This is a genomic window from Methylolobus aquaticus (assembly GCF_054172105.1).
This window is the reverse complement of the sequence record NZ_JBSYXP010000011.1, coordinates 1-57671: the sequence shown is the minus strand read 5'-3', so window position 1 is coordinate 57671 and position 57671 is coordinate 1. Positions and strand designations below refer to the sequence as shown.

Here is a 57671-nt window from a genome sequence, read left to right as displayed (position 1 = left end):
TGGCCACCGACTGTCCGCTGGCCAGTTCATACAGAGACAGATCGACCGCGCAACCGCGGTTATGTCGTGACCCCAGCTTGGGGTCGGCGACGAAGTTACGCTTGTCGCCGCTAACCGAGTCCCAGAAGACTTTGGTGACCGACCAGGGTCGGTAGCCATCGTAGACGAGCAAGCCCAGACCCTCGGACTGCAGCGCCCTGTGCACGCGCACGAGCGCCTCGGCCGCTGGGCGCTGCAGGAACACACGGCCTTCCGGATAGACCGCACGTCCGATGAAATTGTTCACGGTCGCGTACCGCACATCGAGCTTGATGGTCGGATCGAGTGTGACCAGTTCGACCAGATCCGGGTCTCTGACCGGATGATCCGGCGCGGGCGGACCATCGGGCTGCGATACGGCGGTACATGCGGCAGTCGCAAGGGCCAGACTCAAGGCGACACCTCTCCGGGTCAGCGTATCAGACATACAGGGCACTGCTGAGCGCACCGCGAAATTCGCGGGTCAGCGGATGGTCGTCGCCCAGGTAGCGGAACAGGGCCACACACGCCTTGCGAGCACCGTCATCGTCGTAGCTGCGTGACTTTCGCACCACGTCGATAAAACCTTCGAAGGCGCCCTTAAAATCGGCTTGTTTCAGCCGCTCCGCCCCAGCCAGGTACGCGTCCCGGACAGCTCCCTCAGGCAAGTCTGCCTGGCCATCGGCCAGTTCGAGCAAACGGGCCAGTGTGCGGATCGCATCGGCCATCGCAAATCCGTCATCACCGGGACCGATCGCTGCGAGCACCGAAGTTGCAGCCGCCGGGGCCGTGAAGAGTTGTGCCCGTGCCAGCGACAAGCGAGCGGCCAGATTCGCGGGTTCCTCCGCGAGTATGTCCTGCAACAGAGGGATCGCCTCGGCTGTCTTGCCGAGGGATAGTAATTCTTCCGCCCGCTGCAACTGGTCCCTTCGGGGGCTCGGCAGCGTCCGTTGCAGCCAGTCCTCGATCCGATTCTCGGGGAGTGCACCGGAGAACTCGTCCACCACCTCGCCGTCGACGAATAGCTTGACGTTGGGAATGCTGCGAATGCGAAACCGCTCTGCTACCTCCGGTTGTTCCTCGGTGTTGACCTTGACCAGTACGAGGCGATCATGGTGGCGTTCCGCAATGCGCTCCAGGACAGGCGTCAGCGCTCGACAGGGGGCGCACCAGGGGGCCCAGAAATCCACGAGCACGGGTATCGAAAAGCTGGGGGTCACGACTTCGGCATCGAAATCGAATGGCGACATGCTGAGAGGCTCCACGATAGGACTTCGGACGTAGGCTACCAGATTTCTGGTCACAAATTTTACAGGGGTAAGACACCCCGCGGGTGGCGCCGGCTGAAGGCAATTACGGGCCCACTGTCAACAGATTTATCCACAGAAACTGTGGACAACTCATGCGGCACCAAGGGGCCAGCAGCTACCCCAAGCGCTGCCTCGCGTCAACCCTGAAGGACGCAAGACGCGTTCATCGCGGAAGAGGCGCATGCGCCAAAGAGCATATAAATACTTTAAAGACAATAACGTAATAAAACTCGACCAGCATTCACAGCGGATCTTCCATGCGGCATGCACCAATCGAATGCGCTCGGTCCGGGCAGGCGGCTTGCGACTCATACAGCCTATGGGCAAATACTTATCCACACCCGGAAAAGTATGCTCAGGCACACACCCCACTGTGTGATTCGACGCGGCTGGACGACCCGCGGCCTATGCCAGGCGCCTCACGCCGCAAGTGGGTCTTGGTGTCCCCGAACTGGCGGCTGCCTCAGCACTGACGCGAGAACCGGAGGAAACCGCCTGCAGCCAGTGTCAGGTCACGCATCGGGAATCCGCTTGAGGCGGAGGAAGCTAACGCGAGGCGCTACCCGTGCCACGCTTCCCAGAGCTCCCAAAGGCAGTGGCTCACTTGTCGGGCTTGTCGACGCACGGATCGAGCTGACAGGGCTCCAGTTCCGGCAACGGCGGCTCGTTTAGCGTGATGCCCTGATTGGTCACACAGCGCCGCAGCGCTTCAACCTGCTCGTCCAGCTTCTGGATGTGATCCAGCATGTGATTGATGGCATGCGCCACCGGGTCGGGCATATCGGGCGTCATGCCGTAGGCGTCAAAACCAATCCGGCTGGCGATCGAGCGACGCCGCTCTTCCTGCGCCTCGCGATCGGGATTCACGAAATGTCCCGGAATACCGACGACGGTGGCACCGGCGGGCACGCTCTTCAGCACCACCGAGTTCGACCCGATCCGTGCGCCGTCACCAACCGATATCGGTCCCAACACCTTCGCGCCGGCACCGATCACGACCCCGTTGCCCAGGGTCGGATGGCGCTTGCCCTTCTTCCAGCTCGTGCCACCCAGTGTGACACCGTGATAGAGCGTGCAGTCATCGCCGATGACGGCGGTTTCTCCGATCACCACGCCCATGCCGTGATCGATGAAGAAGCGGTGCCCGATCTGCGCCCCGGGGTGAATCTCGATACCGGTCCACCAGCGCGAAAACGTTGCGATCATTCGAGCTGGCCAGCGCAGACCCTTGTTCCACAGCCGGTGCGTGAGCCGGTGCACCAGCACGGCATGCACACCCGGATAGGTCGTCATGATCTCCCAGAAAGACTGCGCGGCCGGATCCCGCTCGAAGATGACACCGAATTCGTCTCGAAGACGCTGTAGCATGGGTCCGCTTACTCTTTGGCGCCTTTCAATCGGAACTGCATGGTGGTGAGAATCCCCCGCAGCAGATGGATTTCCGGTTCTTCCAGACGCGAGCGGTTGAACAGTCGGCGCAAACGCCGCATCGTCGAATCGCCCGTCCTGCGCTCGTGCAGAAACCCGATATCCCAAAGCATGGCCTCGAGGTGGCGGAAGAAGGATTCCAGTTCGGCCCCGGTTGCCAGCGGTACCGCCGACTCCACTGCGGCGTCGCCGCTCCCGTTCGCGACCCACAACTCGTAAGCCACCAACTGCACCGCGGCCGCCACATTCAAGGACGAGAACTCAGGGTTGCTCGGGATGTGCAGCAGGAAATGACAGAGTTCCAGTTCCTCATTGGTCAAACCGGAATGCTCGCGTCCGAACAGTATGGCCGTGCGGCTGCCCCGCGCCTGCCGTCCGGCCAGGTCCGCGCATTCCCGCGGCGTGAGTTGTGGCCATGGAATCGAGCGGAGCCGCGCGCTCGCCCCTATCGTCAAATGGCAATCGGCGATCGCGGCCGACAGGGTGGGGTAGACGACCGCGTTCGCGAGAATGTCGTCGGCACCGGCCGCGCGAGCGGTGGCCTGCTCGTCCGGAAAGACCCGCGGAGTGACCAGCGCCAGATCGGACAGGCCCATGTTCTTCATGGCCCGCGCGGTCGCCCCGATATTTCCCGGATGCGTCGTTCCGACGAGCACGATCCGTATGGTCGACAGCATCGCTCAGTGCTACCCAGTAACGAAAAGCCCGGAATAGTAACAGAATTTTGCTATCCTAGCGGGTCAATCCCAGAGCAGTGTTCCTTATGGACCCCATGATCACCATCGCGACCCGGGCGGCCCGGGCCGCGGGCGACGTCATCGTTCGCTCCCTCGGCCGCGTCGATCCGCGCAAAATTGCCGTCAAGAGCCGCAACGATTTCGTCAGCGACGTCGACCGGCAGGCAGAACGCGAAATCGTTGCCATCCTGCAGAAGGCCTATCCCGCCCACGGCATTCTCGGCGAGGAAGGCGGCCGCACCGGGGCACGCGAAGAAGACTACGTGTGGGTCATCGATCCTCTCGACGGCACGACGAATTTCCTGCATGGCTTTCCGCAGTTTGCCGTCTCGATCGGCCTGCTGTATCGCGGCCGGCCCGAGGTCGGGGTCATCTACGATCCGATGCGGCAGGAACTGTTCACAGCCAAACGCGGTGCCGGAGCCACGCTCGAGAACCGGCGCATGCGCGTGACGCCCCACCCCGGCCTGCCGGCCGCCCTGCTGGGCACCGGATTTCCGTTTAAGGATCAAAGCTACATCGACCCGTATCTGGCCATGCTGAAGGCCCTGATCAAGGACACCGCCGGCATTCGGCGGGCCGGCTCGGCCGCACTAGATCTCGCCTACGTGGCCGCGGGGCGTTTGGACGGTTTCTGGGAGATCGGGCTGCAGCTGTGGGACATGGCAGCCGGGGTGCTGATGATTCAGGAAGCTGGCGGCATCGTGACCGACTTATCCGGCAGCGACCGCTTTCTGGACAACGGCCAGATACTCGCGGCGAACCCGAAGCTGCATCAGGCGATGCTGGAAACCATCGCCCCGCACCTGGACGATCAACTGCGCCGCTGAATGGCGGCCAGCGCCTCGGCGAGCCGGTCGATCTGCTCCTGACGAAACTGCAGGTGCACGTCGCGGTGCGGAAAGGGAAACTCTATGCCGGCGTGCTTGAAGTCTTCCTCGATCGCGAAGCACAGGTCGCTGGTCACGGTCATCGAGCGGTTCACGTCCGGAATGTAGACAACCAGTTCGAAGGCCAGCGAACTGTCGCCGAATGAACGGAACAGTACGACCGGCGGCGGATGGTCGAGCACCTCCGGGTTCAGCTTCGCGACATTCATCAGCACGCTGCGGACCCGCTGCGTGTCGCAACCGTAAGCCACGGCGAGCGGGATAACGACGCGCCCCTGGGGATCGGCATAGGTTCGGTTGACGACCGGAGACGCGATCAAACTGGAATTCGGGATGAAGACCGAAGCCCTGTCGAAGGTCGAAATCTCGGTTGCCCGGACGCTGATCCGCTTCACGTAGCCCTGCAATTCGCCGACGACGATCCAGTCCCCAACCTTGACCGGCCGCTCGACCAGCAGAATGATGCCCGAAACGAAGTTGCCGACGATGTTCTGCAATCCAAAGCCGACACCGACCGACAGCGCGCCGGCGATGATCGCCAGATTCGATAAATCGATCCCCAGTGTGGCGACGGCCAACGTCAGCGCGATCGTGAAGCCGATATAACCGGCCGCGGCACGGATCGAGTTCCGGACACCGGCGTCGAGTCGGGTACGAGGGAAGATTTCCCGATCCAGCGTCCGCTGCAACAGCCGGGTCCCAAGCAGCAGCACCGCGAACAGCACCAGCGCCACCACCAGATCGGCAAGCGAGATCTTCACCGAGGGGAACGGGTACCCGAATACCGAGCGTTCGAGCCAGGCGAGTAAGTCCTGGCCACCGGCACCCCAGACCAGCGGGAGCGCCAGCAGGCCCGACACCAACAACGCCAGGCGCAGCAGTCCCCTGAGCCAGAACGCCAGCATTTCGCAACCGTCGCGAGTCATGTCCAGCGTTGTTCGAACCCGCAGCGCCAGCGGTGTGCCGGGCAGCAATGCATGCTCGATCATCTCGTCGCCCAGCGCGCGCAGCAACGCCAACCCGACCACCAGTCCCGCCGACAGCACGAGTTGGGTCGCGAGCACGCGTGACAGTGCGACGTAGCCGAGCACGGCGGTCAGCGGAATCGCGCCGACCAATATGGTCAGCACACCGCGCGCGAAGGTCACCGCGGCATGGCGGCGCCAGCGTGACCCGTCCTGCACCTGCCAGATCCCGGGCCGCAGCAGCGCGAACAGCAACGCGGCAATCAACAGGCCAGAGACGAACTCTTCGAGGAGGATCAACTCGACCGGGACTTCCGTCTGTTCGTTGAGCGTGGAGATGATCCAATCCAGTCCGAAAACCGCGGCTAACCCGGTCACCGTCCGGCTTACGGTCATCGCCGCCGCATCGGTCAGCGGTACCAGACGCCAACTCGGCGCATTCGGGGCGAACGCGCCCCAGCAAAACGCGTGGGTGAACGCCACGAAAACCAGTGCCTGAACCGTGGCCCAGGCAATCTCGAGGCCGCCGGCCGAAAGCAACTGACCTTGCCTGACCCCGAGATAGAAGGCTAGCGCGGCCGCAGAAGGCAAAAACGAACGGATTAGGCCGGTGAAGAGCGCAGCCTGCAAACGCTGTCCGTAGTTGGGCTCACCCTCAACCGAGATGTAACCGAAGCGACGCAACAGTCTCGAGCGGGCCGGCCAGGCGAGCAACACGGCAATCGCGACGGACAGCGGCAGTACCCATTGGCCGGTCCGACCGACCGGGGCCGCGACTTTGGAAGTCCACCACTCGCCCACCTCAGTGCGCGCCGTGACCCATTGAGCCTGCATCGCAGACCACGCGCGTTGCCACACCTTCGCAGAGAGCGGTGACCGGCTTCGCGCGGAAAGCCGATCGGTGAAACGAACGCGCCGCAGCGCCGACACCTCGTCCAGCAGGCGGTCGGTCTGGGCGACGATCAGTTCGGCCTCCTTGATGGCTCCCTCGACCGTTGCCAGCCGCTCGGCACTGGCCTTGCGACGCTCGGCAATATTGGCCGCTTCCGGTGGCGCGTCGGCAGGCGGAGGCGGACCGAGCGCCGCCTGTTCATCCTTCAGCTGTTGGACTTCGGGCAGCAGCCCCTCGGCACCCATCCGGGCTTCCGCGCGAACGGGTGCGAGGCTCATTGGCACCGCATCGAGCTGTTCGTCCGACAATTCGGGATCGGCCAGCTCCCCGCGGACGCGGTTCAGTACCGCGTTCCAGTCCTTGATCTGTTGCACCAGGGGCTTGGCCGTTGGCGAGGATGTCTGAGCGGGCGTCGCTTGAGTCGCGAGCAACGCGATCCACAGCGACAGCAGGACCCGCCACAAACGACCACGGCTGCCTGCCGAAACCGCAGGCGCCGCCTGGGAGCAGCGGGCAACCCGACGGCCCATATCAAGCCACTTGCCGTGTAGGCGGCGTCGGCCGGGCGTCGATCCCTGCGCGAGCCCTGAAGTGCCCGACACGCGCGGGGTCAGTCCCTGGCCCACTGCTCGGCGAGCCGGCTGGGTGCATAGGGCGACTCGCTCGACGGCGGATGCGGCCAGCGTGCCACGATGCAGAAGCAAACCCGCAGCGTGTCTGCGATCAGAATCCACGTAATGCACAGGAACACCGCGGTCAGTGCGGCATCCAGATAATCATTGAAAACCAGTTGCGGCACCTTGGCGGCCTGTTCGGGTGGCAGCACGCCGGCGGTTAGTTTCGCCGACAGGTCCCGTGCATGCGACAAGAAGCCGATGCGGGTCTCGGCACTGAACAGCTTCTCCCAGGCGGCGCTGCTGGTGACGGTGACGAGCCAGGCCAGGGGCACCCCGGTAACCCAGGCCAGATGCGCCCGGCCGGACTTGACGATGATGGTCGTCGACACGCACAGCGCGATCGCCGCCAACATTTGGTTGGCGATGCCGAACAAGGGCCACAGGCTGTTGATGCCGCCGAGCGGATCGATCGTTCCCATGTACAGGAAATAGCCCCAGCCGGTAACCACCGCCGCGCTGCTGAGCAGCACACCGGGATACCAGCCGGTCCGCCCGAGCGCGGGCACGAATTGACCGAAGATGTCCTGCAGCATGAAGCGCGCGACACGCGTGCCCGCGTCGAGTGTGGTCAGGATGAACAAGGCCTCGAACATGATCGCGAAGTGGTACCACAACGAGAGCAGGCCTTCGCCGAAGGCCTTCGAGAACAGGCTCGCCATGCCGACGGCCAGTGACGGCGCCCCGCCGGTGCGTGCGAACAGGGTGGTTTCGCCCATCTCCCGGGCCAGGAACTCCATGTGTTCCAGCGTTACGGGGAAACCCCATGAGGAGATCTTTGATACCGCGTCCGCGGCGGGTCCGACGACGCCCGCAGGGCTGTTGATCGCGAAATAGACCCCTGGCTCGAGCACGGTCGCAGCGATCATCGCCATGATCGCAACGAACGACTCCATCATCATTGCGCCATAGCCGATGAACCGCGCGTCCCGCTCGTTGGCCAGGAGTTTCGGTGTCGTACCCGACGAGATCAGCGAGTGAAACCCGGAAATGGCGCCACAGGCGATCGTGATGAAGACGAAGGGAAACAGCGTACCGCCGAAAATCGGGCCGGTGCCGTCAATGAACCGTGTCAGGGCCGGCATCTGCACGGCCGGGTGCAGCACGACGATGGCCACGGCCAGCGCCGCGATCGTGCCGAGCTTCATGAACGTCGACAGGTAGTCACGCGGTGCCAGCAACAGCCAGACCGGCAGCACCGCGGCGGCGAAACCGTAGGCGATGACCATCAGCGCGAGCTGCGGTCCATCGAAATCGAAACGGCCATGGAACTGCGGCTGCGCGTCGACCCAGCCGCCGAAAGCCACCGCACCGAGCAGCAGCCCGACGCCGAGCACCGAGGCCTCGAACACCCGCCCGGGCCGCAGGTGGTACATGTACATCCCGATCAGCATCGCAATCGGGATGGTCGCGCCGACCGTCGACGTCGCCCACGGGCTGTGCTTCATCGCGTTGACGACGACCAGACCCAACACGGCGATCAGGATGATCATGATGGCCATCACGCCGACCAACGCCGCCGTGCCGCCGATCGGCCCCAGTTCATCGCGGGCCATTTGTCCCAGCGAGCGCCCGTCGCGACGCGTCGAGAAGACCAGAATCACGAAATCCTGCACGCAACCGCCGAGCACAGCGCCGACCAATATCCACAACGTGCCGGGCAGGTAACCAAACTGGGCCGCCAGGGTCGGACCGATCAGCGGCCCGGGACCGGCAATCGCAGCGAAATGGTGCCCGAACACCACCCAGCGGTGGGTCGGCACGAAATCCCGGCCGTCATTGAAGCGCTCCGCCGGCGTCGCGCGCGTCGGGTCGAGGGCCAGCACCTTGGCCGCAACGAAGGCACTGTAGAAGCGATAGCCCAGCGCGTGGACGCAGACGGCCGCGAGCACGAACCACAGGCTGTTGACCGCCTCCCCCCGGTTCAGCGCAATGCCGCCCAAGGCGGCCGCGCCCAGCACCACCACTGCACCCCAGATCAACACCGTCCTCACGCGCGCCAAGCTCATTCCCGACCTCTCTCAAGCCCTTGTCATTGATCGGGAGACTCATGCCCCCGAGGTAGCCGTATTATGCCCGCCCGGTGCGGAAGCCCAAACCGGGCATCGCCGCGATCGTGGCAAACCCTGTCCCGCGAGACTAGGGGACGGCGACTAGGCTTGAGGTCAAGGCACCGGAACGGTGACCGAGCCTCTGCATGTAACCGCCGTACGAGGGTCCCGCCATGGCGACCAATCCCCGAATCCAACGGACCGCTCTTCCGCACCTGTTCGCACTGCTGATGCTCTTCGCGACCGCCGTGGCCGTGGCAGCCCCATGGGAGGGCTACGGCCGCACCTATCCGGTCCCGCGCTACGACCTGGATCCCGGAGCCGATGCCAACTACCGCTTCGCAGCCGAGCGCAGTTTCCCCCCCTATCGCGACCCGCCATTCGACGAAGCGGTCGGATTGCCGAATCCACTGGACGAGCCGGCTTTCCGCAGCTACGAGGTCATCGTCGTCGTCAACAAGAAAGACAACGCCTTCTGGGGCCGGCCGGAAACCTTGCGGGTCTACCAGCGCGGCGTGGGGTTGCTGTATTACTGGCTGATTTCGACCGGGGACACGGGATGGGGCACGCCGTCGGGTTATTTCGTGCCGACTGGGTTCTCGTCGCGACACTGGTCGAGCGCTTTCGACGCCCCGATGTTCTGGTCGGTGTTCTTCCAGGGCGGTAAGGCATTGCACTCCTCACTTGACCGCGAGGCGCTTGGCGATCTCGGTCAACCGGCCTCGCACGGCTGCGTCCATATCGAGGAGCACCGTGCCGAAGCCCTGTTCCATCTGATCGGACGCAGCGGCTACGGGCTGGTGGACAAACTCGACCCGCGCACGGGCCGGCCCTTGACTGGCGACGACGGCGAGATCGAGCAGTTCGAGGCGACACGGACATTGATCATCGTCGGACCGGCGACGCCGTTCGGCATGACCGCGCTGGCAGACTGAAGAAACCGGCCGGGGCCTTGGCAGCAATCGCAGTCAGCGTGGTGACCGTTGCCCGAGCAGCACCGCCGGGTCCACCGCGCCATCGAACGAAAACGGCAGCCTGCCCAGGGGCCCGAGTGCGCTCAACACCGACAGGTGTCCCTGGACCCGATAGCGGATCTGATCCTCCGCGAGCACGGCCGCCGCGGCTTCGAGCATGCCCAGCGTCTGCGCCGCGACATCGAGATCGAGCTCCGATTCCGCGAGCCGCTTCAGAGTCAGGGGACTCCGGCTGACCCCGGTTGCTACGGGCCTCCCGTTCAGTTCCAGCGTCGCGTCGGCGCCATCCAGGCTGACGTCGATATCGTTCGGATTCTCGACCCTGAGCCGGACCCGGAACCTGGGTACCAGCGGGTTCGGATCACTGAGCGCAAGTCCGGTCAAGGAGACCTCGGGTTCCTTCAGATGCCGGAAATCGGGCAGCCATGAGGCGCAACCCGAAATCTGCAGGACAGCAAGCAGCCACACGATAAGCGGACACCGAAGACATCGTTTCAATCGTCTAACCCCCCGGGGCCGTGTGCCCCGTCTGACTTCGTTCGTCGCTTCCACGCCATCGCTTGACCAGTCGACCCCAACCTGACAGATTCAGGCGCCAGGACGCCGCAGGCTTGCTTGACCCTCAGCAAGCGGCGACGACTCACCCGCAGCCACCCCACTTCGCCCACCGATCGTCGCCATGCCGCCGCGCAATGAACTGACCCGACTCATGGCCGACCACGCCTTCCTGCGGGCGACCGGGGCACCGCTCATCCCGGGCAATACGCTTCAGGTGCTGCGGGATGCGGGCGAGAACTACCCGGCATGGGAAGCCGCCATCGCCGAGGCGCGGCAAACCATCGACCTCGAGATGTATATCATCGCTGATGATCGTACCGGCCGTCATTTCATCGACCTGCTGGCCGCACGGGCTCGGGCCGGGGTCCACGTGCGCTTGCTGTATGACTGGCTGGGCTGTCTTCGGGCCTCATGGGCGGGACGCTTTCGCCCGCTGATCGCTGCCGGCGGCGAAGTGCGCGCCAGCAACCGGCCGCGCCTCAGCGAACCCGCTGCGAGCCTGAGCCGCGACCACCGCAAACTGTTGATCGTCGACGGGCATATCGCATTCGTCTCCGGCCTTTGTCTCGGCAATGCCTGGTTGGGCGACCCCTCACACGGCAAGCCGCCATGGCGCGACACGGGGGTCCGCATACAGGGTCCCGCCGGCGCGGCCGCACGGACCCTCTTCGAGGAAACCTGGCAGGACAGCGGCGACGGACCGGCGGAAACGCGCGACGCCTACGACACGGCTGCCGCCGCACCGGTCGGCAGCGTGGCCGTCCGCGTGGTCGGCACTAGCCCAGCGGCCGGGAATCTGTATCGCCAGGATCTGCTGGTCGCGGCGCTGGCGCGCGAAACACTGTGGCTTACCGACGCGTATTTCATGGGACCTAGCGCCTATCGCGAGGCGCTCCGCAACGCCGCCCGGGATGGGGTCGACGTAAGACTCCTGGTACCCCGCTCCAGCGACCTGCCGTGGATCGCCACCGTTTCGCGAACGCTGTACCGGCCGCTGCTGGAAACCGGTGTGCGCGTCTTCGAGTGGAACGGGCCGATGATCCATGCCAAGACCGCGGTCGCCGACGGGCGCTGGGCACGAGTCGGTTCGTCCAACCTCAACCTCGCCAGCCTGCTCGGCAACTGGGAGATCGACGTCACGGTCGAGAACGCCGACGTGGCCGAGACGCTCGAGGAACATTTTCTGCAGGACTTGCGACAGTCGACCGAGATCCTCATGGGGCGTCGGCAGCGGGTCGTGCTTTCGCACCCAAGACGCCGCCTAGGTTTGCCCTTGCGAGCGGCGGCCCGCAGCGCGCGCGGGGCCGTGCGCTACGCAGCCCTCCTCGGCGGCACGGTAGGCGCCGCTGTGGGAGGCCACCGTCCACTGGATGCGACCGAGGCCGGAGCGCTTGCCGGCGTCGGCCTGTTCCTGCTCACCAATGCCGCAGTTGCCTGGTTCTATCCGCAGTTCCTCGCCATCCCGGTCGCGATCATCTCGGCCTGGATGGGGTTCAGCCTCCTGTACAAGGCGGCGTGGCTCAAGCGCCGCAACCGCCGCCCGGACGGCCAGTGAACGGGGCGCGTCTGCGGCTTGACGCTGGCTCGGGATACGGGCGACACTGCAGAGCCGATGGGGTCGGTGGCTTCTGGCTGGAATGCGGCCCGACACCCCAACGTCCGGCCGGGAACCGCGCCAGCGGTTCGGCCCCTCGCCGACTTAGCCACAAGACCGCACAGTCCGGCGCCCTGCGCATCCACCGAGGCAAGCATGAAGATTCTGGTCACCGGCACCGCCGGGTTCATCGGCTCCGCCGTGGCGCATGCTCTGCTCGACCGGGGCGATGAAGTGATCGGCATCGACAACGTCAACGATTACTACGACGTGCGCTTGAAGGAGACGCGACTGGCGCGCCTCAACGCACGCGACGGTTTCCGCGAAGAGCGCTACGGCATCGAGGATCGCGAGCGCCTGCTGCGCAGCTTTGTCGAACACCGGCCACAGCGTGTCATCCACCTGGCCGCCCAGGCCGGCGTGCGCTACTCGATCACCCACCCGCAGGCCTACGTCGAGGCCAATCTGGTCGGATTCGCCAATGTGCTCGAGGCCTGTCGCTACCACGCGGTGGAGCATCTGGTCTACGCCTCGACCAGTTCGGTGTATGGCGCCAATACTCATATGCCGTTCTCGGTGCACGACAACGTGGACCATCCGGTCAGCTTCTACGCCGCGACCAAGAAAGCCAACGAACTGATGGCCCACACCTACAGCCATCTGTTTCGCATGCCGACGACCGGTCTGCGGTTCTTCACGGTCTACGGCCCCTGGGGACGGCCCGACATGGCGCTGTTCCTCTTCACCCGGCGCATCCTGGCCGGTGAGCCGATCGACGTGTTCAACTACGGGCATCATCGCCGCGATTTCACCTACATCGACGACATCGTCAATGGCGTGGTCCGCGTGCTGGACCGCGCCCCTGAAGGCGACCCCGCGTGGTCGGGCGACGCACCGGACCCGAGCACCAGCCGCGCGCCTTACCGGCTGTACAACATCGGCGCCCACCAGCCGGTAGAACTGCTGCACTTCATCGAGGTGCTGGAATCGTGTCTCGGGAAACCGGCCATCAAGAATCTGTGCCCGATGCAGGACGGCGACGTGCCCGACACTTATGCGGACGTCGACGACCTGATCCGCGACACCGGCTACCGGCCGTCGACCTCCGTCGAGACAGGTATCGCGCGTTTCGTGGACTGGTATCGGGACTACTACGGATTGGTCGGCTGAACCCACTTCTCGCGCCACTGCCATGATCGACCTCGACCACCCCCCGGTGCCGCTGCTCGGTTTCGCCGCGTTCAGCGGGACCGGCAAGACGACCTTGCTGGTCCAGTTGATCCCGCTGCTAGCGGGTCGCGGTGTCCGGGTCGGCGTCATCAAGCACAGCCACCACGCCTTCGAGATCGACAAGCCCGGCAAGGACAGCTATGCGCTGCGCGCCGCTGGAGCCAGCCCGGTGATGCTGTCGTCCAACCAGCGCCGCGCGATCATCACCGAATGGGATGAACCGCGGGAACCGAGGCTCGCCGAGGAACTCGCGCTGTTCGACCGGACCGCCGTCGACCTGATCCTGGTGGAGGGTTTCAAGCAGGAGGCCTTCCCGAAGATCGAACTGCATCGGCCGGCCCTCGGGCGGCCCCTGCTGTTCCCGGACGATGCGCGGATAATCGCGATCGCAACGGATGCGCCTATCTTGCCGGAGCCACCGATACCAAGACTCGATCTGAATCGTCCCGACCGGATCGCTGCCTTCATCTGCCGCGAGATTCTGCATGTCATCGAATGCGGCCTGTGACACGGCAGACGGCGATCCGCTGCTGACTCTCGATCAGGCGCAGGAACGACTGCAGGCGCATCTCGTTCCGCTGGCCGAAACCGAGCGTGTGGGCGTGAGGGGCCGCGAAGCGCTGGGACGGGTGCTGGCACAAGACCTTGTCGCGCCAATCGCGAGCCCCCCTTTCGACAATTCCGCGATGGACGGCTACGCGGTCCGCAGCGAGGATACGGTCTCGCCTGGCATCACACGGTTGGCGGTGATCGGCACGGCCTGGGCAGGGCGGCCCTACGCCGGGACGGTCGGTCCGGGCGAATGCGTCCGGATCTTCACCGGGGCGGTCATGCCGATCGGCGCCAACGCCGTGGTCATTCAAGAGGCGGTCGCAGCCGGAAGTGACGCGATCGAGGTCGCGGGCCCGATCCCGAGCGGCGCCTGGGTCCGGGCAGCCGGACGGGATCTCGCCGCCGGTCAGTGCGCACTACCGGCCGGGAAGCGCTTGTCGGCCATTGATCTCGGCCTGATCGCATCGATGGGGATACCCAGGCTTTCGGTGCTGCGGCGCGTTCGGGTAGGTCTTTTGTCGACCGGCGATGAGCTGACGCCACCCGGCGCAGCCTTACAACCCGGAGCAATCTATGACAGCAACCGTGTTGCGATCAGCGCCCTGCTGCAGCCGCTGCCCGTGGTGCTGAGCGATCTCGGGGTCTGTCCAGACGATCCGGAGACTCTCCGCGTCACGCTGCTTGAAGCCTCGACCTGGAACGACGTCATCCTGACCATAGGCGGCGCATCAGTCGGCGATGCCGATCATGTCGTGCCGACCCTGCGGGAGATCGGGCGCATCAACTTCTGGAAGATCGCGATGAAACCCGGCAAGCCGTTCCTGCACGGCCGGATCGGCGGTTGCCATGTATTCGGGCTGCCCGGCAATCCAGCCTCGGCGCTGGTCGCCTGCCTGCAATTAGTGCGCCCGGGACTGTTGCGGCTGGCAGGCGCGTTGCCGGAGCCGCCGTTGCGGCTGCCGGCGGTTTGCGTCAGGGCGCTGAAAAAGAGCACCGACCGCATGGAGTTCCAGCGCGGCACCTACCGTCTCGAGCCCGACGGCACGCTGACCGTCGCTGCGGTGGGTGGCCAGGATGCCGACCGCTTGGCGGCCTTCAGCGCGGCGAATTGCTTCATCGTGCTGCCGGCCGAGAACCGCGGTACCGGCGTCGGCGACCGGGTACTGATTGAACCTTTCACTTCAACCGGTTAGACTTTACCGATCCAACCAAAACAGGGGATGAAATGAGTCAACGCGGCGTACTGGTGACCGGGGGAGCCGGGTATATCGGCAGTCATGTAGTCAAACAGCTGGGGGCGATGGGTGAGCGCCTGGTCGTGCTGGACAATCTGTCGACGGGCTTCGCCGATGCCGTCACGTACGGCGATTTCGTGCAGGGGGATACCGGGGATACCGAACTGGTCAGCAGTTTGCTCCGCGACTACGACGTCGAGTCGGTCATTCATTTCGCGGCGCACACGATCGTGCCGGAATCGGTCGCACAACCGCTGAAGTACTACGGCAACAACACCTGCAAGACGCGCAACCTGCTGCAATGCTGCAACGAGGCCGGCGTCAAGCATTTCATCTTCTCGTCGACGGCCGCCGTCTACGGCATTCCGACCGGGCCCTACTGCTACGAAGACTCCCCGCTCGCACCGATCAACCCCTACGGCACCTCGAAGCTGATGAGCGAGACGATGCTGCGCGACCTGTCGGCCGCCTCGGATCTGCGGCATGTCGTGCTGCGTTATTTCAATGTCGCCGGCTGCGATCCCGACGGTGAGATCGGACAGTCCACGCGACATGCGACGCTGCTGATCAAGGTGGCGGCCGAGGTCACCGTCGGCAAGCGCGAGAAGCTGATGATCTTCGGCACGGACTACCCGACTCCCGACGGCACCGGCGTGCGTGATTACATCCACGTCAGCGATCTGGCCGACGCCCACGTGAAGGCGCTGATCTACCTGCGGGAAGGCGGCGACTCCGCGACGCTGAACTGCGGCTATGGACACGGGTACAGCGTCCGCGAAGTGGTCGACATGGTCAACAAGGTAAACGGCACGCCGATCCTCGCGGAGGAACATCCGCGCCGGGCCGGCGATCCGCCCGAACTGGTCGCCGCAGTCGACAAGATCCACGAACGTCTAGGGTGGAAGCCGCAATACGACAATCTGGAGTTCATCGTCCGCACGTCGTTGGAGTGGGAGAAGAAGCTCGCCGCGAAGCGCGGCTAGGCGAGACGCCAACTCGGGGCGCCCGCGATGGGGTCCCGAGCCTTCGGCCAGGAGGGAGGTTTCCTGTTGGACAGTGATTCGACTGCGCTCTGTCGTAGTCGACGCGCCCTCCTGCCTCAGTTCCAGCGCGGATTGGTCAGCAGGACCACCATCACGAACAGCGCCGCCAACAAGCCGGGCACGGCGAGCACTGAGGCCACTAGACTCGCCCATCCCTGACGTCCCGCGAGTTTGAGCCACAGGCTGCCGCCGGTCACGGCGAAGGCGACCAGCAGGATCGCAACCCACAGCCCCAGGTTGAACGATGACACCGTCCCGTCGCTCAGACCCACGGCGAAGAAATAGACGATGATCGCCGCGACGATCGTCGCGACGAACCAGAGGCTCCAGAACTTCATCCCGCCTTCTCCACCGATGGGCCACCGGGCTCTTCCTTGCGCTAGCGCGCCCGCAGCTGGCAAGGCGCCGGGTCGGCCAGCCAAGTGGTCTTGGCCAGCCGACTCCGGCATACCTTTGCGTCGAACCTATTTGCAGCGTTGCTTGCCGAGTCCGAGATTCAGGGTAAGTACCTCTCCCTGCCCGACCACGGGCCCAACGCCGAAGCCATTGTTAGACACATACAACAGGCCGTCACGGCCAATCGTCATGCCCGCGGGCCGTGTGAGACCCGTCGCGACCTCGACCCAGCCCGGGCCATCCTGGCGCAGCACGCGCCCCGTTCCGTCGGGAAACAGAAACCCGGCCGAAGCGGCTTCCAGCACGTAAAGCCGACCGGAGCAGTCGAACTCAACGCCCTGAATCAGGTTCAGCCCTTCGGCGAACACCGACACTGCGCCGGATTTCGTCACGCGCAGAATCTTCGCCCCGCCTTCCGGATACGGAAACGCGCCGAAGGTGCCGACGTACAGGCGGCCATCCGGCCCCAGCGTCACGACCGTCGGCGTAAAGTCGTAACCGCCTTCAAACAACGCCGAAAAGTCGGCAATTCGCGTCATGCTGCCGTCGGGATTCAACCGATCCAGGACACCATGATTGGCCTCGGCGATGTAGTAGTGGGACTGGTCGCGGATGATTCGAGTCGGGACGCCATCCGGATTGAAAAAGTCATCCCGAACGGCGGGCGGATTCGCGCGGTACCAATCCGACAGGTTGACGACTTGCGAGACGGAACGGTCAGGACGGATACGCAACACTTCGGAAACCTGGCCGACGGCACCCGTCTGGCACCCGCCCAACACCACGGCCAGGACGTCCGGTCCATCGAAATTCAGATCGCTGATCCCGTTAATCTCTGCACCGGACGCCGGAGCCTGCGCAAAGGAATGGAATCCCTTCTTGAACGTCATCTTTTTCCCGTTTGGGCCGATCCGCGTGATTCGACCCGAGTACCCCGATGTTGCGGGGCCGATCGGCGGCGGAAACTGATCACATTCCCCCACGCTGCTGTTCGAGCCCCCGATACCCGACTCCACCACATAGAGTTTGCGATCCTTACCGAAGCGCAGCCCTCGCGGATTATCCAGACCGGATGCGAAAACCGCGGCATTCTCGGGCAGTGCAGCCATCGCGGACGAAGCGCCGGCGAGTGCCAGTAAACAAGAAAGCAAGAAATTCCTTCGCATTGAATAGTCCCCCTCTAGTCCATTGGTTGTTGAACGAATGGGCTACGTCACCCATCGCCGGCGCAGCATGCGACGCCGCCCGGCGGGCTGTCAACGACCCCGAACAAGGCAGTCCCGTTCTGTCTGGCTTTCGGAAAAGGGAGCGGCTACGCCTCGACGCGATGTTCCGCGGGAATCGTCAATGACGGGTCGTCAAAATGCTGTGAGCGATATCGCGGGAAACGCTTCACCGCCGGCGCTTTGGGGATGCATCAGCCCAGGATAAGGACGCGGCATTCGCGCTGCAGCAGCCGCGAAAGTATTCCCCACTCTCGCACGCCGAAGAACTCATGCACTGCAGTCCTCCCGGACAGCACGGTTCAAGCGGCAACAACAGGGTCAGGTTGCTGCCCTGCCTTCCGACAAACCAAACCGGCGTGGCGGCACGGATGGCTCCATCTGAAACTGCCCACGGTCTCAGCGCGTGGCCCGGGCCCACGACTTGCTGATGTTCTATCCAGCCGCGCGGGGTGATAGGCCAGCAAAGCTGCGCGACCCATGACTCAGTTTGGACAGCACGACGAAGACGTCGGACCTGCCGCCCCCCCCCCGGCATTCCAGCAACGACCGCGATCCTGGTCAGATTCAGGGGGAATCAGCAGAGGCCGGCAATCCACTACGCGCTCGGAAGTCCCTACCGAAGATTGTCTCCTTTTAGGAAACTCAGTGTCTCCAGAAATTCACGAAACGTCCTTCCGGATGCTTTGAACCGGTCGTCCGGCGTCACTCGGCCACAACATTTACTTGATAGCCATGCGGTTTTTGGTCCGGACTCACTCACCGCCAGACCGCCGCCGCGCGCATTGCAATGTGATGCCGTTCACAGTTTCGACAACCAGCTACTAGGCTTTGCCGCAAAGGAGGCAACGGCTCCAACCCAGGGCGGCGACATGACAAGCGAGCGCCGAACCACCACAACACTCGGCAGGCCGACGCCCCCTCTTCAGATCCATCCATTGCTACGTCTTGATCGAGGATCATCGTCATGAGCACGTTCAAAGCACAATCCGGCGCTGCCAACCCGTTCACTGGCATCGATGTGGGGTCGAACAGTAAACCGATACTTGCCGACCTGGATAAAGATGGCGACCTTGACGTCGTCATCGGCGAGTACGATGGCAACGTCAACTACTACAAGAATACCGGCACCGCATCGGCTCCGGTCTTCCAAGCACAGACCAGCAGTGCCAACCCCTTCAATGGCGTCGATCTCGGCATTCTGGGTTACAACAGCGCTCCGGCCCTGGGCGATCTCGATGCCGACGGGGACCTCGATGCCGTCTTCGGAGAGTGGGATGGCACGCTGAATTACTACAAAAACACCGGCACCTCCGCTGCCCCCGTTTATTCTCGGCAGTCCGGATCTGCCAACCCCTTTGACAACAGAGATGTAGGGTCTAACAGCACTCCCAGTTTCGTCGACCTGGACAATGATGGTGACCTCGACGCCGTGATCGGCGAAGACAATGGCAATCTCAACTACTACCAAAACACGGGCACGGCATCAGCCCCGACATTCGTGGAGCGGACCGGCGCTGCGAACCCCTTCAATAGCATCGATGTCGGGACGGAGAGCACCATCAGCTTTGGTGACGTGGACGGCGATGGCGATCTCGACGCGGTCGTCGGCGAAGACAATGGGAGCCTGAAGTACTACGAAAACACCGGCAGCGCGTCGACCCCAAAATTCGAGGCACGCACCGGCGCTGACAATCCTTTCGATGGGATTGACGTTGGGGACCACAGCGCCCCCACCCTGGCCGACTTAGACGGTGACGGTGACCGGGATCTCATCGTGGGCGAGTACGACGGCACTCTGAACTATTACGTGAACAACAGTTCGCCGCGGGCCGTCGACGACAAGCTATCCGCAACTGAAGACACGGAAGTGACCTTCACTGCGGACGAACTGCTCGGCAACGATATCGACGCAGAGAAGGCTCAACTGTCGATAGTCAGTGTAACGTCAGGCACGGGCGGAACCGCCGTGCTGAACGAAAACGGCACCGTCACCTTCACTCCCGACGCCGACTTCAACGGCAAAGCCGAATTTACCTACACCATCAGCGACGGCACCCAGAGCAGCAAAGCGGCCACAGTCAGTATCGACGTGGCCGCTGTCAACGACGCTCCGATCGCAGTAGAGGACACCCTGTCCGCGACCGAGGACACACCTGTGACCTTCACCGCGGCGGAACTGCTCGGCAACGATACGGATGTCGAGAAAGAACTGCTGTCCATTGCCAGCGTAAAGTGTGGCACCGGTGGCACCGCCGTATTGAACCAGGACGGCACCGTCACCTTCACACCCGATGCTGACTTCAACGGAAAAGCCGATTTCACCTACATCGTCACCGACGGCACCGACACCAGCGCGCCGGCTACCGTGACGGTCGACGTGGCGGCAGTCAACGACGCACCGATCGCGGTTGCAGACGCATTCTCCACCGATGAAGACACCGAGATCACGTTCACCGCTGAAGACCTCGTCGGCAATGACACCGACGTGGAGAAAGATGAACTGACCATCGCCAGCGTCACCTCCGGCACGGGCGGCACGGCCGTACTGAACGAAGACGGCACCGTCACCTTCACCCCCGACGCTAACTTCAATGGCGAGGCTGAGTTCACCTACACCATCACCGACGGCACCGAAACCAGCGAGGCAGTGAAGGTTAAGGTGGCAGTCGCTGCCGTCAACGATGTACCGACCGCGGTCGACGACAAGCTGTTCGCGACTGAGGATACGGAGGTGACATTCTGCGCCAAGGATCTCCTCGGGAATGACCCCAATGTGGACAACGAGGAACTGACGATTGCCAGCGTCAAGTCGGGCACCGGCGGCACGGCCGTCTTGAATGAAGACGGTACCGTCACGTTTACCCCGGATGCGAACTTCCACGGAAAGGCCGATTTCACCTATACCGTCACGGATGGAACCTACACCAGCGAGCCGGCCACGGCCACCGTCGATGTGGCCTCGGTCGATGACGGCCCGCCGGAGCTCAATACCCGCATCGAATTTCAGTCGACGGCAGAAGCCAGCCCGTTCACCTTCACCATACCGGAAGGCACTTTCGTCGATCCCGATGGGGATCCCATGACGTATCAGGCCCGGCTGGTGGACAACGACGGCAACCTCGTCGATCTGCCAGAGTGGCTCAGCTTCGACGCTGCAACGACGACCTTCACAGGCACACCGCAAATCGACGAAGTGCTGTATATCCGGGTCGACGCCACAGACGCCTTTGGAGGCAACACGTTCGACTTCTTCGAACTCACTGTTACCCCGACGAACGACGCGCCGGTCGCCGAGGTCGATGAATTGTGGGCCGTCGAGGATACGGAGAAGACGTACACGGCAAACCGCTTGCTGAACAACGACACCGATGAGGAAGGTGACACGCTGATCATCGCCGGCGTCAAGTCGGGCACGGGCGGCACGGTCGAGCTGAACGACGACGGTACCGTGACCTTCACGCCGGAGGAAAATTTCTACGGCAAGGCTGACTTCACGTACACGGTAAGTGATGGCACCGATACCAGCGCCCCAGTGCAGGTCATCGTCAATGTGACGCCGGTCAACGATGCGCCGGTCGCCGTGGACGACATACTGAAGGCAGAGGAAGACACGCCGGTCACCTTCACCGCGGCCGATCTGCTTGACAACGACACCGACGTCGACAACGACAAGATCACGATCGCCAGCGTCACCTCCGGTAGCGGCGGCACTGCCGTACTGAACGAAGACGGCACCGTCACCTTCACCCCCGATCCCGACTTCAACGGCGAGGCCGAGTTCACCTACACCATCAGCGATGGCGCCGAGACCAGTTTCGAAGCCAAGGCCACTGTCGAAGTTTCACCCATCAACGACGTGCCTATCGCCGTCGCGGATGAACTCGCTGCCGTCGAGGACACCCCGGTCACCTTCACCGCGGCAGACCTGCTCGGCAACGACACCGACGTCGAGAAGGATGGACTGGCCATCGCCAGCGTCACCTCCGGTATCGGCGGCACCGCCGTACTGAACGAAGACGGCACCGTCACCTTCACCCCCGACGAGAACTTCAACGGCGAGGCCGAGTTCACCTACACCGTGACCGATGGCACGGATACCAGCGACGAAGCCAAGGTCGAGGTCGAGGTCGCACCGGTCAACGACGTGCCCGTCGCGGCCGAGGATGAGTTCGCTACCGATGAGGACACGCCGGTCACCTTCACCGCGGCAGATCTGCTCGGCAACGACACCGACGTCGAGAAGGATGGACTGACCATCGCGGGTGTCACATCCGGCATCGGCGGCACAGTCGTGCTGAACCAGGACGGCACCGTCACCTTCACCCCTGATGCCGACTTCAACGGCAAGGCCGGCTTTACCTATAGCGTTACCGATGGCACTGATACCAGTGTCGCAGCCAAGGTCGAGGTCGAGGTCGCACCGGTCAACGATGCGCCGATCGCAGCGGACGATGCCCCCGAGCTCAACGCAGCCCCGGGAATCGAGGCAACCGGGAATGTCCTGGCGAACGATACCGAGATCGACGTCGGCGATCATCTACGCGTGACGGCGGTCCGCACCGGTGGCATCGAGGACAGTGGCATGACCGGCGAGGTCGGTCTGACACTGGCCGGCACTTACGGCAGCCTGTTACTGAATGCGGACGGCAGTTACACCTATGCAGTGGACGCAAAGAACCCCACTGTTCAGGCCCTGTCGCGTAACGCCACGCTGCAGGATACTTTCAACTACACGGTCGATGACGGACAGGGTGGCACGGACACGGCGGTACTGACCGTCACCTTTAACGGCCCGAATCACGCGCCGGTGCTGGTGCGCACCATTCCCGACCTGACGGTCACGGAAGATGCAGCGATGCAGGCTTACACCGTGCCGGCAGGGCCAGCCAACCGTATTTTCCGGGATGCTGACGGGGACAAACTCACCTACAGCGCGAGCCTTGTAGATGGTTCGGAGCTGCCACCATGGTTGCACTTCGACGCCGCAACCCGACGGTTCAGCGGTACACCGGATGACAGCGGCCGGATCGAAGTTCGCGTCACCGTCACGGACGGCGATGTAACCGCATCCGACGTGTTCCGGCTGACGATTACGCCGGTCAATGACGCTCCGGTGGCCGAAGATATCTCGGGTGAGGCGGAGGAAGGCGGTCCGGCGACGGAGCTGAAGGCGGCCTTCTCTGATCAGGACAAGGGCGATACCCACACATTCTCCGTGGATACGACCGGCACCCTGGGGAAGGTTGTCAACAACGAGGACGGTACCTTCAGTTATGACCCGAACGGGGCGTTCGAGTGGTTGGGAGAGGGTCAGGAAACCACCGACAGCTTCAGCTACACGGTGAAGGATGCCGCGGGCGCGGAATCGACCATGACCGCCACCGTGACCATCACTGGGGCAAACGATGCGCCCGAGGCCGAGGAGATCGCCGAAACAGCGAGCGAGGATGGCCCGGCAGTGACCTTAACTGCCGATTTCAGCGACGTCGATGAGGGTGACACCCACACCTTCACCGTCGATTCGGAGGAGACGATCGGCATCGTCGTCAACAACGAAGACGGCACGTTCAGCTATGACCCGAACGGAAAGTTCGAGTACCTGGCCGACGGCGAGAAGGCAACCGATACCTTCACCTACACGGTCACGGATGCGAAGGGCGAGCAAGTCACACGGACCGCGACGGTGACCGTCACCGGCGTGAACGATGCGCCGGTGTTAACGGGTCAGCAGGGCGAGATGCCCGTCGGTGTCGAGGATACGAGCTACACCATCCCGACCGATACGCTGATGAGCTATCTGCTCGCAGGCTACACCGACATCGAGGGCCAGGAACTCACTGCCGTCGATATCACCGTCGATCATGGCAGCCTCATCGACAAGGCTGACGGCACCTGGGAGTACACGCCGGAAGCGGACTACAGCGGCGAGGTGAAGGTCAGTTACGTGGTCGAGGACGAACAGGGTGGAGAGGTCCAAGCGGAACTGGTCTTCAAGGTTACCGCCACCCCGGATGCGCCGGTCGTCATGACCTCACTGGAAGACCAGGTCATCGGAGACGGCCACGCATTCGAGTATCGGATCCAGGGAACACCAACCTTCACGGACGCCGATACCCCCTACGGTGACGAACTGACTTTTACCGCAACGCTCAAGGACGGCAAACCCCTGCCGGCATGGCTCACACTCGATGCACAGACCGGCGTGTTCAGCGGTACGCCCAAGGCCTCCGACGCCGGGGTGCTGACGCTCAAAGTCACGGCAACCGACAAGCTCGGAGCTTCCGTCTACGACTATGTGAAGTTCACGGTACAGGATGTCGACAACGCGCCCACCGGCAAGGTCAGTCTGGCAGGCGCCATCAAGGACGGGCGTGCGCCAGAACTGGCTGTACTGACGGTGGACACGACCAGCCTGGCCGACGCCGACGGTCTCGGCTTGCTGGCCTATCAATGGCAGTCCCGCACTGCGGATGGAGACTGGACCGATATCGGCGGTGCGACCAAGGCCAGCTTCACCCCTAACGATGAGACCGCCGGCCTCGCCATTCGGGTGGTCACGAGCTATACGGACGGCGGCGGCACGTTCAACGAGATCGCCAGCGACGAAGTGCTCATCTCCGATGCACGCAACACGCAGCACGGGGATGCCGCAGCCAACGTCCTGACGGGAACGGCGGTCACTGACCGGATCTACGGCGCTGCCGGTAACGATGTCATCGACGGCCTGAACGGCGACGACCAGTTGTACGGCCAGGTCGGCCGCGACACATTGCGGGGCGGCGACGGCAACGACTGGCTGGATGGCGGTCTTGGTATCGACAACATGGCGGGCGGACGCGGTGCGGACACCTATGTCGTCGACAATATCGGCGACGTGGTCACGGAAATGGCCGGCGCGGGCATCGATACGGTCCGTAGTTCGGTCGACCATAAACTGGGAGCCTTCGTCGAACGCCTGATTCTGACCGGCACTGACGCCATCAATGGCACCGGCAATGGCCTGGACAATCGCCTCATCGGCAACAGCGCGGACAATGTGCTGGACGGCGGCCGCGGCAGCGACACGCTGAGCGGCGGCGACGGCAGCGATACCTTCCGGTTGCTCTCCGAAGATGCGGCGGACCTGGTGCTGGACTTCACGTCGGGCTTGGACAGGCTGGCTCTGGCCGGAGCCGAGGTGGGCAACGGCGACAAGCTCCTGGACGGCGCACTCGAACTGGCCGGTCCCGGCGGCTTTGGGACGGCGGCAGAGCTGGTCATCTTCGCCACCGACATCTTCGGTGACATCACTGCCGACTCTGCAGCCGCTGCCATCGGCAGCGCAACCGAAGCCTACGCAGTGGGCGACGCCCGGCTGTTCGCAGTCGATAACGGTCAGGATACGGCGCTGTATCAGTTCGAAGCCGGGAACGCCGACGCATCTGTCGACGCCGCGGAACTCACACTGATTGGCGTCCTCCAGAGCACCGCCCAAACCGTGCTGGCCGACTACCAGTTGGTCTGAGCCCAGCGCAGCATTGCCGGGGGCTTCGCGCCCCCGGCAGCCGCTCCTCGAAGATCCAGCGACCATCGCATCTTCGCCTCCACCCGGTGGCATCCGAAGTCACGCGCATCGTGCAGGCCATCGGAAAAACAAACCCTGGCGACCCATCCACGACCAGCCGTTGACGCTACCCCCAAGCGAAAAACGTATAGGCCAGTAGCGCGGGGCCAATCAGCAACAGGCCCACCAGATTGCCGGCCGAAAGCCTGCCCGCATGATCACCCTCACCCGACCTGGCCAGCAGGATCTCCCGATGGACCAGGAACCAGGGCAATGCAGCGGACATGGCCACGAAAATACCGAACAGGATCCAGAGCCACACGCCACGTATCGACAGGCGTCGCGCCTCCAGCAGCATCCACACGATGACCGCAAGCCCCAGCCACAGAATGTCGATGGTGATCGAGCGACTGGCCGGGTTGACCAACGTCTCCTGCCAGAATCTGGCGTTGGCCTCGAGGAAGCCCAAATCGAGGTAATGCCGGTTGTTGCTCCAGGTTCCCAGCAGAGCCGTCAGCCCCAGGAGGCCATAGGCCGTGCACAAAGCGTATCGGGTGATGTTCATGCCGTGTTCTCAGTGGTGGTCCTCGGACGATTCAGACAGCTCCGCTACCGCCATGCCCCGCTTTCCGGGCCTGGCACGTCACCGGACGGCACGCCATAGACTGGGCGCCTCAGGCCTTCCTGACGAACACCGACTTCAACTGCATGGCACCGATCCCATCGATCTTGCAATCGATGTCGTGGTCACCCTCGACGAGCCGGATGTTCTTGACCTTGGTGCCAACCTTGACGACCAATGACGAGCCCTTGACCTTGAGATCCTTGATCACCGTGATCGAGTCGCCGTCGTGCAGGGCGTTGCCATACGCATCGCGTACGAGCGCCGTGTCATCATCCGACTCGACCATCTCCTCCTTGGGCCATTCGTGCGCGCATTCGGGACAAATGTAGAGTTTGCCGTCGGCATACGTGTATTCGGAATTGCAGGCGGGACATGGCGGCAGCTGAGTCATCCGGAAATCCTGTCGGTTGTTTTGGAATTGCGGGCAATGGTACGGCCGGTCCTTGGTCAGCGCTACCGGCCGCGCTGAACCCACTGCCCTGGCTTACCGAGGGTGCAGCACTTCGGGAAGTGCCATCACGCAGCTGGCAGCGATGACCGGTCCTGCTGCCCTCCCTGCCCGGCGCGACTCCTGATCAATACTGGCGTATGAGTCCCTCGCACGACGCGCCCATCAGCGTCGCGTTGCCCCCTACCGCGGGTCCATTACCCTCGGTTCGCTTGGTTCACATGCGGCACGTCGATGTGACGGAACTTCTGTTGGACATCCGATCCGAGGGAATCACCACCATGAACATGAGCCTGACACTGACGCTGTTTCTGGTTATGGCGGTATCCGCGGGCTGTGCGACCAAGCCGAATACCGCGACGGACTGGGCAAGTGCCGCAGAGAGCACCGTCACACCCGAAGCGCATGTATCGCTGGCCAACCATTTCGAAGGGCTGGCCCAGACGGCTGAGGCCAATGCGGATGAGCAACGTCGCATGCTCGCCGACTATCAGGCGCGCCCACATCGGCATGGTCGCGGAATCAAGGATCTGCGGGCACGTTCCAGCGCTTTGCTGCGGGATTTCGAAGCGGAGGCCAAGGATGCCAGGCAGATGGCCGAGTTGCATCGCCAGATCGCGTCGGGGCTAGAAATGAATCAGATCGTCGATTAGCTCGCCGCGACGGCCAGCCCGTCCGGCCCGTCGCGAGCGCTGAGAGTGCCCGTCCCTCAGCCTTGTCGCACTTGACATGCGCACGCCGCAGCCATGGATCGGCCTTCCGAACGGCAATGTCAGTCGACCGACAGCGGCCCTGACTCTGCCGCACTCGGCACCAAGCCCAAACGCCGCGCGTAACGCGCCAGGGCGATCAGCGGAAACGCGTAAGGGTACGACGGATAGTTCATGTAAACGATGCCGGGGTGCCCCGTCCCTACCGTCGACGGGTCCACCCACTTTCCGTTGGTGACGATGTCCTTCACCAGATAGCGGGCAGCTGCCTTCGCATTCGCCGCAGTCTTGGCTCCCCCTTCCAGCAAGGCCAACAGGGCCCACGCCGTCTGGGAGGGCGTCGCAACGCCGACACCGGCATAGCCGCGATCCAAATAGGACAAGGTGGACTCGCCGTAACTGCCGTCGACGTGTTGCCGCCCCTTCAGCCAATCGAATGCCTTGCGCAGGTAAGGCGCTGCCGGGTTCTCGCCACAGCGGATCAGACCGACGACCGCAGCCGACGTACCGTACAGATAGTTGATACCCCAGCGCCCCGACCATGCGCCGAGTTCATGGTCCTGCACTGCCTGCAGGTAGGCGACCGCCTTCTGGACGGTGGGCGAGTTCTCCGCGGTGTAACCGAGCAATCCGAAGGACTCAAGGATGTGCCCCGTCACGCAGGGCGCGCTTTCGTCGAAAAAATCGGCCGAATCCTCCATGGGCTTGACGGCCAGATTCAGCAGAGGGTTCCCATCGTTGTTGCGCGCGAATGCGCCCCAACCGCCGTCATCGTTCTGCATTCGCTGCAGGAACTCGATGGCTCGCTCGGCACTATCCCGTTGGCCCGGGAAATGCGTCAGGAAGGACACCATCTCGGCCGTGTCGTCGGTGTCCGGGACGTCACGAAACCCCTCGCCGAACGGTAACCCACCGTCAGCGGTCTGGTGCGCCACCAGAAAATCGGCGACCGGAGCCAGCTCGTCCGTACCGACGCCCGCCTCGGCCAGCGCGATGCCCATCAGCGCACTGTCCCAGCATCGGCCGTTGCAGGTCACACCATGGTAGGCACTGCCCCCACTGCGCAGATACAAACGTTCCAGGAAGCCGAAGCCGCGCTCGATGCGCTCGGCGAACTCCGCGCGACGCGCGGGACAGTGTGTCAAATAGTCATCGAACGCCATCAGGCACAGCAAGGTCGACAGCGTGTAACCGCCCCAACTGCCCTCTGGCTGCTGCGCCTCGACCATTTTCGTGATCAATTCCTCGTCCGTCGCGGACGGCGGGCTGCTGATGACGGTGCCGGACTGAACTGAGGCAAGCGCCGCACGGGGCTTGCCCGCATACAATTCCAGCAGGGGCAGCAGGCCCTCGGGCAACCGCGCGATCTCCCGGCGCGAGAAATAGGCCATCGGCAACAGATGGGGCCCGATCCACTGGCCAAAACTGGCCGGTTTGACCGGGCTCCACTCCTTGAACAGGACGGCCGGAATGTCGGGTACGTCCCGCCAATCGTACTGCCCGGCCAGCGCGAGGAAGATCTTTGCGAATACCGAGCAGGCTTCGATGCCGCCGCGATCCAGCACGAAAGCTCGGGCGCGCACCAGACGATCGTCCTCGACCGAGACGCCCAAGGCTTTCAGCGCCCAGTAATTGAATAGTGTGGCGTTGATGTCCCCATCCGACAGCTTGGCATCGCGCACCATCGGCCAGGAGCCGCTGTCGAGGTAGGTCTCCCACAGGACATCCGAGAGCCGTTGCGGCTCGAACGCCGACTCGTCCCATCCCAGCCAGCGCAGCATCAGGAAATACTGAGCGACGTAGTGCGGTCCGAGATACGGCATCAAATCCCAGTGCGTGCCACCGATACAGCTTGCCCGGACATTCCCAATGCCCAGTGCGATGGCATGCCGCAAGGACGCTGGATTCATGGGTACAGGCGCGTCGCGAACCGCGGCGTGAGCTTCCGTTCCCATCGATAACTGACGCGAGCACCGACGTGGCAACCCTCATTATTGGATGGGACCGTCACCCCGATCAGGAGCAGAGCGTGGCCAAGGAAAACGTGTGCGGTTCCGCTCAAGCTTCGTTGCGCATCAACAGCGCCGTGGTCTCCTCCGGCGTGATCGTGCCACCCAGTTGCTCAGCCATGCCCTGGTCCGCGTTGGGCAACGCATCCTGTACGGCATGTATCGGTTTCCACTGCGGGCGCCGGTGTTGCTCGCTATAGATCACGCGGCTTCTCCGAAAAGAGCCTTGCCGCTGGCCTGCCGCGTTCCGGGCTCGCCAGCCTCGGGCGTGATTGAGTCGACTCAACGAAGGCTGGACGTTGCATCCGCGCCCGGCCACCCTGCCCTGACGATCGCGCCTGCCACCGCTCGTCGGGACGGCTCGCCCGATCGAAGCCGCACGACACGGGGAGCACTGGAGCCCTGCGGATGGTTGCAGCAGGCTTAGTGATGGTGGTGTCCGCTGTAGGGATGGCTATGGGTCAGCTTGCCGTGATGGTGGTTGTGACTGACGACACTGTGACGACTGTGAGCGCCCTTCGCCAGAATCTGGTCGAGCTTGGTGCTGGCAGCTAGCGCGGCCGTGGCGGCACGATTGGCCTCGGCCTCCGCGCTACCGGCCTTATCGCTGGCCGCTTGCGCCGCAGCGAGAGCCTGCTCCGCGGTGCCACGGATGCTGGCCTGCTCAGCCTTGAGGCCGTCGATCTGAGTCTGAATCCCCGACACATCCGATTTCGACGCGCAGCCCACGAGCAGGCCCGCCGACAACGCAACCAACCCAAGTGTCATGACGGACCGCATGCTCAAATCTCCCTGTGAATAGTCTGAGGTTATCCAGCAGCCCGATTCTCCGGCAGATGGGCGCCGGCCGTCAAATCCCGGCGGCCCATGCGACCGAGGCTGAGCTTGATCCCCAACAGAGAAAACACACCGGGGTCGGTGCGACCCGCGGGGATGCGGATCTTGGCACCTCACGATAACTCACTCAGACTGGCAACGATTGCATCTGACCCGGCCTCCTCGGCCAGTTCCGCCATGAAAGCCTCTTGCATCCGTTCGATCTATCCCGCCATTGGACCTGTTGACTCCAGCGTTTACACACCATTTCCGATGTCCATACCCCACTTCGACTGCCTCGGTAACGCTCTTGATCAAGCCGCGGCCGTTGCGTATTAGCGATGATTCCGGTGTCGTTCGACCGTCACTGCGAACGCGCCCTGCCATCCCGTCAGCCACCTATTTCGCTTATTACCTACGTAGAAGTACGTATTGCCTTTCGCGTCCAAAGCGCCATACTCGGCGTCGAATCGACTATTAAAACAGGGTAGCCGAAGCAGGGCTTGAGGGCCTTCGTATACCTGACCTTTTCCCTTGGTAGCTAGACTGTCACTCCTATGGTCCGGGCCTCTCCTAGGCCGAGGCCGAACGAGCAAATAAACAGCTCCATTTGAACAGGTGGCCGTATAGGTCGAGAATAATAGGTGTTATGGCCTTCGGTCTTTGTGTCTGAATTGGGGGGAAATTTAGAGGATATTTTCGTGATATCGAGTGGCGACAAAAAAAAGTCATCCGTAATACTTTTTCGTAGCCAAAAGCCGGTCCTTGACTCCCCTCGCACCGGGCCTTTTCGGATAACCACCATCGGTGCGGACGCTTCCCCACGAGAGCCACGATTAGTTAAGAGACCTGCCTTCCAGCCAGCTCTCGACGATGTCAGACATTGGGTTCTGCTCGTCACTGCCGTCATCGCCTGTCTTGGTTGGATTCAGCCTGCCTGGTCTGTGGAAGGTGGAGTTGCCAGGACCTTTCATATCAAACTGAGAAGCCTCGAAATCGATAGGGCGCTCTGGATGGCGGGTGACCCCGCGGTTAAGCGACGGGTTCAGGCCCTGGAGGGGCGGGCAAACAGCGCCCTTTTACGGGGGCCTTATTCCATCACGCAGAACACCGCAAAGCTACCCATAAGCCCCAGCCATGACCCTCACGACTTCGTCGCAATCGCCTTTCGCGCCTGGCCGAATCCCAATACGCCAGACGGCCTGCCCTGGGTCATACGGGACGGACATCACAACCCTGCCAATGATCTGGATTGGACATTTTTCGATCCAATGGTGGCAGATGCGGAGTTGCTGAGTCTGGCCTACTACATTACCCGTGACGAACGCTATGCAGAACACGCGGGACGTTTATTGCGGGCGTGGTTCATCGACCCCGACACTCGCATGAACCCCCACATGAAGTATTCCAATATTGTGCCCGGAGCAGGGTTTCGGGGAGTCAATCTGCCTATCTTCATGATCGGAATGTACCGAATATGCGATGCTGCAGGCATTCTGGAAGCATCTCCCTCTTGGCATCAGGCTGACGCGGATGCTCTCGCGGCTTACTTTAGAACCCTGCTGTCTTGGCTCGAAACCGATCCCGACGCGGTGGCCGATGGGGAAGTGCAACAGAACCACAGCACCTATTATCGGGCCGGAAGAATGGCCATGTATCGGTACCTCAGGAATACCGCACGCGCAAGGCAAGCGTTCGACGACTATGTGGACCGGTTCCTGCCGTTACAGTTCGCCTCCGATGGAACGCAACCCCTGGAGATGGAGCGCGCCAACAACTTTACATACCATATCAATGGCCTCACAGCGGCTTACAGCATTGCACAATTGGCTGACGGGGTTGGGCGGACGAGAAATCTTTGGAACCACACCACACCCGACGGGGCAGGGCTCAGAAAGTCGACCGAGTTCCTGTTGCCTTACCTTCTGGGGCAGGAGGAGTGGCCCTATTTCGACGGCGAAGTGTTTACGATAGAGCCCGAAAAGCGCGCCTTGATGTTGCAACGCGCTGCGCTGGGTTTCAACGATGCCGGGCTTTCCTCTGCCGCGACGGCCGTTATGGGGAACAAGCTCGGCGATCCTCTGCTTGCGCTGATGTACCCCAGCGAGGCGCTATCGCTGGTCAATGGAGGATTCGAGGCTGGCTTCCTGGCATGGAAGGGTCTTGGATCCGCTCAGCTGGTCGGTAATGATGTGCATGAGGGCAAAAGCGCCGTCGTGTTTTCGAGCCCGGCCGCATTCTCCACCCTGCTCCGGCAGGATGTCGGCGGGCTACCCGCTGCCCGCTACACCGCTTCCATTTGGTACAAGCGAATGAGCGACGTCAACGGCGCCCAATTCAGCGTAACCGTCCGCAGGCGGGTCAACGGCATCTGGGAAACCCCGTACCGCGCCCGGTCGCCGCTTACGACCCGTACGACCTGGACCCAGGCCGTACTCGACAACATCCCGGTCATTGATGGAGATGTGCTGCAATTCGGAGTGTGGATGAATCTCGGACCTGGCGGCGCCTTGTACCTCGATGACGGCCGTTTGCAGTGACTGCCAGATCGGGAGGCCCGCCCCATCACCGCAGGAAAATGGGCAGGCTAAGGACAACAGCCCGCGGATCGTGTTCGCTGGGCGGGCACGGCGTATGCCAAACCCAGCGGCGTTCGCTCACCGTGCCCGCAGCAACGCATCGGCGTCGGCCACCGACGCCGACCGAGTGCGCTTGTCGTACAGACAGAGCACGCGACCGCGCTGGTTCTTCATGTGCGCTTGCGGGTATCGACCTTCGATAACCAGGGCGGTCAAACCCAGGCGATCATCGAACTCGATCGGGCTGCCCCCGGGTTTGGCCTCACGCAAGGCGCTCGCCGCCGAGCAGGCGGCAACAACCGCGGATTCATGCGCGGCCCAGGCACCCGGTGACGCCGCGTGTGCGGCACAGCCGCCACCGAGGGCGAGACAGGCCGTCGCCGCTCCGGCAAGCTCGACCAGAGCGGATTTCCGCAGGGTTATGGCACGCGACCCCGCCAATCGTACCCGGGCAGTGCCCGCGCGCCCAGCGGTGACCGCCGCCAAAAGCACGCGCAGCCTACCCCAGCCCTTGGCAGGCGCAGGCCAGCGGGCTGAGCCCGGCTGACGCGCACTGTCGGAATGCAAACCCGGTCCCATTAGTCCTGCTCCTCTCGCTTTGTCATCTCATCTCGCCTTCTTTGCCACGACGGCAGGAAACATTCGCTGTTCATCGTGAGTCACCGAAATTACCTCAAATCCCGCTTGCGTGAGTTGTTGGCGCGTCTTTACCTCATCCCGGACACAGGTCCATTTCACCGGCAGAACCTCCTGAAAGAGGAAACGCTGGTAATCGAGATCACTCGCGCTTGTAGGCTGCCACTCGTCAGGGGGCGTGATGAAGCTGACGATAAACACGCCTTCCGGTCGCAGCGCCCGCGACACACTGCGATAGAAGTCGGTACATCGTTCATCGTCCTCGACGTAAATGTTCAGCCCGTTGCTGGTGATGAGGTCCCAGCGATCCGCCGATTCCAGGTTCCAGGCGTCGCGTGCCTCGCATTCGATCGTCACCGGGGGATTGCGCTGCCTGTAGTTCGCTTCCGCCCCGCTCAACGAATCCGGATCCAGATCGACCGCCGTCAGCACGACATCCTCAGCACCCGAGTAATCGAGCGTGAGCAAATCATCCATCAGCCCACTGGGGAGTGACGCCAATCGCATACCGGAGCGGATCAGAGGCTGCGTCAACGCGCGGAATAGCTGAAACCGTTCCTGCGTTGCGAGGACGATCGGACACCGATTCAGAAGCCGCGACTCGAACTCGGCCATGCGACTGCCGTCGCTACTGCGATTCGTAAGCCTGCCCCTTTCAGGGTGCATCAGAATATACGAAGTCCAGTATCCATTTAAGCCGAGGTTGGAGAGCAAGAATCGCCCGAGCTCGAAGCCTTGAAGGGCTGCGCGAGCTTCGGCGATTCTCGGATCGATCTCGTAATTACCCGGAACGCTGGTATGTCCGTGAGAGATAAATGACATAGAAAGCAGGGGACTAAGGTGGGTCTTCTGGATGGTTTAGGCCCAGGTGAGCGGTGTCCGGGGGTAGCGACCGCCCAACGCTCGATTGGTTCGGAACCAGGCAGATATCACAAGACCGCCACACCCGGATTTCTGCCGGGTAGAAGTGTACAAGAGCGAACACCTGAATCATCGAGAGAAGGAATGCCCCATCGCCGGGCGAAGCCTCAGGCAAGGTGCCGCGGCTGGAATGACGACCCTAGTGCACTGGCAGGCGATGCGCCGTCTCGACATCGTATGTTTAACCCAGGCGACGCATCTGCAGCCACTCAAACCACGTATCCGGCAACAGGCGCTGCAGCGCCAATTTGCGGTACGCGTCCTTTCCACAGGCATAGCGACGTCGCGGAGCCCGAGTAGCGAGCAGGGCGGCCACTTGCCGCGCAACCTGGGCTGGGAAAGAGCCCGAAGGTGGGTTGCCACCGCAACGGCGACCGAGCAGGCGCTCGTAGCGCTCGAGACCGTAGGCGCGCAGCACCGGCAACAGGTGCTGCTGTTGTGCCTTCAACTTATCCCAGAACGGCGTGTTGACCACACCGGGCTCAAGGAGGGTGACATGTATGTTTGAGCCGGCGAGTTCCAAGCGTTGGCAGGCAACCAAAGCGTCGAGCGTCGCTTTGGTGGCTGCATAGTTGCCGGTCAATGGCGAGGCAATCCGCCCACTCGTCGAACCAACGTGGACAATGCGGCCGCCCTGCTTACGCAGTGACGGCATAAGCGCTTGAATGAACGCCATGGGACCGAAGACGTTGACTTGGAATAGGTCATGATAATCGTCGCTCGAAGTTAGCTCGACGGGTTTCACCGCACCGACGCCGATCGCATTAACGATACCCACGCTAGCTGAAGCCTCGGTGATCCAATCCATGGCCGTGCCAGCGGCACGTTGAATGCTGTCACCGCTGGAGACGTCCAAACTCACGCACTCCACACGGTGTGCCAGCGGGAACTGGGCCAGTGCATCGTCGAGCGCTGCTGGTTGACGCACGCACGCGAGCACACGCCACCCGCGGGATACGGACTCTTGTAGGCAGGCGAGCCCGATGCCGGACGATGCGCCCATGACGATGACATCCCTGATGAGCTCAGACACCGCAACAACCGTCTACCTGGTTGCCGGGTCGCCGACACACCTCTTCCGAAGATGAAGGTGCAGGTTTACGGTAAGCCGCCATAATGTAGTTCTCTGCCGGATGAGTTAGCTTCTTGCCCGGAATGGGGCGGATTGTCGACACGTCCTCGTATCCTTTCCAGACATGATCGCAAATCAGGTCATGACTGCAACTGCGGCAAGCGGGCAACCGACGCTTCCGGACCAATTCGATGAGCCGGGTCAAACCGTAGGTCTTCATGCCGATCAGCCCGCGGCCGAATGGCAACCTCCAGTTTCGTGCCAGCAAGCAACCCGACAGCGAGATTGCATCAAACACGACTGCACGCCAGCCAGACGCGGCGCGCCGGATGCGATTGCTAAAGTAGTAATTCCAGTCGTCGGGATCGAAATTCTGCTGGTAGAAATTCATGACATACCGCTCGAAGCCTTGCATGTAACAGAAGGGTATGTACTTGACGCTGAGTGGTGGCAGCGCCATTTCATAGCGGGCAATCGCTCGCTTGAGAGCAGCGGCAGCCTCCGCGTAAGTGACCCTGAGGCCCGCTTCGGTACCGCTGGCCTGGGCCGCCGGACTAAACACCGCAAAGTGGACAGCGCTTGCCTGAAGGCTTAGAAACAGAGCCAGGATATCCACTATTTCGGCCAGATTGTCTCCCGTGACGGTACACGTGGTGCGACAGCGCACGCCGAGGGATCGAAGATTCCCAAAGGCCTGGATGGCTTTGCCGTGACTGCCGGGGATGCCGGTCAGGCGATCATGGGTTTCCGCCCGGGCACCGTGGATCGAGACGAGCACGTCATTGATCCCCGCCGCCACGAGTTCTTCAGCGTACGACGGCCGCGCCAGGCGAATGCCATTCGTTATCAGCGAGATATAACTGAAGCCGAGCTGGCGCGCGAACCTTGTCAGATGCGGCAGGTCAGCACAAATGGTCGGTTCGCCGCCGGTGAATTCGACTTCCGTGGCACCGAGTCGGCGCAATGCCGTTAAGCCCTCGCGCAGAGCGGCGCTTGTAGGCTCCTTCTCGGGTGGTTGGTCCAGCAGATCCTGATAGTAGCAAAAGCCACAGCGCGCATTGCAACGGAATCCGAGTCGTATCTCCCCGCGGCGCGATAGTTCTGGTCTGTTAATGCTGCCTGCCGTCAAGGGTGTCATAAAGGTCTAGCATCCTGCGTGTGTACTGAGTGAGCGAATGCTGGTGCTCGACATGGGCGCGGCTCGCTCGACCGAGCTCCTCAACCTCAGCATCTTTCATGTCGCGAATCTCGCGAAGACACGAGGCCAACGCTTCGGCTGAGCCGCTGGAATGCAGCCAGCCGGTACGCCCCAATTCGATCAGCTCGGGAAGGCCACCAATGTCGGCTCCCAGCACGGGTTTCCCCATAGCATAGGATTCCAGTACGCTCATCGGCGCATTCTCGTACCATTCGGCGGGTAGCACTGTGGCGCGACAAGCGGCGATAGCCGCTCGCAGTTCGGTCTCCTGCAGATGACCGAGAAATTTTACGCGTGCCCCCAACCGAAGAGACTCCGCTTCCAACTCTGCACGCTGGGGGCCATCGCCAGCCAGCCGCACTTCTACTCCTGCAGCGGCAGCGGCTCGCACCAGAGTCAGCAATCCCTTTTCCGCCGAAAGGCGGCCGAAATACAGGAAATGGCCCCCAGCGCCGTAGGACGGCTCCCATCCCGTGAGATCTATCGCATTGGGTATTACAGTGAAGCGCTGCGGATCCCAACCCCATTCGGCCAGCTTGTCCGCGTAGAATTGGCAGGGACAGACGAATCGTTGCACATAGCGTTGGTAGGACCCAAGCCAGCCATTGACGGCGGCTTCCAGGAAGATCACGAAACTGAGAGCAGCCGAGGACTTAACGCATCTATTTCGGAATACCTGGGTGACGCCGCCATCACGGCAAGCTTCGCACACGCCAAAGCCCGCGCGATGCATGTGGTAGGCAGGGCATGCGATCTTAAGGTCATGCAGCGTCATCACCACAGGAATCTGGCGCTCGGCCAGAACGGGCAGTATGGAGGGCGAAAGGTGATGATAAATGCTGTGACAGTGCGCGATATCGACGGACACATTGTCGAGCAACAGGCGCAACTTCCGCTGAGCCTCCCGGGAATAGATCACCTTGGGTACCCGACGAATCTTTTCGACCAGACCATATTCGTGTCCGAATTCGATCTCGTCGACGAAAAAACGCGACCAGTCGCTGGTGCGATTGTTCGGGTGCTGCATCGCAAAGGGCACCACGGTCCAACCTTGGGCCTCGAAGCATGCGTTGTGGTCGAAATAGACCACTTCCGAACCGTCTCGCCGGTAATAATAGCTATTGACGGACAGCAAGCGCTTCGCGGTCGTCATACCGTTTAATTTCCCGCAATGTTGCTTGGACCGCCAAAAAGCTGGCTTGCCGCAAGCGGTAATCCTTCAATCCAGGTTTCTGACTTCATGGTAGTACTACTGGAAGTGGGTACGCAAGTCCACTTAAAGCTTAACTTTCTTGGCCCTACCTGATACTTTTGGTTAGGATGAGAAGAGCCTTGGTAAAAAAATCAGGAAATAGATTATATCTCGCAAAGGGGCTCGAAAAATTCGCTTAATTCGCGAATCCTCCCGGAGAGGCTAGGGCACCGTGGCGACGATTCCAAATAGCCTGTTCGTTACCGCAGAGCAGGCAGCCAGAACCGCTCGTGTTGGGGAAGGCCCTTCTGCACACGCCCGAACAAAGGAAACGTTTTTCGCGCCGGCGGCTGCGGTGATCCGGTCTCCACCTCACCCGGCTGCAGCGCGCAAGGTAGCGTCTGCCGTTTTCATCCCGGGTAGCGGCCTCAAATTCGTTGTTGGAGCAGATTCGCGCCTACCGCGCTGACTTGAGCGGAAAGAGAGTCACTCATTGACCCCCCAATCCATGCCCCACTGCACCGATACGGTGCCCTGCGCCATTCGAGGGTGTAGCCTTTCGCGGTCATACACTCGGTCAACTGGCGCGTGCTGAACTTGAACTCACGTTCCGCCCCAAACTCATTGTGCGTTCCCTGGGTTCCCCGAGCCTTGCAGGCCCAAAGAGCCCGCCTGGTCTGGTCAGGTGAAGTGCTCGTGAGATGGGGTCACGAGAGATAGGAGAGATAGTGTCAAGGAGAGATAGAGGAGAGATAGAGGAGAGATAGGGTCAGGTCTTTACTTCACACCTGCTGACGCGTCCAGCCAGGTGTCTTGCGTATTCCCCTCCGCGCTTTCGATTGCGTCGCGCCCGCATTCGACCGATCCCCATTGCGGCGTCGAACGCCGCCATCATGGGGGCGAAGACGCATCTGCTGCAGGCCGGCTCCGACATCCGGACCGTGCAGGAACTCCTGGGCACAACGATGTCAGCACGACGATGATCCTTCGGCGTCTCTCAGGACAGGCTCTTCGATTTCCCTCAGCACACGTTTACACCCATGTGCTGAACAGAGGCGGGAAAGGCATCCAGAGTCCTCGGGACCGGCTGGGCTGAGAGGCAGGGACGGAGCCCAGGCGCAATGGTGTCGCACTGCGATTGCAGCCGCTACCCCTTCAGTCAGCCCTTGTGGAAAGATGCATTCCGACATGAATGTCCGCGAATGGACACAGCAGCCCGCCCGACGCCGTCCGTTCGACCAGTCAGGGTTCGGCCAGCGCGCAGGCATCGGCATGCACCCGCTTGACGTCGCGGCCCAATCGCCACGCCCGTTCGTCCACTGCGAACCCGGCCTCTTCCCCGGGTCTCGTGCTGACAGGGATTCCCGTCGTTCGTACATGCAATTACAGAATCGGGATCCCTCGATAGCCGACCGCAATAGCGTCCCTTTCGACGGGACACAGGCACTCCCTGCCGACAAGACGGACTGATTCGATGACCCTGCCCGCTGGCGGACAGGGTTTGACATGAACCTTAGGGGTCCCGGCCGGCCCGGCCGGGATTGACGTCAGATGGTCTGGGCGTTGATGGCGTCGTAGGTCTGCGCCATTTCTTCCGGACTGACTTCGTCGACTTGGGCTGCGCTGAATATGTCGCCGCCATCCAGCCAGTCCTGCTCGCAACCGGGGTTACCCAGTGCGAGGCACACGGCTTGATTGAGCTCATAAAGCCCCCACGCGAGACCCGCGTCGCGCAGCGCCGATTGCATCGCGTTCTGGATCAGGCTGCGCACCGTCAGGTGTGCGGGAGAATTGGGAATCTCCTGCCGCCTTCCGGCCGCCGCCTCAACGCAGGCCTTCTCGTCGTAGGAAATATGCGCCCTACAGGCCAAGGGCCTGACAGGATAGATCACGCAGGACGCGTGTCGCAGGAACGGGCAGGGTCGACGTAGGCGGACACGCTCCGTCTCGCCCAACCCCCGAGTCACCTTGTCTGCGGCCAGCAGCCGCCCGGTCAGCGCCGCCGGCGCACCCGCGACCTGTCGGGCGATCAGCAACACCTCCGGCACGGTGGCGGTCACGCGCAGCGTGCAGCAGGTGGCACAGCCGTCGTAGCAGGCCGGAGCAGGCGCTCCGCGCGATTGCCCGGCGGCATTGACCTCGAAACTGCTGAACGCCCGCGACAACAATCCATCGATCAGATGCCGATGTCGCGCGTACTGCAACGCGGTCTGTCGAAAGGCTTGTTGATGCGCATTGAAGAACAGGACCGGGCCGTGGTCTGGGGAGGTCGCAGCGATGCTCAACTCGGTGTCTCCAGGCAGGGTGATCAGCGATACTTGAAAGGCTCGCAGCCTGCGCGCCGGCGACCCACATGGATCGCGGTTGCGTCCGACGAAGCACACGCGTCGCCCGGCCTCGTTGAGATCGCGTACGCTGGCTGCAGCCCGTATGAATGTTTATTTATAACGATCCGGACATTACCACACTTCCAGAAAGGTTGTGTATTCCCGACCGAACGCGCGCGGGAGCAGGTTGTCGGGCGGCTGCACCGAGTACCGACCGTTTGTCGTCGTGGCGCGGTCGCCGTCCGTTCACGAACGCCGCCCGAAAGCGCCCGGGTTTGGCCGAGCCCCGCCCCCCCCTGCGTCGAGCGGCTAACCGCCTCCGGCATCCGAACTCCGAGCCTCACGTGTGCGGTCGGACCGTCGTTCACGGCAGGCCCTCGGCATCGCCAGGAGAATGCGTCGCTGTCGCGCAACCGTGATTCACCGGGCCTTTCGCCATACGCCAGAGCGGCCAGGAATGCGCGGAGGGCAACCCCGGGCCACGTCCACAAACCCGCTTTTGCCTGTCCCCGTGAACAGCGGTCACTGGCTGGAAACCCATGGGATTTCTACCATCGCAGACGCAACCTTCCCAGGATGGGATACCCAAAGAGAGCGTGTAGTACGCCTTTGTTTAAAAACCGCTTACCATTTTTTGTTTGACAGACTCCCACCTTTTGGTGTGTTTTCTTCAAGCGGTCGAGAGCTTGCATTCGTTCACAGTCCCCATCCGGAGTGCAATAGGGAGGCGCGACAGCGGCACTACCCCTCGCTGGCGCCATGCACCGGGCGACGAGCTGTGGGGCCAGTTGAACGGAAACGCGGGAACGACTGCCTGTTAGTCACAAATCAAGGGAGAGTTCACTGTGTCAAGACCGATCCAACCCAAACACCTCACGGGCTCGGCAATCCTGTTCGCGTCCGCATTGTTTGCCAGCACGCAAACCGCGAGCGCAGCCCCAATCCCCAGAATGCAGATCAGGATCTATAACAGTTCCGACGATCACACCATTTTCCCTGTTCTGACGATGGGGCAGAACGAAAGGGACAAGCGCCTGCAAGCCTGGTTCAAGGTACCCAACAACCCGGACTCTCTTAAGAGCCAGCCATACCCGAGGAACAATGAGTTTCGGCTGTACATCAATCCAGCTCACGGCATTCCTCCACATGATCACGTTACGCTTATCCTTCCTCTTTTTACGAAACTTGTTCCAAAAATAGACGCCACCAAACCCGACCAGTTCGCCGACTGGTGGGACGGTGGAAATTTGCTGTTATTCGCCAGCAAAGACGGCAGCCCTCCAGAAGCGCTCACGGAAAATTACGAGAACCGACCTTCTCAGGTGAAGGTGAAGATCGACCCGTCTATAGGAGCGGCGCTGCCGACTTGTATCCGTTGTGAGCAGCAGCTGGAACCAACCGGTCTTCAGATCTACAAGGACCAGCACGGATTAGCGAACAATAACCCCTCACAGCTCCTGGAATATACGTTGGGAGCGATAGACGAAACAGCGCAACCTTATATCGAATTGAATGATCATAACGTCGATTATGACGTTTCCTATGTCAATACGGCTTATCTTCCAGCCGCCATGGGGGCTGTGCAGGATAACCCTCGGAACCAGATCGGCTATATCGGCATGATCACGCCGATCGAAGAGTTCGAGACTGCGGTGGAAAAGTTTCTAAATTCCAAACGCTTCGATGGATGGCCCAGGTTCACTCAGACCATCGGCGGGAAGACACTCACGCACAACAAGGTACCGTCGCCTCTGGAGCTTTTCGTCAGCATGCAGAACAGGGACCAGGACACGTGGCCCGTCGTTAACTTCAAGCTGCCGGATAACTACACGGCCACTCCGAAAGCGCCGGGACCAGATGGCCTACCACCCGGCTCGCTGTGGGAACCCGTCAGAGACCTCGTAACCTTGTGGCAGCGTTGCGTGGCAGGAGCCACTGACGCGATTTGTCAGAACATCGTCGCTGTGAATCAGTTGATGCAGAAGAACTATAGAAATTATATCGACCACTACCATGACAAAAAGCCAGACAAAACTTTCTACTGCGATCAGGCCAAAGATCCGGACCCGATAAACTTGAGCATTCGTCTGGGGCATGTGTACGGTTGGCAACCTTTCAATAACAACTGCCCGGCCGACTGGAATCTTCTTCAAGACACCCCAGGCTATAACGAGAACAATCACAAAGAATATGAAGTCGTCAAGAAAAAATTCGATGACTTGCAGTATTGGCCGGACAGATCTGCACCCTTCGGAAGATTCAACCCGTATTTGCTGTTGATTCACGGGAAAAGCTATTTAAATGCACCTTACGTCTACGCCTACTCGGTCGACGACGCAGTGGGCAATATGCAGGTCGATGATGCAAAGGGCTTGATCATCTCGGTGGGCGGTGATGAAGGTTTGAAAAACAAGCAGCACGCTACCTTACCCATTAATTTCGGCTATGGGTGGGGCAAGGATGACGCGGTCAAGTTCACACATTACAGTATCTGCACGGATGCCCTCGACCAGGCAGTGAATCCCAAGCACGCAGCTTTTGTAGTGTACAACGCCAAAAACCCTGCGACATGCCCGCTCTGGTTTAAGGACGACCGGGACAACCGATATACGGTCACGATCGCGAAGGGTACGCCGTTTCGTATCTATGATCCGAACACCGAAACACAGGACAAGGGCTTACCCTGGATCGACTGCAGCGGAAATGCGGATGGCTCGGTCGGAAAGGCATGGTGCGAGAACGTCTATGTCTACACCGCGGACGACGTCTTTTCCGGCGGTGAAAAATACTACGCCATCGCCGGCGCTCCGCCCCAGCGGCCGAAGTGATCTCTGGCTGAGCTGGAAATGACGCCGCTCGACCCGGTCGAAAGGGCGATCATGCCCTGGAGACCGGGGCGTGCACAGCGCACGGCGATCACTCGTGCTTCTTCGAAGTCCTCACGGGTCTCATCCGGGAAATCCTGAAAAGAACTTCGAACGTCGAAATGAGTGGATAGATCATCCGTCGATTCAGCCAGATCGTCAGCGCACCGCAGCTGCTGCACCTGGAAAGTCTGAGGTCTTGATTCGGATACTGTTGCCCGAAACCATGTTGCCGCGAGGCGGCGAGTATCAACATCCAGCCCTGCTTCGCGAACACCCGGCAACGGGGGCAGCTCAAGACCTTCAAACCATGCGACGGTTGAACGTACTCTGACATGTGGGTTGCGACCTGTTGTGACGCCTCACGTTCGAGCTCACGCCGCGGGACGTCAGTGCCATCGCGCCCCCAGCGAATGCTTGGCCATTCACGCTCAGCATCGTAGGGCGGAACCCGTGAACGGTTCCGCCTTACGGCCTTATGGAGCGCTTACCGAAGTGCGTCTGGAAACCCTCGGTCAACGCGGTCGCCTCCCGCCTGTTCGCACTTGGGTACTCATACGGAACAATGGGCAAGCTGATTCAGCGAAGATAGACCATCGCCGTCGGCTCCCAACCTCACACCGATTCGTTTCCATACAGAAAAGGAAACCCGGCTCCTATTTTCTGATCCGTGTATGCCTCCAAAGTCAAGAACTGCCCCTTGGCTTCCATTAATGTGTCCGTGAGAAATAATAGGCATATAAAAACAGGTATAACGTCTGTATACAGGACGGTACTCGCCAGGCCGGTGACGCCTGAAATTAATGGCGAAGCACGGCCGCGTCTGGAGACAATGCATCATTGAATAGGTACTTTAGAGCCTGGAGTTTTGGTTGCCGTTCGGGCGGGTTACCTTTAGCTTAAGGAAACGAGCATCGTAGGGCGGATGCCCGCGGGGCGATCCGCCAAAATCCAACGCTGCTATAACCGCCGCCGCGGCCTGAAAAAACGCAATGAACCCAGCCAGGCAGCACAACTACCCTACATCATCCGGCGGAACACGCGAACGGTTCCACCTTACGGCCTTGTTGGACCTCACCGGAGCATAGCTCGCAGGAAGTCACCCATTGAGTACCAGTTACGTGCTATACAGATGATGCCGACTACCAAGGGGATTGCCCAGTCGACCGCATAGATTCTAAATAGCTGGGTGTAGTTGTGCCTCTGTGCCCTGGCCTTCAATTTGGCAATGTCGCTCTTGTATTCGCTGATCGCCTGATCCGCTTCAGAGCAGACATCGTCAATTACGCCTCTCTGGCTCTTGACTGCATTAACAACTGAATCCTCGTTGCTGGTCATCTTCGCGCGGATGTAGCCAAGCTGATCCATCGTGCGGCGCGTGTACCCAGACACCTCCCTCAGGCGATCCCCTTGAGTTTTGTGTATTACGGAATAATAGTTTAGACGCCAAGCCATATGATCGATCACTGCATAAGTGGTGAACGAAAGCAATTCGTATGCGGCGATGAGTGAAATGGCGCCGATGGCAATTGATGCGGTGGCCGCGTCATTGAGGTCAATGCCAAAAACGTCAGTAAGCTTTAGCGCATGTGCCGACAAAACAATACCAATAGAGGCTGCAATCAGAAGATTGCGTCGTACAGCGCGAGTAGTTTCAGAAAACTGGTCATTCAGCCTTCTGGCGTTAAGATCGGTAACTGAGTCATTCATTGACGGTGAGGTTTAACGTTTGAATTCACCGGCGTTGCGCGGCTTTATCGCGCGGTGTCCGGTGGTATGATGGGTTAGCCATTTTCTTGCAGCCATTGACATTGCTCAATGATAACGTCGAGGTTGATCGTCCGAGGACGCATTGCGGCACGCTTCCACTCACGCGGATCTGCCCAGCCCAAAGCCTTTAGCTGAGCTGATAAATACAGTTCATAGTCATATTCGCTGATGGCCATCGCTGCGTACTGCCACTTATGTGACAACTCCCGCTCCTGTGGCCTAGAAGGCTCGTGCCCTTGGCTCAACTCATACAGATAGGCTTTCGTTGCCACCACAGCATCCATCGTTAGCCGGAGAGCTTCCCTCCTGTATTGGAGCCTCTCGGCACACTCGTTCTTTCTTTCGCCCCACAGTCGGATGGCATCGACGAGTGCAGAAAATGCTTCAGCGATCATGTTCGTCCTCGAGATGGCAAACGTGTAGTAGACACCCCAAACGGCGCAACTCGTTGCCCCACACGGGGCGTGTAAGACGATTCCTGTCCTGAAAACTGTCGGCTTTTCATATGCGTACCATCCTTAGCGAGCTTCTGGCTTTTTTATACACCTTGCGACCATGGCCAACAAGACGGGGTTCCTCGTTCAGGTTAGGGACCGGATCCGGCTGAAGCATTACAGCCTGCGGACCGAACAGGCCTACATGCAATGGATACGCCGGTACATACTGTTCCATGGGAAACGCCACCCGAAAGACATGGGTGCGCCGGAGGTCGAGGCGTTTCTGTCTCATCTGGCGACGGAGCGCAAGGTATCCGCATCGACACAGACTCAGGCGCTTTCCGCGCTGCTCTTCCTGTATCGAGAGGTGCTGGGAATCGAGCTGCCCTGGCTCGACAATCTCGTCCGGGCCAAGAAGCCGGAACGACTGCCGGTGGTGCTGACGGTGGCCGAAGTGGCGGCCGTCCTCGGGAAGCTGGAAGGCAGGAATGCCCTGATGGCCAATCTGCTCTATGGCTCGGGTCTCCGACTGATGGAGTGCCTGCGCCTTCGGATCAAGGACATCGATTTCGGGATGCGGCAGATCACCGTCCGGGACGGCAAAGGCTTCAAGGACCGCGTCACAATGCTGCCGGATTCGGTGATCGAATCCCTGCAACGCTATCTGGAGAAGGTCAGGGAATTACATCAGGCCGATCTCGGTGCGGGTTTCGGGGAGGTTTACTTGCCGTATGCGTTGGCACGCAAATATCCGTCCGCCGGCCGCGAATGGGGCTGGCAGTATGTCTTCCCTTCCAGCAAACGGTCGATCGATCCCTATTCCGGCGTCGAGCGCCGCCACCATCTCGACGAAAAGGTCTTGCAACGCGCGGTCAGACAGGCCGTACGCGATGCGGATCTAACCAAGCCGGCCTCGTGCCATACCCTGCGCCACTCATTCGCGACGCATTTGCTGCAAGCCGGCCACGACATCCGCACCGTGCAGGAACTGCTGGGCCACAAGGACGTCAGCACTACCATGATTTACACCCACGTGCTGAACAAGGGCGGCAAAGGCGTGCAGAGTCCGCTGGACCGGCTGGGCTGAGCGGCCACGACCGGAGCCCCGGCGCACCGGGATCGCACTGCCGATTCCAGCCGCGACCCGTTCAGGCAGCCCGCGTGGACAGATGCATGTCGACATGGATGTCCGCGTATGGACAAAGCAGCCCGCCGGAAGCCGTCCGTTCGATCAGTCCGAGTTCGGCCAGCACGCAGACATCGGCATGAACCCGCTTCACGTCGCGGCCCAGTCGTCGCGCCAGTTCCCGCACGGCCATCTCGCCTCCTTCCGCCTGCAACGCATGGACGATGGCCCAGCGCTTCTCTGTCAACTTGCCGAAAAATGCGCCCGGCGACTCGAAGTTGAGTCTTTCGCCCTGGTAAGTCCCATCACTCAGCCCTTCCATTGCATGCTGCGCCGCGGTTCGCAGCGCACTGCGCCAGTCCGACTGCAGCGTGATAGTCAGACGTCTTGGGTTCATGGCGCCCTCCGCTTCTCGATTTCGGCAATGAAGTCTTCGATAAATCGTTCCAGACTCTGAAACCGGCAGGGGTGCTCCACCCCGTCTCATTGGTCAGTCCGCGGATCAGTGCACGCAAATGGGAAAGGTGCCGTGGGTATATCAGAATAAAGTGAGGCTTTCGGAATCTATCGTGTTTCCGCAGCTCCAGATCCCACGCGGAGCAGGTCGATAACCGCCCCGATGACTCTGTCCCGCGAAGCAGGCATGAGGTTTCCGATCACGGCTTCAAACAAGGCATCACTGGCAGTGAAAAGCTTGCCTGGTCTTGCATAGCTGACCACACGGAGTGAACCCTCCGCAAAGTCGTCATTTGTAATCTGCACGGCAAGCGGGTCGGCGTAGGGTCGACTGGTGATCTGACACAAGACCCAGTCGGCTCGCCCTGCGTACGCGAGAGCGAGCGCTGGGCGAAGTTTCGCTTGCGAAAGGTCGGAAAAGGGAAATCGGACAAGAACTACTGCTTCCGCTGCAGATGCGACCAAGCTTGATCATCCTCGGGTGAGCTCCAGTCTGCGAGTGCGGCCTCGCTCGCAAGGGCCTCCTCGTTGGCAAGACGCGGCCGCGGCTCTTCATCCAGGATCGTCACCAACGCTCGATGCCGGCTATCGAGCACGATGGCCTCGAGTAGGGTCACCTGCCCCTGTACATCGATCACTGCTTCAACGGTGCGAACCATCCTCATACCCATCGTTCGAACGAGCCTCAAGCCACCGCTCGATGCGTTGCTCGGCCCAAAAATCGACATGTCTCGGCCGCCGTTTGTCCGGCAGCGCGATCAGTCGCGCCTCAAACCCCCGTGCGCGCGCTGGCCGACGCTAGGGCCTGGCGCAGTTCGCTTTCGCATTGTTCGAGCTGGACCACCGCTTCGGCGCGGCGGCGCTTGCCTTCGTCGGCGATCTGCAGGCTTTCCTGGATCGTCGCGATCAGGGTCTGGTTCGCCTTCTTGACCGACTCGATGTCGAACACGCCGCGTTCGATCTGCTTGCGCGCCTCCGAGGTCGCCATCTTCAGGTTCTCGGCATTGGCTTCGAGCAGGTCATTGGTCAGGTCGGTCGCGGCGCGGACGGTCTTCGCGGCCTCGCCCGAGCGGAAGATGGTCACAGCCGTCGCGAGCTGCTGACGCCACAGCGGAATCGTGTTGACCATCGTCGAGCTGATCTTGTTGACCAGTCCCTTGTCGTTCTCCTGCACCAGACGGATGCTCGGCAGGCTTTGCATGGTCACCTGACGCGTCAGCATCAGGTCGTGCACGCGCCGCTCCAGGTCGTCGCGGGCCGAGCGCAGATCGCGCAGTTGCTGGGCTTCGATGACCTGATCGCTGGCTGCAACCTGCGCGGCCAGCGCCGGAATCGTCTGCTCGTCCAGCTCGCGCAGTTTCTCCTGACCGGCGGCGATGTAGACCTCCAGCATCCGGAAGTAGTCGAGATTGGCCTCGTACAGCTTGTCCAGCGCGGTGATGTCGGTCAGCAGCTTCGTCTTGTGCGTTTCGAGCTTGTCGGTGATCGTGTCGATCTGCTTGCGGACGGTCTCGTACTGCTGGATGAACTTCACCAGCGGCTTGGCCTTGCCGAACATCCGATCGAAGAAGCCGGGTTTCTTGTTCGGATCGAACTCGTCGACGTCGAAACCGCGCAGGGTCGCAACCATTTCGTTCAGTGCCCCGCCTGCCGTGCCGCCGATATCCTTGTTCTTGACGCCTTCCAGCATGCTTTCCGATACGGTCGTCAACTGCTGCTGGGCCTTGCTGCCGAAGAACATGATCGAGCGGGAATCGCCGAAGTCGATCTCCTTCATGACGTTCTCGATCGCGGCGCGCTTCTCGGGATCGGCCTCGACATAAGTGACCGGCTTGGCCTGGACGCCGGGCACGATCTCACCGGCCGACGGCGTCGGTTCGATCACGGCGGGCATGGCCACCTCGGTGGCGACGGCGATGGGTTTCTGGTCCGACATGGGCTTGCTCCTGAGATCGTTATCGGGTGCTACATGATGCCTTCGCGCTTGAGCTGCGTCGCGAGCACTTCCATCTGCACGTCCAGATCGAACACGTCATTGTCGATCAGCTTCTTGCGCTGTTCCTGGAAGGTGTCCTCGATCGCGACGAGAACATTGCGGAAATTGTCGTCGAGTTGCTCGGAGCCGGCATGGGTGTGCGTCTTCGCGTAACCGGTCACGACCTTTTCGACCCCGTCCAGATAGACGTTCAGGAATTTCTTCGAGCGCCGCACATCGCGCGGGTCTTCGGACAAGTCGTTCAGGATGTCCTTCGCCAGCGTGGAGATCCGCGTCAGCCGCGTATTCAGCTCGGGGTTGCGAATCGCCTTGCCGGCCTTCTCGATCCCGAACACACGCTGCTGGGCGTCTTCGAGCAGGCGGAGGATCTCCTCACGGTCGATACCTTCGATATCGGGCAGGATGGCCTGCACCGAACGCGGCTCGAAACCATAGGCCAGATACATGCCGAGCAGCGCGCCGAGACCGAACAGCACCGACACCGTAAGCGTATGACCGGCGCCAAACCAGGCCAGGCCGGCGGTCGCTGCTGCCGTGATCAGCGCCGAGATCGTTTTCAGCGGACGAAACGGACGCACGAGCTTCTGGGTGCGCTGCGCATGTTCGTTGCGGAACCCGCGGCGCAACAGCACGAAGGCCAGCAGCAGTGCGGCCAGGCCGGCCGCATTGGCGACGATGCCCGGCAGATTGTTGCGGGCCAACGAGATCATCGTCGCCGGAATCGCCGGCAGCGCGCACAGGAACAGCAGCCAGCCGCGCATGGCCAGCACCACCTCGGACCAGCTTTTCGGCAGCTTCTCGCGCCACTCGTCCAGCGTCTTCTGGTCCATCAGGGAGCTCCCGGTGCTTTCGAGCCCGCGCGGCCGGGTAGCTGCTGGCCCGACGGGTTCTCAGTCTGCGGCCCGGAATTCAACAGAGATTGACAGGTCGCCAGACCCACAGTCGCCAGTACGATCAACAAGCCGAGAATACGCCACACCGTCGTTCACCCTGCCTCGCTTTCGCCACACCAAACCCGAGCCCGCCCCATGCGCCGGCCCGGGGCTCGAATCGCCGCAACTTTACCATGCCGTGCTTGCGAGACAAGCGAATGGCCACCGGCCCCTAGTCCGTCCTGATCTCACGCGACGGCGTCCGCGGAATGCCTTCGAAATCGACGCGGCTGTAGCCGAGCAGGGTGCCGGTCGCGAAGGACAGGTCGATCAGGGCGATCTGGTAATCCGTGACCGCGCGGATCTCGCGCACCTGCGCATCGCCGAGCCGGGTCAGGGTCTCCAGTACTTCGGTCATGGTCCGCAGGCCCTCGTTGAACTGCTTCAGTTCGGCATCGTAGTTGATGCCGGCGACCAGCACGTTCTGGCGGGCCGCAACGATGCGCTGCCAGTTCTGCTGCAGCGTGTCGAGCGCATCGTAAATCTCGCGCTGTACCGTCAGCTCCCGCAGCTGCCGTGTCGTCAGCCGCTGCAGCCGCTCGTTGACGGCCCGCTCCAATCGCGCCAGCCGCTGTTCATTACCGATCGGGTATTCCATGCGCAGGCCGACCGACCAGTCGGAAAAGTCGCCCGAAAACGCCTGGCCAATCGCGCCTTCGAACGAATTGGTGTTCCGGCCCAGCGAGGCGTAGCTGTAGTCGAGCATGAACAGCGGCAGCGTCTGGTTGCGCAGGTAATCGACCTTCGTCAGGTCGGCCGCGAGCTTCAGCTCCAGTTCCAGCAGTTCCAGCCGCTGCGCCTGCGCCTGTTTGACGAGCTGGTCGCGGTCGAAATCGAAGCTGACCAGCGTCGGGCGCGTGGTCGGCACGAGGATGGTCGCAGAATCCATCTTCAGATTCGCATCGTTCATCAGCAGCTTCAGCTGACGCTGGCGCAACTTCAGGCTGGTCTCCGCGACGATGACCGACTCCATACGCTCAGTGACACCGACCTCCGCGCGCTTCGATTCGATCGCGGCAACCAGCCCCTCGGCGACGCGGCGCTTGACCATCGCCAGGTTATTGGACGCGTATTCGTACTGCTGGCGCCGGACGTCGAGTTCGCCCCAGGCCTGATAGACCGCCCAGTAGGCCCGGTCGATCGTCGCCAGGATGCGGATCGCCTGCAGCCGGGTCTTGACGTCGACCACCTGCTGCTCGTAGCGGGCGATACGGATGGGCGCGACGTTGGCATCGACGCCGGCCGCGCGCAGCAGCGGCTGGCTGATCGAAAAGCGCAGGGCACTGCGGTACTGGTTCGATGGCACACCGCGGTACATCTCCTTTTCGTCCAGCGGGGTGCTCAGCGTGACCGTGCCGCCCGTGCGCAGCGGAATCGTCACGCCGGCATCCAGTTCCAGCAGATCGGTCAGCTGCGCGATCTCGGTCAGCTTGGCGATCTGGCTGTCGATCGGCTCATTCTGGTTGGGCGTCTGGAACTGGACGACTTCCATGTTGTTCGGCGGCGTGTCCTTGCGCGTGTACTTGGCGCGCGCGAAGATCAACTCGTTGAAGCGCCCCTCCTCCTCGGTCACGAAAGTCGCCGCCATGGCCGGATCGACCTTCGCGATTTCCAGATCGAGGTTGTTGTGCAGCGCCGCGCCGCGCACGTCGGCAATCGTCAGCTGGCGGGTCCGCTCCGGGGACTGCCTGGCCTCACCCCCCGGCTTCGGCGGCGGGCTGGTCGGCGGCAAGCCGTCCGGCGTCTCCTCCTTCATCCGTTTGAGGCTTTCCTCCACCGTCTCCGGCTTGCGCTTGGTCCACTTGAAGACCGGCATGCCCTCGGACTGGTCAAGACGGTCGCGCACCGTCCGGTCCAATACTGGATCGATGGGCGCGTTCCACGCGGCGCAGCCGGCGATCGCCGCGCCCAGGGTCAGCGCCGCCAGCCCGTTCGAAGCTCGTTCCCTCATTTCAGCGTCTTGCGTGCCAGATCCGGTTGCCGCACGTCGTCGGGGAACACTGGCGGGAAGCCATTCAGCTGCCGCCAGATTTCATAGGCCAGACTGACCCGGTTCAACAGCACCCAGCCCTTGGTGCGCACGCCCTGGCGCAAGAACCGCCCCGACGGCCACGTCGCCTGCCCCTCGTCCGGCAGGATCATGACGCGGAATTTTCCCTTGCCGTCATCGGTCGCATCGACATAGGCGACCGTGCCGCCGAAAGTCCCGATTGCCACCTCAGGCCAGGCGACGAACTGGACGGCAGGCCACCCCTCGAACTGCAGTCGGGCATGACGCCCGGGCGTGATCAGCGGCGCATCGTTGCCGTCCACCCACAGCTCCACGGCGCGCGCCTCGGTATCGGGGATCAGGGTCAACAGTGCCTCCCCTTGCTGGATCAACATGCCTTCGGTGTTGGCCGAAATACGGAACACGGCACCGTCGCGCGGCGCGTAGACCGTCTGGGACTGCTGTCGCGACACGTCGACGTCGCTTTTCACCAGGCTCACGCGGGCGTCCTGCAGCTCGCTCTCGGTCTTGTTGGCCGAGGCTTTGGCGGAATCGATCCGCGACTGGGCCTCCGTCGCAATCCGCTGCAGGTCGACCTCGGCCGCCCGCAATTCGGCGTCCGCCGATTTCAGGTTGGCCTCGGCACTTTTCAGGCCACGCAAGGCTACGGTCTCGTCACGCTCAGCCACTTCGTAATCCCGTTGCGACACCAGCCCGTCGTTCAATAGGCGCCGGAAGCGCTCGCGCTGCGCCTTGGCCGCGTACAACGTGGCCCGCGCCGACTCCACCGCCTCGCTAGCCGCCTGCACCCGTTGACGAGACACGTCGAGGCGCTGTCGGGCCGTCGTGATCTGCAAGTCGCGGGTCGCTTCGAGATTGGCGATCTGCAGCCGGTAGCTGCGCAATTCCTGATCCTTGGCGGCAAGCTTGTTGGCGGCGGCTGCCCGCTGCTCCGCGAGTCGGGCGGCGTAGTTCTGGTCGACGTCGCTGAGTTCGACCAACAGATCGCCGGCCTTGACCTTCGCGCCCTCCTGCACGAACCAGCGCTTGATGCGCCCGCCCACCGGCGACTCGACCAGCTGCCGCCGCTCCAGCGGCGCATAAGCCGAAACATAACCGGTCCCCATGATGTTTTGCTGCCACGGGATCCATAGCGTCAGCAACGGACCGATCACGAAGATCCACGCGAAGACGCGGGCGGTACGGCTGACGTGTCGCGGTGTCTGAACCGACGCCAGTGCGGACAGCCGGGCACGATACTCGTAGGTTTTCATGACCCTCCGGCGTCCGTCGCGCTGCCCGTGGCCGGACGCGCCGGTGCCAGCCGCACCGTGCGCTGGCACAAACGGGCCACGTTTTCGCTACGGGTGAGTACCAGCACCGTTCCGCTGTGGTCTTCCGAAAACACGACCTGCGCCGCCCTCGCGCGCGACGCGGCATCGAGATCATCGAGCAACCCGTCGATGATCAACACCATCGGCCGGGCGGCGACCGCACGCGCCAGCATCAGGCCGCGTGCCTGCCCGCTCGATAGCGGCGCGCCGTTCGGCCCGATGGACGTGTTCAGGCCATCCGTAAGATCGGCGAACTCGCTTTCCAGACCCAAGGCCCGCAACACCTCGACGACGCGATCCAGGCTCATGTCTTCCCGCCCGACGCGGACATTCTCGACGATCGTATCCTCGACGATCTCGACGCGGCCGACGACGGCAATCCGCTCCCGGAGCGCCTCCAGCCGGATGTCCCGGAGATCCAGCCCGTTGAACTCGATGCGCCCGCTGGTCGGCTGACGCAGTCCGCACAGCAAGTCCGCCAGCGTGCTCTTGCCTGCGCCGTGAGGTCCGAGAATCGCCACGCGCTCACCCGGGGCGATTGCGGCGGTCACCTTCGCCAGGACCGTGGGCCCGTGTTCGTAGGCAAAGCTCACCTCCACCAGATGCACCGAGGCACCCGCCGCACCGCGCTCGGGATAGGCTTCCCCATGCTCTCGTTCCAGCGGCAGATCGATCAGGTGGCCCAGCTTGTCGACGCCGGCCATCAGGTCGTAGAACGATTCCAGCTGCTTCCCGAATTTCGCGAACGAGGATAGCACCGCAGACACGATCAGCTCGGCTGCGACGAGCTGTCCGACGCTGAGCTGCTGATCGACGACCAGCAAGCCGCCGATGGCCAGCAGCGAAGTCCCGGCGATCGCATGCAGACTGACGGCGCCGATGACCTGCCGGATCAAGACCCGGAAGTGGCTGCTGCGGGCAGCGAGATAGCTGTGAGCCAGCGCGTCGGCGCGGGCGCGGGCCAGGGACGGACCGCGGTTGAGCTTGAACGTCAGCATGTTCCGCGCGATCTCCTCGAGCCACGCGACCACCGCGTATTTCGCGCGCGACTCGGCGATCGCCGTCGGGACGGCGTTGCGTCCGAGCACGAACACGACGAACACGATGCTGATCAGGAGCATCACGTCGAACGCCAGCAGGACCGGATGATAGAAGGCCAGTACCACGAGGCCGATGATCGCCTGCAGCACGGTCGCGACGCCTTCCAGCAGCAGCGTGGCGCCCGCCTTTTGCACCGTCAGCACGTCGAAGAAGCGGTTGACCAGCTCGGCGCCGTGATTCCGGTCGTAGATCTCGCAGCGCACGTGCGGCAGCCGGTACGCCAGATCGGCGGCGACGCGCACGAAAATCCGGCGCTGCACGAGTTCCACGAGATAGCTCTGCATCACGTGAATCGCCCCGGAGAAGGACAGAAAGACGAACAACAGGATCGCCAACACAACGACCGGCTGGAACACCCCGCCCATCGCCACGGTATTGACCAGCGCCTGCACCGCCACCGGCGTCGCGAGGCCGAGCAGACCAACGCCGAAGGCAAAGGCAAGAACCAGCAACAGGTCGGGACGTTCGGGTTTCAGCAACCCGAAGAGGCGGCGCAGCGGCGGCAGATGAGCGTCGTCGCCATGCCCATGGTGGGCGGCGGCGGCCAGCGGGTGCAGCGGCTCGGCCACCAGCCACGCGCTGGATTGGGCCACCCCAAGCCCCAGCAGTGCGGGCAGCTTGCGTAGCGATACCCGACGCTGCGACAAGCCTTGTGCGCCGACGAGCGTGACGCGCACCGCGCCGCCGCGGAACCCGCGCAGCACGGCCCAGCCGTCACCGAACGGCCGGATCAACGGAACCCCCGGACCGCATATTCCGACCGCCTCGTCGATCGTCAAGGACCATTCGCCGAAGTGAATGCCCAGCGTCTTGCCGTGAATCCGGAGTCGTTCCTCCCAATCGGCATCGGGCGCCACTGGCGGCGGGTGCGCGGCCCCCACGGTATCAGGCGCACCATCCGGCGCCAGCGACATGATGTCGCGCAGGTGTTCGAAGAGGAAATTGTCGGCAGCGCTGGACATGCTTTCAGCCGGCAGTATCGGATTTTTTCCGGGCTAGCGGTGTCGCCGCTCTGTCGAGGGCGGCCATTTCGGGAGCTTGGCTAGCTGGATGACCCTGCTGCACGCCGCAGCACGCGGGTCAAATGACGGAATTTCGTTCGACAAGCGGATATTCGGACAGGACTCGAACCAGCCTCTCGGCGGGACGATACCCGATGTTGACTGCGGGTCACAAGACCGCGCCCGACAGTTCGAGCGCGGTTCCGATCCGTTCTCAGGCCGGTGCCTTGCTCCGCGTCAGCACGAACTGGTAGACGAGAAACGCGCAAATGGCGCCGAACAGTATCCATGAGTGGCCGATCAGAAAGGAGCCCATACCCGTGCGATCGGTAGTACCGCGCATCGAGCCCATATAGGGTCGTGACACCAGAAACATCCAGGCCCAGGCTGGAACCTGGTAAGCGATAGCGCCAGCGATGGCCCATTGTATGCTCGGCAAGCCCTTTCGCTCGGCAGTCTTGTAGTACCAGAGGGCAAACCCCGCGGTTAGCAGCATCGACAGGAATAGTGGCATGTAAGCTCTCCCCTTTGTATTGATTTATCTTCGAGAGATGTTTCAGAAAGTCAAATGTCCATCCGGTCGCCGACCAATCCCTCAGCCGCACCGCCGGAACGGCGGACGGTCGCGCGGTCGGAGAGTGTAACGCCCGGAGGGCACCCTTTGTCAGTCCACGAAACCAAAGGCTAAGTTCCCGGCACCGGCCGTATGCAGGATGCTGCCCGCACCGCGATCGCCCGCGCCGCCGTGGCGGTGTCCGCCGCCGCCAGCGCCACCCCCATGCGGCGGTTGACGTGCGACACCGACTTGCCGAACAGACGGACCTCGGTGCGCGGCAGGGACAGCGCGGCGGCAAGGCCTTCGTACGCAATGCCGTCGGCCTCGATGCCACCGTAGATCACCGCGCTGGCGCCCGGCTGGCGCAGCGCGGTATCCACCGGCAAACCCAGAATGGCCCGCGCGTGCAGTTCGAACTCGTTCTGGGCCTGCGTGATCATCGTGACCATGCCGGTGTCGTGCGGACGGGGACTCACCTCGCTGAACCAGACCCCGTCGCCGGTCACGAACAGTTCGACACCGAACAGGCCGGCCCCACCAAGGCCATCCGTGACCGCATGCGCGATGCGCTGGGCTTCGGCCAGCGCGGCGATGGTCATGGTCTGCGGCTGCCAGCTCTCGACGTAATCGCCATTAACCTGACGGTGCCCGATCGGCTCGCAGAACGAGGTGACGATGGCTCCGTCGGGGCCAACCGCCCGTACCGTCAGCAGTGTGATCTCGAAATCGAACTCGACCTGACCCTCGACGATCACCGGGGCATTCTTCACCCGTCCCGCGGACTCGGCATGAGCCCAGGCTGCCGGTATCTCCGCTGCCGACGTGACCCGCGACTGGCCTTTGCCGGACGAGGACATGACCGGCTTGACGAAGCACGGAAAACCGACCCGCGCAGCCCCGGCCTGCAGTTCCTCGAGCGAGGAAGCGAACGCATAGGGTGACGTCGGCAGCCCGAGTTCCTCGGCGGCAAGGCGGCGGATACCTTCGCGGTTCATCGTCAGCTGAGCGGCTCGCGCCGTCGGGATCACCCGAGCCAGACCTTCCTGCTCGATCTCGCACAGCGCCGCGGTCGCGATGGCTTCGATCTCCGGCACGATCAACTGCGGACGCTCCCGCTCGACGAGTTCCCGGAGCGCCGCGCCGTCGGTCATGTCGATCACATGGTGGCGGTGGGCAACCTGCTGCGCCGGTGCGTTGGCGTAGCGGTCGACGGCAATGACCTCGACGCCGTAGCGTTGCAACGAGATCGCGACCTCCTTGCCGAGTTCACCGCTGCCGAGCAGCATGACGCGCGTCGCGCCGTCGGTCAGCGCGGTTCCGATTTTCATGACGCAACTCCTGAAATCTGGCTGGGACGTCCGCTCGACAGCCGCGGGCGTTCGTGGCAGGCACTTGTCCGCACGGCCGGCTCGCGCAATCGTGCTCAGTCGCCAGGCCAAGAGCGGAACGAAGTGCCTAGTATCAGCGCTTACGGGATCCAGCGATACCCCGCCGACTGGGCGACACCTTAAAGACCAGTTGTCTCTTAGGCACGCGGAAATCGAGCAATGAGCTTGGCGACAACCGGCATCACCAAGCCGGCGAGCACCATGGCAGCCGGCAAGAGACGCGCCACGCACCCACTGTTTACGACGGATCGAAGCGGCTGAGGGAGGGTTCGGCCACGCCCAGGGCCGGATCGATGCGCGGCTGACCGGTGCTGCTGTCCAGCAGCGGCGTGTAGTTCGCCGCGAAGATGCTGCGCCAGTAATCCACCGCCAGATGCGGGATATTCGTGCCCGGACTGTTGGTCGCCAGCGGCGTGCCATTGGGCTGGTACACGTCGATCCGATAGTCCGCCACCGCCGATCCGTCGCCCTGGTAGGACAGCAGGTAGATCTGACCGGCCCCGTCCACCGCCACGTCCAGATACGTCGCCGAGGCCGAAAGCGGCAAGGTGAACGCCGCCGGCGTCGCGGTGCCGAAATACCGCACCGGGTTCCCGTTCAGGTCGAACGCCGCCAGTTGCGAAGCCCCTGCCTCCAGCACGAGGATGGTCCCTGGATTGGTCACCGCCACCGCCGTCGGCGAGGACAGCAAGCCGATCTCCGTGCCCGGACCGGCGCTATACGCCGCCTGCGGCGGCAGCGGCGTCCCCGCCGGCAGCACGTGCCCCAGACGCCCACTGTCGGTGTGAATCGCCACCACCCGCCCGGACGAGTGCAGGGCCGCCGCCGACACCGGCAGCAGGAACTCGCCCAGCGAGGTCGTCGGATCCCA

Annotated in this window: 44 protein-coding genes (1 of these 44 running past the window's edge); 12 read left to right on the top strand and 32 right to left on the bottom strand. The window is 62.3% G+C overall.

The window, feature by feature from the left end; translation table 11 throughout:
• From ACW73L_RS15150 to ACW73L_RS15135, 4 genes are all read right to left on the bottom strand, one after another.
• Positions 1–433 carry the 5' portion of a M15 family metallopeptidase gene (locus ACW73L_RS15150; protein WP_498923192.1) on the bottom strand. 209 nt of this gene lie to the left of the window's left edge, so 433 of the gene's 642 nt are visible here — the first part of the coding sequence; it begins with the start codon at positions 431–433; its stop codon lies beyond the left edge, outside the window.
• A gap of 25 nt (positions 434–458) precedes the next feature.
• A complete protein-coding gene (trxA, locus tag ACW73L_RS15145) occupies positions 459–1268 on the bottom strand; it encodes a thioredoxin (protein ID WP_498923190.1) in 810 nt (269 codons plus the stop codon).
• Positions 1269–1928: 660 nt separating this feature from the next.
• Complete coding sequence (cysE, locus tag ACW73L_RS15140; protein WP_498923188.1) at positions 1929–2696, bottom strand: serine O-acetyltransferase; 768 nt, start codon at positions 2694–2696, stop codon at positions 1929–1931.
• 8 nt (positions 2697–2704) lie between these two features.
• Positions 2705–3433: an RNA methyltransferase gene (locus ACW73L_RS15135; protein WP_498923186.1), complete on the bottom strand. Its 729-nt coding sequence runs from the start codon at positions 3431–3433 to the stop codon at positions 2705–2707.
• An 86-nt stretch (positions 3434–3519) separates the two neighbouring features.
• On the opposite strand from ACW73L_RS15135, the gene ACW73L_RS15130 reads away from it, so the two are divergent.
• Complete coding sequence (locus ACW73L_RS15130) at positions 3520–4323, top strand: inositol monophosphatase family protein (RefSeq protein WP_129884699.1); 804 nt, start codon at positions 3520–3522, stop codon at positions 4321–4323.
• Here ACW73L_RS15130 and ACW73L_RS15125 read toward each other — a convergent pair.
• The gene (locus ACW73L_RS15125) at positions 4308–6770 is read right to left on the bottom strand and encodes a DUF3772 domain-containing protein (protein WP_498923184.1); all 2463 of its coding nucleotides are present in this window, start codon (positions 6768–6770) and stop codon (positions 4308–4310) included. The two genes, ACW73L_RS15130 and ACW73L_RS15125, sit on opposite strands and share 16 nt — an antisense overlap.
• 80 nt (positions 6771–6850) lie before the next feature.
• Positions 6851–8923, bottom strand: a complete 2073-nt coding sequence (locus ACW73L_RS15120) for a carbon starvation CstA family protein (protein WP_498923183.1) — start codon at positions 8921–8923, stop codon at positions 6851–6853.
• 215 nt (positions 8924–9138) lie between these two features.
• On the opposite strand from ACW73L_RS15120, the gene ACW73L_RS15115 reads away from it, so the two are divergent.
• On the top strand, positions 9139–9900 hold the full coding sequence (locus tag ACW73L_RS15115) for a L,D-transpeptidase (protein ID WP_498923181.1): 762 nt from the start codon (positions 9139–9141) through the stop codon (positions 9898–9900).
• 33 nt (positions 9901–9933) lie between these two features.
• Here the strand turns inward: ACW73L_RS15115 and ACW73L_RS15110 are convergent, their stop codons facing one another.
• Positions 9934–10407, bottom strand: coding sequence for an LEA/WHy family protein (locus ACW73L_RS15110; RefSeq protein WP_498923180.1), 474 nt, complete (start codon positions 10405–10407; stop codon positions 9934–9936).
• A gap of 211 nt (positions 10408–10618) precedes the next feature.
• Between ACW73L_RS15110 and ACW73L_RS15105 the strand changes: the two genes are divergently transcribed.
• The 5 genes from ACW73L_RS15105 (at position 10619) to galE (ending at position 16091) form a co-directional block, all read left to right on the top strand.
• Positions 10619–12052, top strand: a complete 1434-nt coding sequence (locus ACW73L_RS15105) for a phospholipase D-like domain-containing protein (protein ID WP_498923179.1) — start codon at positions 10619–10621, stop codon at positions 12050–12052.
• A gap of 195 nt (positions 12053–12247) precedes the next feature.
• The gene (locus ACW73L_RS15100) at positions 12248–13261 is read left to right on the top strand and encodes an NAD-dependent epimerase (protein ID WP_498923178.1); all 1014 of its coding nucleotides are present in this window, start codon (positions 12248–12250) and stop codon (positions 13259–13261) included.
• Positions 13262–13283: 22 nt separating this feature from the next.
• The gene (mobB, locus tag ACW73L_RS15095) at positions 13284–13829 is read left to right on the top strand and encodes a molybdopterin-guanine dinucleotide biosynthesis protein B (protein ID WP_498923176.1); all 546 of its coding nucleotides are present in this window, start codon (positions 13284–13286) and stop codon (positions 13827–13829) included.
• Entirely contained in the window at positions 13807–15066 is a 1260-nt protein-coding gene (gene moeA, locus ACW73L_RS15090) for a molybdopterin molybdotransferase MoeA (RefSeq protein ID WP_498923174.1), read from the top strand. Before mobB ends, moeA begins: the two co-directional genes overlap by 23 nt.
• A 32-nt stretch (positions 15067–15098) precedes the next feature.
• Positions 15099–16091 (top strand): UDP-glucose 4-epimerase GalE, encoded by a 993-nt coding sequence (galE, locus tag ACW73L_RS15085; RefSeq protein ID WP_498923172.1) that lies wholly within the window; start codon positions 15099–15101, stop codon positions 16089–16091.
• Between the two features lie 116 nt (positions 16092–16207).
• Here galE and ACW73L_RS15080 read toward each other — a convergent pair whose 3' ends face one another.
• Entirely contained in the window at positions 16208–16489 is a 282-nt protein-coding gene (locus tag ACW73L_RS15080; protein ID WP_498923170.1) for a hypothetical protein, read from the bottom strand.
• Positions 16490–16615: 126 nt separating this feature from the next.
• A complete protein-coding gene (locus tag ACW73L_RS15075; RefSeq protein WP_498923168.1) occupies positions 16616–17656 on the bottom strand; it encodes a ScyD/ScyE family protein in 1041 nt (346 codons plus the stop codon).
• 1081 nt (positions 17657–18737) lie between these two features.
• On the opposite strand from ACW73L_RS15075, the gene ACW73L_RS15070 reads away from it, so the two are divergent.
• Entirely contained in the window at positions 18738–25277 is a 6540-nt protein-coding gene (locus ACW73L_RS15070; protein ID WP_498923166.1) for a tandem-95 repeat protein, read from the top strand.
• Between the two features lie 166 nt (positions 25278–25443).
• Here ACW73L_RS15070 and ACW73L_RS15065 read toward each other — a convergent pair whose 3' ends face one another.
• A complete protein-coding gene (locus ACW73L_RS15065) occupies positions 25444–25881 on the bottom strand; it encodes a DUF2834 domain-containing protein (protein WP_498923164.1) in 438 nt (145 codons plus the stop codon).
• Between the two features lie 109 nt (positions 25882–25990).
• A complete protein-coding gene (locus ACW73L_RS15060; RefSeq protein ID WP_498923162.1) occupies positions 25991–26332 on the bottom strand; it encodes a zinc ribbon domain-containing protein YjdM in 342 nt (113 codons plus the stop codon).
• A gap of 338 nt (positions 26333–26670) precedes the next feature.
• Here ACW73L_RS15060 and ACW73L_RS15055 point away from each other — a divergent pair, with 338 nt between their 5' ends.
• Positions 26671–27042, top strand: coding sequence for a hypothetical protein (locus tag ACW73L_RS15055; RefSeq protein WP_498923160.1), 372 nt, complete (start codon positions 26671–26673; stop codon positions 27040–27042).
• Between the two features lie 119 nt (positions 27043–27161).
• On the opposite strand, the gene ACW73L_RS15050 is transcribed toward ACW73L_RS15055, so the two are convergent.
• The 3 genes from ACW73L_RS15050 to ACW73L_RS15040 form a co-directional block, all read right to left on the bottom strand.
• Positions 27162–29009, bottom strand: coding sequence for a hypothetical protein (locus tag ACW73L_RS15050; protein WP_498923158.1), 1848 nt, complete (start codon positions 29007–29009; stop codon positions 27162–27164).
• Between the two features lie 148 nt (positions 29010–29157).
• Entirely contained in the window at positions 29158–29313 is a 156-nt protein-coding gene (locus tag ACW73L_RS15045; protein WP_498923156.1) for a hypothetical protein, read from the bottom strand.
• Between the two features lie 218 nt (positions 29314–29531).
• A complete protein-coding gene (locus tag ACW73L_RS15040; protein WP_498923155.1) occupies positions 29532–29888 on the bottom strand; it encodes an Lpp/OprI family alanine-zipper lipoprotein in 357 nt (118 codons plus the stop codon).
• A 680-nt stretch (positions 29889–30568) separates the two neighbouring features.
• On the opposite strand from ACW73L_RS15040, the gene ACW73L_RS15035 reads away from it, so the two are divergent.
• Positions 30569–32464, top strand: a complete 1896-nt coding sequence (locus ACW73L_RS15035; RefSeq protein WP_498923154.1) for an alginate lyase family protein — start codon at positions 30569–30571, stop codon at positions 32462–32464.
• Positions 32465–32581: 117 nt separating this feature from the next.
• Here ACW73L_RS15035 and ACW73L_RS15030 read toward each other — a convergent pair whose 3' ends face one another.
• From ACW73L_RS15030 to ACW73L_RS15005, 6 genes are all read right to left on the bottom strand, one after another.
• On the bottom strand, positions 32582–33082 hold the full coding sequence (locus ACW73L_RS15030; RefSeq protein ID WP_498923152.1) for a hypothetical protein: 501 nt from the start codon (positions 33080–33082) through the stop codon (positions 32582–32584).
• Between the two features lie 27 nt (positions 33083–33109).
• Positions 33110–33616: a class I SAM-dependent methyltransferase gene (locus ACW73L_RS15025; RefSeq protein WP_498923150.1), complete on the bottom strand. Its 507-nt coding sequence runs from the start codon at positions 33614–33616 to the stop codon at positions 33110–33112.
• 625 nt (positions 33617–34241) lie between these two features.
• Positions 34242–35063 (bottom strand): SDR family NAD(P)-dependent oxidoreductase, encoded by an 822-nt coding sequence (locus ACW73L_RS15020; protein WP_498923149.1) that lies wholly within the window; start codon positions 35061–35063, stop codon positions 34242–34244.
• 22 nt (positions 35064–35085) lie between these two features.
• A complete protein-coding gene (locus tag ACW73L_RS15015) occupies positions 35086–36261 on the bottom strand; it encodes a radical SAM protein (protein ID WP_498923147.1) in 1176 nt (391 codons plus the stop codon).
• The gene (locus tag ACW73L_RS15010; RefSeq protein ID WP_498923145.1) at positions 36242–37483 is read right to left on the bottom strand and encodes a glycosyltransferase family 4 protein; all 1242 of its coding nucleotides are present in this window, start codon (positions 37481–37483) and stop codon (positions 36242–36244) included. The genes ACW73L_RS15015 and ACW73L_RS15010 overlap by 20 nt, the downstream gene beginning before the upstream one ends.
• A gap of 1586 nt (positions 37484–39069) precedes the next feature.
• Positions 39070–39807, bottom strand: coding sequence for a YkgJ family cysteine cluster protein (locus tag ACW73L_RS15005; protein WP_498923144.1), 738 nt, complete (start codon positions 39805–39807; stop codon positions 39070–39072).
• Positions 39808–40694: 887 nt separating this feature from the next.
• Here ACW73L_RS15005 and ACW73L_RS15000 point away from each other — a divergent pair.
• Positions 40695–42677 carry a hypothetical protein gene (locus tag ACW73L_RS15000; protein WP_498923142.1) on the top strand — a complete coding sequence of 661 codons (1983 nt, stop codon included), beginning with the start codon at positions 40695–40697 and terminating at the stop codon, positions 42675–42677.
• 1110 nt (positions 42678–43787) lie between these two features.
• Here the strand turns inward: ACW73L_RS15000 and ACW73L_RS14995 are convergent.
• Both ACW73L_RS14995 and ACW73L_RS14990 read right to left on the bottom strand, forming a co-directional pair.
• On the bottom strand, positions 43788–44423 hold the full coding sequence (locus ACW73L_RS14995) for a hypothetical protein (protein ID WP_498923140.1): 636 nt from the start codon (positions 44421–44423) through the stop codon (positions 43788–43790).
• Between the two features lie 74 nt (positions 44424–44497).
• Positions 44498–44878: a hypothetical protein gene (locus ACW73L_RS14990; protein WP_498923138.1), complete on the bottom strand. Its 381-nt coding sequence runs from the start codon at positions 44876–44878 to the stop codon at positions 44498–44500.
• A gap of 160 nt (positions 44879–45038) precedes the next feature.
• Between ACW73L_RS14990 and ACW73L_RS14985 the strand changes: the two genes are divergently transcribed.
• Positions 45039–46007, top strand: coding sequence for an integron integrase (locus tag ACW73L_RS14985; protein WP_498923137.1), 969 nt, complete (start codon positions 45039–45041; stop codon positions 46005–46007).
• Between the two features lie 61 nt (positions 46008–46068).
• Here ACW73L_RS14985 and ACW73L_RS14980 read toward each other — a convergent pair whose 3' ends face one another.
• From ACW73L_RS14980 to ACW73L_RS14935, 10 genes are all read right to left on the bottom strand, one after another.
• Positions 46069–46443 carry an HVO_A0114 family putative DNA-binding protein gene (locus ACW73L_RS14980; RefSeq protein ID WP_498923136.1) on the bottom strand — a complete coding sequence of 125 codons (375 nt, stop codon included), beginning with the start codon at positions 46441–46443 and terminating at the stop codon, positions 46069–46071.
• Between the two features lie 496 nt (positions 46444–46939).
• Positions 46940–47161 (bottom strand): hypothetical protein, encoded by a 222-nt coding sequence (locus tag ACW73L_RS14975; protein ID WP_498923134.1) that lies wholly within the window; start codon positions 47159–47161, stop codon positions 46940–46942.
• Between the two features lie 110 nt (positions 47162–47271).
• A complete protein-coding gene (locus ACW73L_RS14970) occupies positions 47272–48438 on the bottom strand; it encodes a toxic anion resistance protein (protein WP_498923133.1) in 1167 nt (388 codons plus the stop codon).
• 29 nt (positions 48439–48467) lie between these two features.
• The gene (locus ACW73L_RS14965; RefSeq protein ID WP_498923131.1) at positions 48468–49328 is read right to left on the bottom strand and encodes a 5-bromo-4-chloroindolyl phosphate hydrolysis family protein; all 861 of its coding nucleotides are present in this window, start codon (positions 49326–49328) and stop codon (positions 48468–48470) included.
• Positions 49329–49602: 274 nt separating this feature from the next.
• The gene (locus tag ACW73L_RS14960) at positions 49603–51381 is read right to left on the bottom strand and encodes a TolC family protein (RefSeq protein ID WP_498923129.1); all 1779 of its coding nucleotides are present in this window, start codon (positions 51379–51381) and stop codon (positions 49603–49605) included.
• Positions 51378–52694 carry an HlyD family secretion protein gene (locus tag ACW73L_RS14955; RefSeq protein ID WP_498923128.1) on the bottom strand — a complete coding sequence of 439 codons (1317 nt, stop codon included), beginning with the start codon at positions 52692–52694 and terminating at the stop codon, positions 51378–51380. The genes ACW73L_RS14960 and ACW73L_RS14955 overlap by 4 nt, the downstream gene beginning before the upstream one ends.
• The gene (locus ACW73L_RS14950) at positions 52691–54817 is read right to left on the bottom strand and encodes a peptidase domain-containing ABC transporter (RefSeq protein ID WP_498923127.1); all 2127 of its coding nucleotides are present in this window, start codon (positions 54815–54817) and stop codon (positions 52691–52693) included. Before ACW73L_RS14950 ends, ACW73L_RS14955 begins: the two co-directional genes overlap by 4 nt.
• Before the next feature lie 253 nt (positions 54818–55070).
• Positions 55071–55370, bottom strand: a complete 300-nt coding sequence (locus ACW73L_RS14945) for a hypothetical protein (protein WP_139559079.1) — start codon at positions 55368–55370, stop codon at positions 55071–55073.
• A 170-nt stretch (positions 55371–55540) separates the two neighbouring features.
• Positions 55541–56740, bottom strand: coding sequence for a formate-dependent phosphoribosylglycinamide formyltransferase (purT, locus tag ACW73L_RS14940; protein WP_498923125.1), 1200 nt, complete (start codon positions 56738–56740; stop codon positions 55541–55543).
• A gap of 298 nt (positions 56741–57038) precedes the next feature.
• Positions 57039–57671: hypothetical protein (locus tag ACW73L_RS14935; RefSeq protein ID WP_498923124.1), on the bottom strand; the 633-nt coding region annotated here is incomplete at its 5' end.

Bases quoted from the DNA above. Each gene is read 5' to 3' on its own strand.
- trxA (WP_498923190.1), bottom strand. From the start codon at position 1,268: ATGTCGCCATTCGATTTCGATGCCGAAGTCGTGACCCCCAGCTTTTCG.
- cysE (WP_498923188.1), bottom strand. From the start codon at position 2,696: ATGCTACAGCGTCTTCGAGACGAATTCGGTGTCATCTTCGAGCGGGAT.
- ACW73L_RS15135 (WP_498923186.1), bottom strand. From the start codon at position 3,433: ATGCTGTCGACCATACGGATCGTGCTCGTCGGAACGACGCATCCGGGA.
- ACW73L_RS15130 (WP_129884699.1), top strand. From the start codon at position 3,520: ATGGACCCCATGATCACCATCGCGACCCGGGCGGCCCGGGCCGCGGGC.
- ACW73L_RS15125 (WP_498923184.1), bottom strand. From the start codon at position 6,770: ATGGGCCGTCGGGTTGCCCGCTGCTCCCAGGCGGCGCCTGCGGTTTCG.
- ACW73L_RS15120 (WP_498923183.1), bottom strand. From the start codon at position 8,923: ATGAGCTTGGCGCGCGTGAGGACGGTGTTGATCTGGGGTGCAGTGGTG.
- ACW73L_RS15115 (WP_498923181.1), top strand. From the start codon at position 9,139: ATGGCGACCAATCCCCGAATCCAACGGACCGCTCTTCCGCACCTGTTC.
- ACW73L_RS15105 (WP_498923179.1), top strand. From the start codon at position 10,619: ATGCCGCCGCGCAATGAACTGACCCGACTCATGGCCGACCACGCCTTC.
- ACW73L_RS15100 (WP_498923178.1), top strand. From the start codon at position 12,248: ATGAAGATTCTGGTCACCGGCACCGCCGGGTTCATCGGCTCCGCCGTG.
- mobB (WP_498923176.1), top strand. From the start codon at position 13,284: ATGATCGACCTCGACCACCCCCCGGTGCCGCTGCTCGGTTTCGCCGCG.
- moeA (WP_498923174.1), top strand. From the start codon at position 13,807: ATGTCATCGAATGCGGCCTGTGACACGGCAGACGGCGATCCGCTGCTG.
- galE (WP_498923172.1), top strand. From the start codon at position 15,099: ATGAGTCAACGCGGCGTACTGGTGACCGGGGGAGCCGGGTATATCGGC.
- ACW73L_RS15080 (WP_498923170.1), bottom strand. From the start codon at position 16,489: ATGAAGTTCTGGAGCCTCTGGTTCGTCGCGACGATCGTCGCGGCGATC.
- ACW73L_RS15075 (WP_498923168.1), bottom strand. From the start codon at position 17,656: ATGGCTGCACTGCCCGAGAATGCCGCGGTTTTCGCATCCGGTCTGGAT.
- ACW73L_RS15070 (WP_498923166.1), top strand. From the start codon at position 18,738: ATGAGCACGTTCAAAGCACAATCCGGCGCTGCCAACCCGTTCACTGGC.
- ACW73L_RS15065 (WP_498923164.1), bottom strand. From the start codon at position 25,881: ATGAACATCACCCGATACGCTTTGTGCACGGCCTATGGCCTCCTGGGG.
- ACW73L_RS15060 (WP_498923162.1), bottom strand. From the start codon at position 26,332: ATGACTCAGCTGCCGCCATGTCCCGCCTGCAATTCCGAATACACGTAT.
- ACW73L_RS15055 (WP_498923160.1), top strand. From the start codon at position 26,671: ATGAACATGAGCCTGACACTGACGCTGTTTCTGGTTATGGCGGTATCC.
- ACW73L_RS15050 (WP_498923158.1), bottom strand. From the start codon at position 29,009: ATGAATCCAGCGTCCTTGCGGCATGCCATCGCACTGGGCATTGGGAAT.
- ACW73L_RS15040 (WP_498923155.1), bottom strand. From the start codon at position 29,888: ATGCGGTCCGTCATGACACTTGGGTTGGTTGCGTTGTCGGCGGGCCTG.
- ACW73L_RS15030 (WP_498923152.1), bottom strand. From the start codon at position 33,082: ATGGGACCGGGTTTGCATTCCGACAGTGCGCGTCAGCCGGGCTCAGCC.
- ACW73L_RS15025 (WP_498923150.1), bottom strand. From the start codon at position 33,616: ATGGATGATTTGCTCACGCTCGATTACTCGGGTGCTGAGGATGTCGTG.
- ACW73L_RS15020 (WP_498923149.1), bottom strand. From the start codon at position 35,063: ATGGGCGCATCGTCCGGCATCGGGCTCGCCTGCCTACAAGAGTCCGTA.
- ACW73L_RS15010 (WP_498923145.1), bottom strand. From the start codon at position 37,483: ATGACGACCGCGAAGCGCTTGCTGTCCGTCAATAGCTATTATTACCGG.
- ACW73L_RS14995 (WP_498923140.1), bottom strand. From the start codon at position 44,423: ATGAATGACTCAGTTACCGATCTTAACGCCAGAAGGCTGAATGACCAG.
- ACW73L_RS14990 (WP_498923138.1), bottom strand. From the start codon at position 44,878: ATGATCGCTGAAGCATTTTCTGCACTCGTCGATGCCATCCGACTGTGG.
- ACW73L_RS14985 (WP_498923137.1), top strand. From the start codon at position 45,039: ATGGCCAACAAGACGGGGTTCCTCGTTCAGGTTAGGGACCGGATCCGG.
- ACW73L_RS14980 (WP_498923136.1), bottom strand. From the start codon at position 46,443: ATGAACCCAAGACGTCTGACTATCACGCTGCAGTCGGACTGGCGCAGT.
- ACW73L_RS14975 (WP_498923134.1), bottom strand. From the start codon at position 47,161: ATGGTTCGCACCGTTGAAGCAGTGATCGATGTACAGGGGCAGGTGACC.
- ACW73L_RS14970 (WP_498923133.1), bottom strand. From the start codon at position 48,438: ATGTCGGACCAGAAACCCATCGCCGTCGCCACCGAGGTGGCCATGCCC.
- ACW73L_RS14965 (WP_498923131.1), bottom strand. From the start codon at position 49,328: ATGGACCAGAAGACGCTGGACGAGTGGCGCGAGAAGCTGCCGAAAAGC.
- ACW73L_RS14960 (WP_498923129.1), bottom strand. From the start codon at position 51,381: ATGAGGGAACGAGCTTCGAACGGGCTGGCGGCGCTGACCCTGGGCGCG.
- ACW73L_RS14955 (WP_498923128.1), bottom strand. From the start codon at position 52,694: ATGAAAACCTACGAGTATCGTGCCCGGCTGTCCGCACTGGCGTCGGTT.
- ACW73L_RS14950 (WP_498923127.1), bottom strand. From the start codon at position 54,817: ATGTCCAGCGCTGCCGACAATTTCCTCTTCGAACACCTGCGCGACATC.
- ACW73L_RS14945 (WP_139559079.1), bottom strand. From the start codon at position 55,370: ATGCCACTATTCCTGTCGATGCTGCTAACCGCGGGGTTTGCCCTCTGG.
- purT (WP_498923125.1), bottom strand. From the start codon at position 56,740: ATGAAAATCGGAACCGCGCTGACCGACGGCGCGACGCGCGTCATGCTG.